Genomic DNA, 57671 nt, shown 5'->3' on the forward strand with positions numbered 1-57671 from the left:
GGTGATAGAGTAATATATTCCGAACGAAAATTGCACAAAATTAAGTAACATAAAATTAGGAGGGCGTTTTATGAAATTAAAGAAGAAAGTTTATTCAATAGCAGCACTAAGTCTTGCTCTGGGTTGCTCTACATTCCTGCCATATGGATCCACGTCCACAGCAGCAGCTTCTTCACAACAAGTGTCGGTCGATAAAAAGGCCCCAACGGCTCCTATTCATCTAAATGCCTATGCATCAACATATAAATCTATAAGCCTTATCTGGGATAAGTCTACTGATAACAATGGAATAGCATCCTATGATATCTTTGCGGATGGTAAGTTAGTCGGAAGCTCAACACCAAATGAATATGGAATGGCTATGACAAACTTTACCATAAAAGACTTGAAACCAAATACAATGTATAGTTTCAAGGTTGTGGCTAAAGATGCTGCAGGAAATCATTCTAACGAGAGCGCGCATGTAAATGTTAGAACGGATGTATTAGGTAAAGTATTTAATGTTAAAGATTTTGGAGCAAAAGGTGATGGTGTTACAAAAGATACCGCCGCCATTCAAGCAGCCATTGATGCGGCAGCTGCTAGTGCAAACAGTCTTGTAGTACTTCCTGCAGGTACATATTATTCCGCTCCTTTAAGTTTAAAAAGCAATATGACATTCGAAATTCAAAAGGATGCAACCCTCCTTGGAAGTCGCGACAAAGCTGACTATCCAGTTATCCAAGACCGTTGGGAAGGAACTACATTCAACTCTTATCAAAGCTTGATTCAATCCCAAGGTGTTAAAAATCTTAAAGTCATTGGTGAAGGAACGGTTGATGGAAATGCGGGCCCAATTAAAGCTGAGAAAGCAAACGGAACCGATGAATTTGGTTTTCCTTATAAAAAGGTAAACCTAGCAGGAACATATGACTATAACAATGGAAAATATGATCCTGATACAAGTGGTACTTCAACTGTATACTTTAACATGGGACTATGGTGGGATAATCCGAAAGCAACCAATCCAGCTTCACAAATTGCTCGGCCTAGATTAGTTCAATTCATGAATTCTGAGAATGTTCTCCTTCAGGGCCTAAAGATTACGAATTCACCATCCTGGACAATTCAGCCTTTATACAGTAATGATGTAGTCATTGATAGTGTAAACGTTAAAAACCCCGCTATCCCCGTTGATGCACCAAACACTGATGGAGTTGATCCTGATTCTGTTGATGGTTTAAAGATTTTTGGTTCTACATTTGATGTTGGTGATGACGCTATCGCGATTAAATCTGGTAAAGATGCTGAAGGCCGCCAAATTGGAAAACCAAGCCAAAACATCGAAATCAGAAACAATATTATGAGACACGGACATGGCGGCGTTACAATCGGCAGTGAAATGTCCGGTGACGTAAGAAACGTTGTAGCAAGAGATGACATCTTTGACGGAACCGATATTGGTATTCGTATGAAAACCCTCCGCGGACGTGGCGGCACCATTGAAAATCTTACATTTGACAATATCATAATGAAAGATATTGCTGGCGATGCATTCAATATTAACTCTAACTATACATCTAATGGAGTTCCGCTTCCTTACACAGGGATAATTGATGAAACAACACCTTCTATCAAAAATATCACAATTGAGAATATCAATTGTGAAGGAGCCCAAGAAGCTTCCTTCTTCCAAGGCCTTGAAGAAAGTCCGGTTGATGGCCTAGTAATGAAAAACGTCACAGTTCATGCTAATAAAGCTCTGTATTTCCAATACGTAAAGAACATTACGATGGAAAATGTAAACATAAACGATGGTGAAATGTTCCAGCCAGGCAGCATATATGAAAATCTTAAAATTATTCAGTAATTAATAGGTTCATATAAAAAAACACGTGTTCAGGACGGTTTCCCGTTTCTGAATACGTTTTTTTTGTTTTAATCACAATTCGAGTTTTACAAGCTGCAAAAAGTAAGGGCTAATCTACACAAGAGGGAAGTGATTCTACAAAAACAAAGGACCAATCTACATTACTAGATTTGATCTACAAAAACCAAACCCTAATCTACAAAAAGAAAGCTTTAATCTACAAAAGAGAGAGCCGGTTCTACAAAAATGAAGTGCCAATCTACAATACTAGGTTTGTTCTACAAAAGCCAGCCTCTATTCAACAAGCAGAAAAATGTTAACGTTAACATTTTTGTTTACAATCAAATTCTGATTTGTTAGACTAAAAACAAGAACATTGTTAACGTTCACAAATTATATAATAGGATGGTGTAAAACATGGTTGCTTTTATGGGTAATAATTTTTTATTGAAAAATGAAACCGCTGTCAGTTTGTATCACGAATATGCAAAGGATATGCCGATCATTGATTACCATTGCCATTTGAGTCCAAAGGAAATCTATGAAAATAAAAAATTTAAAAATATAACCGATACCTGGCTTTATGGTGACCATTATAAATGGAGAGCTATGAGGGCGAATGGAATAACGGAGGATTATGTAACCGGCGGAGCAAGCGATTATGAGAAATTTATGGCTTGGGCAAGGACAGTGCCAATGACTATCGGCAACCCTCTGTACAACTGGACACATTTGGAGCTTCAGCGCTTTTTTGGGATTTATGACATTCTCAATGAGGAAAGTGCTCCGCAAATTTGGGAGAAGGTTAACGCGCAGCTAAATGGCGATGACTTCCGAGTCAGGGAATTAATCGTTAAATCCAATGTAAAGGTGATTTGTACGACTGATGATCCAGTAGACAGCTTGGAATATCATCAATTGTTAAAACAAGAAAAGGATTTCCCTGTTAGTGTCGTTCCTGGATTCCGTCCGGACAAAGGGCTCGAAATAAACCGTGAGGGCTTTCTTGCCTGGGTTGGTAAGCTGGAGAAAGCTTCCGATCTAACCATTAAAAGTTATAACGAATATTTATCGGCTCTTGAGAGCAGGGTCCGCTTTTTCCACGAAAACGATGGCAGGGTGTCTGACCATGCTTTGGACTCCATGGTGTACGAGGAAGCATCCCTGGAGGAAGTCTCTGAGATTTTTGCAGCACGCTTAACCGGTGTAAATGTTTCCCTTGAGGACGAAAAGAAATTTAAGACCTATACCCTCATTCACTTAGGAAAGCTCTATGGTGAACTTGGCTGGGCGATGCAATTCCATATTAATGCTCACAGGAATAATAATACTAAAATGTTTAAGCAATTGGGCCCTGACACAGGATATGACTCTATGAATGATGATCAGATTGCCAAGCCTCTTGTACGGATTCTCGATGCACTTGACCAGGCAGACAGGCTGCCAAAGACCATTCTTTATTCATTAAATCCAGGGGATAATTTTACTATTGCCAGCATCATCAACAGTTTCCAGGACGGAAAAACTCCCGGCAAGATCCAATTTGGTACGGCATGGTGGTTCAATGATACAAAGGAAGGAATGTTAGATCAATTGAAGGCCCTGTCAAATGTTGGTCTATTTAGCCAGTTCATCGGGATGCTGACTGACTCAAGAAGCTTTCTTTCTTATACAAGGCATGAATATTTCCGCCGGATTGTCTGCAACCTGATTGGGGAGTGGGTCGAGAACGGTGAAGTTCCTGAAGATATGGAGTTGCTCGGCAAAATTGTCCAGGGTATATCCTATTACAATGCCAAGGAATATTTCGGCTTTGAAATCCCTGAGACTTCTGGCCAGCTTTCAGCAAAGTAAGCCATTTTCAAGTGGAGAGCTGCAGGATTTACGATATAATGAATCCATATAATATGCAGCGAAAAAGGAAGATCAAATGATGGTTACGATAAAAGATATAGCTAAAATGGCTAATGTATCACATACAACTGTATCAAGGGCTCTTAATAACAGCCCTTTGATTAAAGAGCCAACTAAAAGGAAAATCCTTGAGCTTGCCGAACAGCTGAACTATACACCAAATGTAAATGCAAAAAGCCTTGTTATGCAAAAGTCGCATACAATAGGTTTGTTCTTAACGAGCATAAGTGAGGGGACATCCTCAAGCTTTCTTGCAGATACGATAAAAGGTGTTAACAGCGTGATTAGTCAGGATTATAATCTTTTCATCCGCGGGATTGATGATTATAAGGATTTTTCTAGTATTAATCGCCAAAGATTCGACGGCATCATTTTAATGAGCCAAAGTGTACAGGATAATCAATTCATTTATCATGTTCTGCAAAAGGAAATCCCGCTTGTCGTTCTTAACCGGGAAGTAGAAGAAGAACAGGTTATTAATATTTTGAGCAACGATGAAGACGGTGCCCGGAAGGCAGTGGATTATCTGCTTGACTGCGGACACCGGGATATAGCGATCATTGAAGGGACGCCAAGCTTTAAGTCATCCCAGAAACGTAAAGAGGGCTATATTAAGGCATTAGTTGAGCGGGATATTCCGATAAAAGGTTCTTATTCCGTACAAGGAAACTATGATGTGGAAAGCGGTTATCTTGCCATGGAGAAGCTTCTGGAACTAGATAAACCTCCTACTGCTGTTTTCTGTTCGAATGATGATATGGCCATCGGTGCCATGAAAGCGATATTCGGAAAAGGGTTAAAGGTTCCTGAGGACATATCTGTTGCTGGTTTTGACGATATAGGCTTTACACAGTACACATCTCCAAGATTGACAACTGTCAAGAGGCCTGTTGAAGAAATTAGCATTTATGGGGCAAAAAAAATTCTTTCTCTTGTGCTCGGGAAACATCAGGAAGCAGAAAAGATTTTTGCAAAAACAGAACTTGTTATAAGGGACTCCGTTAAAAAAATCTAGATGTCATGAAATCCTTCGTGGGTTTCTGCAGAAAAATGTTAACGTGTGCACAAATGAATGGCGAAGGGAGAAGTTGATTATGAAATTATTAAATAAAGAGATCTGCCCAGATTTTCGTCATTACCCTGAAAGGATCCTTCAATTCGGAGAAGGCAACTTTTTAAGGGGATTCGTGGACTGGCAGGTTCAGGTACTAAATGAAAAAACCGATTTTAACGGAAGTGTTGTCGTTGTTCAGCCGAGGGGATCTGAGAAGATTGAAAGGGTCAACCGCCAGGATGGACTTTTCACCCTTTACCTTCAGGGGATTAAAGATGGGAAACCAGTGAATGAACATAGGGTCATCAACTCCATCAGCAGGGGGATTAATTTACAGACGGACTATCAGGATTATATCGAATTGGCTGGCAAGGAAGAACTGCGCTTTATTGTCAGCAACACGACAGAAGCAGGAATTGCTTTTAATCCTGAAGATAAATTGGAAGATCGTCCGCAGAAAAGTTTTCCGGGAAAGCTGACAGCATTTCTTTATTATCGTTTTCAGGCTTTTAGCGGTGACGAACAGAGAGGCTGCATTATCATTCCGTGTGAACTCATTGAAAACAACGGTGAAAAACTGAAGGAAATTGTTCTTCAATATGCAAAGGAATGGGACCTCGGACAGGGATTTACGGACTGGGTCGAAAATGCCAATACTTTTTGCTCCAGCCTGGTGGACCGGATTGTTCCCGGATTTCCGGAAGATACAATGGATGAAAAAACGGCTGAACTCGGGTATAAAGACGATTTGTTGGTCGTGGGAGAACAATACCACCTTTGGGCCATTCAAGGCCCCGAATGGCTAAAAAAGGAGCTTCCTGTGTCAGAAACGGGTCTGAACACTCTGATTGTAGATGATTTGGCTCCTTTCCGTACAAGAAAGGTCAGAATTTTAAATGGCGCCCATACTGCAATGACTGCAGTGGGCTACCTATATGGACTCGACACAGTTGAAGAAGCTGTAAATGATCCGGAGGTTGGTCAATTTATCAGAGGCCTCATTTCGGATGAAATTATCCCTACATTGGAAGGTCCAAAGGAAGAACTTACAACTTATGCTAACGAAGTGCTTAGCAGATTTGCGAACCCATATATCAAACACTATTTGATGAGTATTTCTCTAAATTCCATATCGAAGTTCCAGGCAAGAAATCTTCCTGCACTCTTGGATTATGTGAATAAATATAATGCCCTTCCAAAACGGATGGTTTTTGCCCTAAGCTCTTTGATTTATTTTTATCGTGGCAAACGTGGCCAGGAGGATATTGCCCTTCAGGACAGCCCGGAGGTATTGGAATACTTTAAGACATTTTGGGAGCAATTTGACAACAGTGAATCTGATTTCGGTGAATTGTCCAAAAAGGTTCTTAGTGAACAGACACTATGGGGAATGGATCTTGCAGAGGTTCCGAATCTTTCGGAGGGGGTTTCTGAAAACCTCCAAAGTATTCATAAAAATGGAATCGCCCTGGCCCTAAAAGAACTAATGGATACGGCTATTTTTCAGGAGGGGTTTAAATGAAGGATTTTCTCCAAATCAATGAAAAAGATAACATTGTCCTTGCGTTGAAGGATTTAAAAAAAGACACACAATTAAATGTAAACGGAATCATTGTTCAGTTGAAAGAGGATATATATCGAGGACATAAAATTGCCTTAAAAGAGATCAAGGAACATGAGGATATTGTTAAGTATGGATATCCAATCGGTCACGCAATAAACCCAATCGCAGCGGGTGAAATCGTCCATACCCACAACGCCAAAACAAATTTATCCGGGACCGAGGAATACCATTATAATCCTGTTAATACAGAGATTCGTTATGAGAATGAAAATAGAACCTTTAAGGGCTTCAAAAGGAAAAATGGACGTGTCGGAATCCGTAATGAACTTTGGATTGTGCCAACTGTTGGATGTGTAAACGGAATAGCAGAAAAAATCATAAAACGATTTGAGAAGCACGTAGGGGACATTGCCCCGTTTGATAATGTACTAGTTTTGAAGCATAGCTACGGCTGTTCTCAGCTGGGAGATGACCATGAAAACACGAAGCAGATTCTGCTGAATGCCGTAAATCATCCGAATTCCGGAGGAGTGCTCGTTCTCGGACTCGGCTGTGAAAATAACGAATTGCCTGCGTTCCAAAAAGCACTTGGAAAAGTGGATGAACGAAGAGTCAAATTCCTCGTGTCACAGGCGGTTTCGGATGAAATTGAGGAAGGCTTCAAGCTGGTCATGGAAATCTATGAAAATGCTAAAAATGACAAAAGGGAAGACATCCCGCTGTCAGAGCTTAAGATTGGTTTAAAGTGCGGCGGCTCCGACGGATTCTCAGGAATTACAGCCAATCCTCTGCTGGGAAGATTTTCCGATTACCTGATTGCCCAGGGAGGGACAACAGTATTAACAGAGGTTCCTGAAATGTTCGGTGCTGAAACCATTTTAATGGAACGCGCTGCAAACGAAGAGGTTTTTCATAAAGTTGTCGATTTAATCAATGACTTTAAAGACTATTTCCTTCAGCATGAGCAGCCAGTCTATGAAAATCCCTCACCAGGCAACAAGGCAGGGGGAATCACGACCTTGGAGGATAAGTCGCTCGGGTGTACGCAGAAGGCGGGAACTTCCACTGTTGTTGATGTTTTAAAATATGGCGAGGTTTTAAAGGCGAATGGCCTTAACCTTCTAAGCGCTCCTGGGAATGACCTGATTGCATCGACGGCACTTGGTGCTGCAGGCTGCCAGATGGTTCTCTTTACAACAGGTCGTGGAACGCCATTTGGAACCTTTGTTCCAACTATGAAGATCTCAACCAACACCCAAATTTATGAGGCAAAGCCGCATTGGATTGATTTCAATGCAGGAATTCTCCTTGAAGATGGGGTATCAGAAACGCAGGTAACACAAGATTTTATTGATTATATCATTAAGGTAGCAAGCGGCGAATTTGTTAACAATGAAAAAAATGACTTTAGAGAAATCTCAATTTTTAAAAGCGGGGTAACTCTTTAACTCTATTAAATATATGAAATGCCAGCCAAAGGAGGCAAACATGAAAAAATTAAAGGTATTAACCAGACTATCAGATTGTGGAGTAGTAGCTGTTGTCAGAGCTGACTCAAAGGAAGAAGCAGTTAAGATTTCGGATGCCTGTGTAAAAGGCGGCATTATGGGGATTGAAGTAACCTTCACAATTGCGGGGGCAGAAGGGGTTATCCGGGAGCTTGCTTCCTATTATTCCGACCAGGCCGAGGTCGTAATTGGGGCAGGTACTGTCCTTGATGCTGCGACTGCTAGAATCGCGATCCTGGCAGGAGCTCAGTTTATTGTCAGCCCCGCTTTTGACAAAGACACAGCAAAGCTTTGCAATTTATACCAGGTTCCATATATGCCTGGGTGTATGACAATTACTGAAATGAAAACCGCACTCGAATATGGTGTAGATATCTTAAAACTGTTCCCAGGGAACGCGTTTGGGCCAGAGTTTGTAAAAGCGGTAAAAGCCCCGCTTCCTCAGGTAAATATTATGCCTACCGGCGGAGTCAGCCTAGAGAATACCGCGCAGTGGATTAAAAATGGCTGCGTAGCTGTTGGAGTAGGAGGAAATCTTGTCGCTCCAGCCAAAACCGGTCAATTTGAAAAAATAACCGAAATAGCAAGGCAATATGTTGAAAAAGTTCAGGAAGCAAGAGAGGGATTGTAATGAAAAAGGTTGTCACTCTAGGGGAAATCATGCTTCGTTTTTCGACAGCTTCGGGAGAAAGACTGGCCCAAGCAGATGAGTTAACGGTAAATTATGGAGGAGCAGAGGCAAACGTCGCTGTTTCCCTCTCTCACTTCGGTTTCGATTCTTATTTTGTCAGTAAGGTGCCTGAGAACCATTTAGGAACAGCAGTCGAAAGGCATTTAAGGTCAAATGGTGTGCATACAGATTTTCTGTTAAAGGGCGGGGAGCGCCTTGGTACGTATTATCTTGAAACGGGCATAGGAGAAAGAAGCCCGCAGGTTATATATGACAGGAAGTACTCTAGCTTTTCGCAAATGAACGCAGAGGAAATCAGGTTGGAAGAAGTATTAAAGGATGCTTCATTGCTTCACGTATCAGGAATCACTTTGGCCCTATCCTCAGAGCTGAGGGAGCTTGTTCTTTCCGTACTAAAAAAAGCGAAGGAGTATGGTGTCAAAACCAGCTTTGACTTTAACTATCGTGCCAAGCTATGGAGCCAGTATGAGGCTGGCCAGGCAATCCTGCCGCTGCTTCCATACATCGACATTTGCTCATTTGGAAAATTGGATGCCATTCATCTGCTCGGCATGGCTTCACCAAATCAGCCGCTTTCACAGACAGAAGAACTGAAGTACTTTTATAAAAAGTTCTCGCAAGAATATCCGAATATCCAGTATATCAGCTCGACATTTCGCAGTGTGAAATCAGCTTCAAGTAACGACCTGCAGGGCAATCTTTTTGCAAATGGCGAGCTATACCAGTCAAAGGTCCACCAAATTGAACCGATTGTCGACCGTGTCGGCGGCGGGGATGCATTCGCTGCAGGTATTTTGACTGGGATTCTAGAAGGATGGGAGCCAGAGCAAACCATTTCTTTTGCAACCGCCGCTTCTGCTTTAAAGCATACAGTTCATGGCGATTGCAATGTTTTTTCAAAAGATGAGGTGGCCGGCTTTATCAATACCGAATCAGGCAAAATAGTTCGTTAAAAAATTTTTCAGTACAAAGGAGAAATGTGAATGGAAACACGTTATGCAATCCACCCTGAGGATATGAAAAGATATACTACGGATGATTTAAGAAGAGAATTTCTTGTTGATACCCTATTTGAGGCCGGAAGGATCCATTTAACCTATACACATAATGATCGTATGATTTTTGGCGGCGTTACTCCTGCGGAAAAAGAGCTAACAATAAAACTCGACAAGGAATTAGGAGTTGAATACTTCCTTGAGCGCCGGGAGCTTGGAATTATCAATATCGGCGGCGAAGGAATGGTAATCCTCGATGGAACTGAATATGACATGCAAGGCAGGGATGGTTTATACGTAGGAAAAGGCATAAGGGATGTAAGATTCCGTTCGAAGGATAGTAATAATCCTGCCAAATTCTATATCAACTCTACTCCTTCACACCATTCTTATCCAACAGTAAAAATCGATATCAACAAGATTACACCTTTAGAAACTGGCGAGCCAGGGACCTTGAATGAGCGCAAAATTTATCAGTATGTCCATCCTAATGTGTGTGAGAGTTCGCAGCTCCAAATGGGACTTACAATGCTTTCCCCAGGGAGTGTATGGAACACCATGCCATGCCATACTCATGAACGCCGCATGGAGGTTTACCTCTATTTCGATATGGAACCGGATACACGTGTATTCCACTTTATGGGAAGGCCTGACGAAACAAGGCATTTAGTTATGAAAAACGAGCAGGCAGCCATCTCCCCAAGCTGGTCCATTCATACTGGTACAGCAACAAGCAATTACACCTTTATCTGGGGCATGTGCGGAGAAAACATAACTTACAGCGACATGGACCATGTGAAAATGGAAGAATTGCGATAATCAATTAAGGCTGCTGGACCTATTGGAAATATGCTGAATGGAGGTAATGAAATGAGTAATGGACTAACATCATTCTCGCTAGATTTCTTTAATCTGAAAGGAAAAGTGGCCATTGTTACGGGAGGGAACCGGGGCCTGGGTCAGGCTTATGCCGTTGCACTTGCAAAAGCCGGGGCTGACCTGTTTGTTGTTTCACGAAGTGAGGACTGGCAGGAAACGAAGAATTTAATTGAAGAAACAGGAAGGCGCGCTGTGTTTTTTCAGGCCGACCTAAGTGACAGGCATAAAGTGAAACAGGTTGCGGCGGAATGCCAAAAGGTATATGGAAGGATTGATATTCTTGTCAATAATGCGGGGACGATTCGCCGAGCACCTATTACCGAGTACAGGGAGCAGGACTGGGATGATGTCATGGAAGTGAACATCAATTCTGTCTATCTCCTAAGCCAGGAAACAGCAAAAGTAATGGTCGAACAAAAATCCGGAAAAATCATTAACATTGCCTCCATGCTGTCCTTTCAGGGCGGGAAATTCGTGCCTCCATATACAGCAAGCAAGCATGCTGTTGCTGGTCTTACGAAAGCTTTTGCAAACGAGCTGGCTGAATACAATATCCAAATAAACGCTATTGCACCGGGATATATTGCAACAGATAATACCGCACCTATCCGTTCAGATGAAAAACGCAATGCAGAAATCCTTTCCCGGATTCCGGCTGCCCGATGGGGAGAGACTGCTGACCTAATGGGAGCGGTAGTGTTCCTGGCAAGTGATGCATCTAACTACATGATCGGGCATATTCTGGCCATTGACGGCGGCTGGCTGGCGAGATAATGGGGCAAAACGTGTTTGCATGAAAAGGCAAAATCAAGGGTCTGTCCGGAAAGCTTTTAGAAGCCTTTACCGGAAGACTTTTTATATTTAGGTGTAACAACTTTTTAAGAGTTTCAATTTTAGAAATTAGTACGTCTTGCTTATCACATGCCAGCTAATAAATTGAGATTTAGGCGTAAAGCAGATCAATAAGAAGCCTGCCTGCTTTCCTCTGCCGCATTTTGTGGTTTTCCTTCCTAGCTTGGCTGTTTGGGAAAATAACAGTTGGAAAGAATAATAATCCGGATGTTAAGGAAAAAGGAGGATTATTTTTGGCTTTCTTATTATACTTTGCTACACCCTTTATAGCTGCTTTTATTGTTTTTGGCCCCCATTTATTCATGAAAAAATCAGTCATATCTAAAAATAAAACTCAGTACTATGCTGTTTTGGAGCAGCTTGAAAAGGACTCTAAAAATGAGCAATTAAAATCAAAAGCCTGGGAATTGGGCCGTGAATTTTACGCATCTGCAAGAGTTACCGGCAAAGCTACTGATTTCGATGAAGCAATAATAAAATGTGAAATCATTGCATCCTGTGAAATGAATGAAATATAAAATTCAGTTTGATTATAGAGTTAAAAAATTAATTAATCTTACATTCAATGAAGAGAAAGGAGTGTCAGTATCATATGTTTATTCAAGGTAATCTGGTGAAACCAGCAGAGGCAGGAGAAGGAGCCGAACGTAAACTTTTGAGTCGAGGCGGCAGTCTTATGATGACAGAAGTTACATTTGAAAAAAACGCAGTAGGTGCCATACATTCACATCCCCACGAACAAATCAGCTATATTGTTCAGGGCAGTTTTGAATTTAATTTAGATGGTGATATTCAAATCGTCAGAAAGGGAGATAGTATCTATATCCCTTCCAGTATAAATCATGGAGTTAAAGCACTAGAAGACGATTCAATAATCCTCGATGTCTTTACGCCGCAAAGAGAGGATTTTGTTTACTAGATTACTATTGTCATATGAAGAAAAAAGTTTAATAGAGAATAGCAATAACTCTCTTATATTGATAGGGGGACAAAGATATGAAAATGGTATTCAGATGGTATGGAGACGGGAATGACCGCATTCCCCTTCGTCATATCAGGCAAATTCCGGGAGTAGAAGGCGTGGTGTGGTCTCTTCATGATTTAGCAGCAGGTGAAGAATGGCCAATGGAAAGAATTTTGGAAGTGAAAGAACAAGCCGATCAATGCGGTTTGAATATCGAAGTTGTAGAGAGTGTTAATGTTCATGAAGATATTAAATTAGGGCTTCCTACTAGAGATATTTTCATTGAAAATTATAAACGGACGATTGAAAAACTTGCAAAAGTGGGTGTTAAGGTTATTTGTTATAATTTTATGCCTGTATTTGATTGGACTAGGACTGAACTATTTAAGGAAATGGAAGATGGATCTACAGCACTGTTTTTTGAAAAAGCGAAAATAGAGCAAATGGATCCTATGGAACTAGTAGAAAAAATTGCTGGGAATCCTGCATTTTCGATGCCTGGATGGGAACCTGAGCGTCTGAAGTATCTTTCGCAGCTGTTTGAAGCTTATAAGAACGTTTCAACGGAAAATTTGTGGGAAAATCTGCAGTATTTCTTAGAGAAAATCATTCCTGTTGCTGAGGAAAATGATATAAAAATGGGCATTCATCCGGACGATCCGCCATGGCCAATTTTTGGGCTGCCAAGAATTATCACAAATAAAGAGAACATCCGGAGATTATTGAACCTCGTTGATAGTCCTTATAACGGAGTGACGCTTTGCAGCGGTTCTTTAGGAGCTAATCCTAATAACAATATTGTTGAAATGATTGAAGAATTTGCCGACCGTATTCCTTTTGCCCATATCCGTAATGTAAAAACATATGAAAATGGGGATTTTATCGAAACCTCCCATCGAACCTGTGATGGCAGCGTGGATATTTACGGTATCGTTAAGGCTTACCATAGCAAAGGATTTACGGGATATGCCAGACCAGACCACGGAAGACATATCTTTGATGAAGAATGCAGGCCGGGTTACGGACTATATGACAGGGCGTTGGGGATTATGTACCTTTGGGGGATTTGGGATTCCTTACAGAGAATGAAGCAGGAGGAATTGCGATGCTAAGTATACATAAAAATCTGCAAGGAAAGGTAGCTGTTATTACTGGTGGCAGCGGTGTTCTTTGCAGTGCCATGGCAAAAGAGTTAGGAAGACAAGGCGTAAAAGTTGCTATCCTTAATAGGAATGCTGAAAAAGGTGAGATGGTTGCAGCAGAAATTATAGCTGCCGGCGGAGAGGCGATTGCTCTTTCATGTAATGTATTAAATGTTGAAGAGGTCAGGAAATCGGAGGAATTAATTGTTGAAAAGTGGGGGTCCTGTGACATCCTTATCAACGGTGCAGGTGGAAACCATCCTGACGGAATAACAACGAACGAAACATTAAAATTTGAGGATTTGGAAAATAAAGACCTCAAAACCTTTTTTGATTTAACGCCTGAAGGATTTGGTTTTGTGTTTAACTTAAATATACTTGGAACACTCATTCCAACTCAGGTGTTCTCTAAGAAAATGGTGAACCAAAAGGGTGCTGTTATAATTAATATGTCTTCGATGAGTGCACCAAGCCCAATGACCAAGGTTCCGGCATATAGTGCAGCGAAAGCTGGGATTGACAACTTGACCCAGTGGCTCGCGGTTCATATGGCTGAGGTGGGAATAAGGGTAAATGCAATTGCCCCCGGATTTTTCTTAACCGAGCAAAATCGCAAGTTGTTGACAAATGAAGATGGTTCTTTAACTGAAAGATCAAATAAAATTATCTCTCATACCCCTATGAGGAGGTTTGGAGAGCCGGAAGATATCCTTGGCACTCTTCTCTGGCTGGCGGATGATAGCGCCTCCGGATTTGTTACTGGTATCACAGTTCCGGTTGATGGTGGTTTTATGGCTTATTCAGGTGTTTAAATTTGGATTAAAGTAGGGAAGAACGGAAGCTTATTTCGTTCTTTTTTAGTTATTCAAACATGTTAAATGTCAGGACTAAAGTGGCCTCGGGGAACTAGGCCGGAAATTTGACTGGATTCTGGATCCGTCTGAAACGAGCAAATTAGATTAGCGAATATAAAAAATCATCCTTAATAAAGTCTTAGAAAAATAGGTGAAACAAAAAAATAGAGTGAAAGTTGTCGATTTTTAGAATTTTTATATAACTACCTAAAAATAATACAAAAAAAACTAAAACTAGCAAGGTTTTATATAGGAATGAAAACCTTTACAATTAAGTTATGAAAGCACTTTCAATGTTGAAAAGGAAAGGTTTTGATATTAAAGGAAAAGAGGGGAGGACAATTATGAAAGGGCTTAAACGTATCTGTTTAATGATTGATAGTCTTTTTGAGAAAGTAGCAATAGGTTCACTTATACTCATGATTATTATAGTTACACTACAAGTTTTTACACGTAAACTATTTAACTTTGTTTTATTTTGGTCAGAGGAAGTTACTCTTTTATTACTATGCTGGTTTTCATTTATGGGTATCGCCATAGGTGTGCGAGAAAAACTGCATTTATCAATTGAATCCTTTACTGCAAAACTTCCACCGGTTGCTAATATGGTAATTGATAAAATCGTGTTACTTTCTACCATGGCGTTTGGATTTTATTTACTAAAATACGGCTGGGATTTTACAGTTTTAATGGGGGATTCTACACTGCCCGCTACCAAGTTATCCAACGGCTGGGAATATGCTGTTATGCCAATAACAGGTTTTATGATGATAATTTACGCTTTCCTGCAGTTAATTGGCATCGATACGAGACGACACAATATTGAAGGAGGCGGGCACTAAAGATGGATTCATCAACCATTGCTATTATCATTCTAGTGGCAAGCTTTGCTCTCATGCTTATCTTCCGGTTCCCGGTTGCACTAGCATTAGCTGGCTCCACGGTTCTTACTTTAATATATCTACATATCCCGCTTGAAGTCATTGGCCAACGGATGATTCAAGGAATCAATTCATTCGCACTGCTGACAATCCCATTTTTCATTTTGGCAGGTCAATTAATGAATGAAGGTGGTTTGGCTGTCCGCTTAATCAACCTGGCAATGCTGGCGGTTGGACGGGTCCGTGGCGGTTTGGCCATGGTTAATACCCTAGCCTGCCTGATGTTCGGAAATATCTCTGGATCTGCTGCCGCAGACGTATCGTCAATCGGATCTGTTATGATTCCAATGATGAAGAAAAAAGGATACAGCACCGAGTTTGCAACAGGGTTAACCACAGCTGCAGCGATTCAGGGTGTTGTTGTACCACCAAGCCACAACCTAATTTTATATTCACTTGCTTCTGGTGGAGTATCTATTGCAGCGTTATTTATGGCCGGTGTAGTTCCGGGAATACTTATCTGTATTACTCTTATGATTGCGAGCAGAATTTTAGCGATTCGCCAAGGATTCACCCAAACGCAAGTTGTTGACCGTAAAGATGTCCCTAAAGTGATCAAAGAAGGAATAATCTCAGTTATGCCTGTAGCCATTATACTCGGCGGGATTTTTTCAGGATGGTTTACTGCATCAGAATCAGGGGCTATTGCGGTATTGTATGCAATCATTGTCACCTTTTTCTACTTCAAGGAGATTCCATTCAGCAGAATGGGAGGTATCCTAATCCGGACGTTCCGGACGGTTTCCATGGTTTTATTTCTGATAGCTTCTTCCAATGCATTAAGTTATGTGCTTGCATTCTTGAGAATACCATCACTTGTTACAGATTCCTTATTGGGTATATCAGACAACCCAATTATTGTGCTATTAGTTATTAACGTTTTGCTTCTCGTTCTTGGATGTGGAATGGATATGGCACCGCTTATCCTGATCATGACTCCAATCCTGCTTCCGGTTGTTCAATCACTTGGTATGGACCCTGTTCATTTCGGTATCATTCTAATGCTGAACTTGGGAATTGGTCTTTTAACTCCTCCGGTTGGAACAGTTTTATTCATTGGATGTGCGATAGGCGGCATCCCTATATTAAAAGGGGCGAAGGCGATGGCGCCGTTTGGTCTGGTACTAGTTGTTGCCTTGATGGTATTTACTTACGTACCTCAAATTTCATTGTGGCTGCCTCGTTTATTAGGCCACTAAAACACATTTTTAAAAGTTATATATCAAAAATGAAAATCAGGGAAGGGGATTATTATGAAAAAATCACCAAAACGTTTATCGGTTGTAATAGGTGCAGTACTTGGATCAAGTTTAGTTCTTGCCGCTTGCGGTGGAAACGGGGATGCTGCGAAAACATCTGGAGGATCAAAATCTGCTTCAGAGGGAAAAACATTGTCATTCCGATTAGCTGACGCTCACCCGGATAACTATCCAACAGTATTAGGGGATAAGAAATTTGCTGAGCTAGTTAACAAAAAATCGAATGGCCGTATTAAAATCGATGTGTTTGCGAATGGACAACTTGGAGATGAGAAATCTGTTATTGAACAGGTTCAATTGGGTGCAGTTGAATTTACACGTGTAAGTACTGGTCCATTGGCAGAATTCAGCAAGCCTTTAGGTATATTCAGTCTTCCTTATATCTTTGATAGTGCTGAACACGAATGGAAGTTCTTAGAGAGTGATAAAGGGGAAGAATTACTAAAAAGTTTAGAGTCATCTAAAATGGAAGGGCTTGCCTATTATGATTCTGGTGCCCGAAGCTTTTATTCAACTAAACCTATTAAGAATGTTGATGACTTAAAAGGTCAAAAAATCCGTGTACAACAGAACCAAATCAATATTGATCTAATGAATGCACTTGGTGCAAATGCGACTCCAATGGCTTATGGGGAAGTATTCAGTTCACTACAGACAGGTGTAATTGATGCTGCGGAAAACAACGCACCAAGTTATGTATCCGCGAACCACTATCAAGTAGCCAAGAATTTAATTTTAGATGGTCACCAAAGGGTGCCAGAGGTTGTATTGGCGAGTAAAGCTGTTTGGGATAAACTGAGCGATAAGGACAAAAAAATAATTCAGGAAGCTGCAAAAGAATCTGTTGACACTGAACGTAAAGAATGGGATAAAATGGAGAAGGATTCAGAAGCCAAAATTAAAGATTCTGGAGTAACCATTGTTAAGGTAAAGGATATTAAACCTTGGCAGAAAAAAGTTAAACCAGTTATCGATAAGTATCGTGCTGACTATGGCGACATTCTGGATGCAATCGATAAAGCTAGAAAATAATGATAATATAAATAATGGAAGAGGCTATGCCGTAATTAGTTCAATTATGGGTAGTCTTTTCCTTTTTCCATTCTCATCTCGAAACCAAACAGAGGATAAGGTGAACCATGCAACCATTTAAAAGAAATGCAGTCGAACGGCTAATACGGACGCTGCTTATGAAAGATCAGTCGTTAGTCCGCAAGCTGTTCGTTTTTTCTGCACTTCTTGTTGTCATACCTATAAGTTTTATTGGTCTTTTTTCCTATGAGAAATCTTCACAAGTACTTGAAAATGAAGCACGCTCCTATAGCTGGCAAATAATAAGACAGGTAAATACACATATTGAGTACTATGTAGGAGATTTCGAGATTGAGATATTAAAAATTTTAAACAACCAGACCATTGATCAATTCCTGCAAATGAATACCTCGGAGGAATTAGAGTCAAGCGGAATGACGGACAATATAAAGCATGCGTTGCAAAATGCAGCCTATTCCAGGTCAGATATAACCAATATTACAGTCTATTTGAACCAAGTTGGTTTGGTAGACTCCCAGGATGTCCGATTCAACCGTGGACATCCCATTGAGCCATTTCAAACGCAGCTTTTTCAAAGAATCCTGCCAGATACAGCCGAACCTGTTATTTTTACTCGGACACTCGCTGATGGTGAGAAAAAGGAGTATGTCATATCCATTGCAAGAAGATTATTTAGTCCTAAAACCTTAAAACCTATTGGCTTTATTGTTTTGGATGTAAACTTTAAACGATTTAAGGAAATTGCAAGCCAGGTCAATATTGGCCATTCAGGATTTATGTATATTGTGGATTCACAAGGGAATTACGTCTACAATCCCAATTTTCCTAAATTAGGAAAAAAAGCGACTCTTCAACACATGCAAGACATTCTCCACAGGGAAAGCGGCTCTTTTGTCACAACTGGCAAGGACAAAAAATTATTAACCTATAGCCATTCGGGGTTTCTTGGCTGGACAGTCATTACTTCCATTCCATATAAAGAGCTCATACAAAGTTCTATTTATATTAGAAACACCATTTTTATTACGGTTATATTAACCTTGTTATTTGCCGCCATCTTTGGCACTGGGTTGGCCAGCAGTATCATCCAGCCAATAAGGTCGCTCCAAAAAATGACGAAGCGGGTGGAAGAAGGAGACTTTAGTGGTCAAGTAAAGGTCATGACAAAAGACGAAATTGGAAAACTTTCAAGTGGATTCAATAAAATGGTAAACCGTTTAAATGAACTGGTAAATGAAATTTATCTTTCCAAAATTCGTGAAACGGAAATGCTGTTTCGACAAAAGGAAATAGAGCTTAAAGCGCTTCAAGCACAAATCAATCCGCATTTTTTATTTAATTCCCTAGAGACGATACGGGGAATGGCATTAGAGCGTGAGATGGATGACATTTCTGAAATTTCTGCTTCATTGGCTAAATTGTTGCGATATAATATTAATAATAAATCACAAACAGTTACGCTAGCGGAAGAAATTCTAAACACGAAAGAATACTTGCGAATACAAAAGTATCGTTTTGGTGAAAAGTTCGAGTACGAATTTTCAATCCCGGACTGGGCAAGAAATCAAGAAATTGTAAAATTCTCTATTCAGCCAATCGTTGAAAATTCGTTTAAGTATGGGATTGAACCATCCTGTGGACTTTCAAAGATTACTATAAAGGCAGCACAGGAGAAAGATGGTGCTTACATCGTTAGTATTCAGGACAACGGTATGGGCATTTCTCAGGAGAAGCTGGAAGAAATCAGCAAGAATTTAATACAGAAGGATGTTATTGAAGGCGGACCAGGGATTGGCCTCCTAAATGTACACCGAAGAATAGTGAATCTTTTTGGAGAAGAGTACGGAATCAGCATCCGAAGCAGCGAAGGAAAAGGTGCGATTGTAAGTATTCGCTTGCCGCTGAATACTGATTTTAAATAAGGACTCTTCATGCTCCTAATATTCATTTTTTGCTAGCTTTTGCTCAAGCAATTTCGTTTAGACTTCCTGGAGGTGAAAGCGTGTACAAGTTACTCCTTGTTGATGATGAGAAATGGGTGCGTGCCGCACTTAAGCATACGATAGTTAAGACTGGACTTTCCTTTGAGATTGCGGGCGAATGTACCAATGGATTGGAAGCTTTAGATTTTTTAAGGAACCATTCTGTAGATCTTATTATGACTGACGTACGAATGCCAGTAATGGACGGAATATCCTTCGTCACGGCTATTGCAAATGAGGAGCATCAGATTGACTGTATTATGGTCAGTGGCTACGATGATTTTGAATACGTTCAGCATGCCTTGCGTTCAGGCGTATTTGATTACCTGCTTAAGCCAGTAGAACTGGAGGATATGAAAGAATGCTTGGAAAAATGGGAAAATCATTACTCTAAAAAGAAACCGATTGATCTCCAGGAAGGGACATACGCCCTAGAAGTGGATCCTTCGGAATTGTCCCCTGTAGAAAGAGTCATTCAATACGTGAAAAGCAGAGCACCTGGAGAAGTCACTTTAACAGAAGCTGCAGCATGTGTGCATTTAAATCCAAGTTATTTAAGCAAGTTATTTAAAGACAAAACCGAGCAAAACTTCATGGACTTTGTGCTTGATATCCGTATGAAAGAAGCAAAAAAGCTTTTAGAACGCACCTCCCTAAGGATAACTGAAATAACCGATCGGCTTGGTTATTCGGATATTACGTATTTTAGTAACGCGTTTAAGCGTAAAACAGGGGTGACGCCCTCTGAGTATCGAAAGCGCTTACGGCAAATCTAGTACGGTAGAAGAAGAAAAATAATGTATAACTAGTATTTATTTTTTCATTCTCTAAGCCGTGGGTTTAGTTTAAAAAGGTTCATATATAAAGAAAACTCGCCAAAACTATGGCGAGTTTTTGCTATTTTATTAGCCCAACACTAATGTGAGAACTACTATTTTTGGAACAGTTTTTTAGAAAAACGGAACCTTTTTAACCAGGCAGATTCTTTTTATTTCATTAGACTATTCGTTCATACTGAATGAAATTTTTAAAAATAAATCATAAAACGACAAAATAATAAATTGAAATATCAGACTATTAATATTATAATTTAATTGTATCCTGTCGACAGCCGACATCGATAAAGTTATAAATACAGAGATTGTTAAGATAGCAGGAAAGAGAGGTGAACAAAAAATGTTTGATACCAGTCCTATACAGAAGCCGGTTCCTTATTACCAGCAAATTCAGCAGTCAATAAAGGAAAGTATTTTTAACGGAGTTTACAAACCAGGGGACCGATTATATGAAGTTCAAATTGCTAAACAGTACAATATTAGCCGAAGTCCAGTTCGGGAAGCGATTCGTGCTCTTGTGATTGAAGGTTTGTTGGTAATGGATGAGAAATCGCAAATATCCGTCTACAAACCTACCTTAAAGGATGTAAGAGATATTTATGAATGCAGGACTTCTCTTGAGTCAACGGCGGTTGCATTAGCAACGGATCGTGTGACATCCAAGCAGCTTCAGGAGCTTGATGTAACGTTAAAAGCCACAGCGGCCGCGATAAAGAATGAAGATGCAGATTCGATTATTGCTAATAATGCCAGGTTTCACGAATTAATCCTTCAGTATTGCGGCAACGAGCGATTGATCAAGATTGTTGGCGACTTAAAGGGCTTAATTAACTATTACCGGGTGCTTAATATTCAAGGTGCAGACCGGGCAAATACCATACTAAAGGGGCACACTGAAATCTTTAAAGCAATAAAGAAAAAGGATCCGGAAAAGGCAGCAGAAAAATTAAAAGAGCATACGGAAGAGGATCTTAGAAACTTGATTCAAATCATTGAACAATTAGGGGAGAGATGATTTTTGAGGATCGTTCACGTTGATCAAATTATTGAAACCGTTGCCAAACTTTGCTGGGAAGCCTGCTATTACCTGCCTGAGGATGTAGTTGCAGGTTTTAGAAGGGCTGAAAAAACAGAGGCTTCTCCTATCGGAAAAAGTATTCTTCAGCAGCTAGTTGAAAATGCAGAAGAGGCCAAAGTGAATCATATGCCTTATTGTCATGATACCGGAATGGCCGTTGTTTTCGTTGAACTGGGACAGGATGTACATGTAACCGGAGGCAGCTTTATGGATTCAATCCAAGAAGGGGTCCGTACCGGCTATCGTGAGGGATACCTGAGAAAATCGGTTGTCGGGGACCCGCTGATTCGTGTGAACACTGGGGATAATACACCAGCAGTCGTACATACAGAAATCGTTCCTGGTGATCAAATCAAAATCACCGTCCTTCCAAAAGGGGGAGGCAGCGAGAATATGAGTGCCATGAAATTCCTGCTTCCAGGAGAAGGGATGCAAGGGGTTAAGAATTTTGTTTTGCAGACGATCAAGGAGGCAGGTGGAAAAGCGTGTCCGCCAGTCGTTGTCGGTGTAGGAATTGGCGGCAGCTTTGATAAGGTAACCTCACTTGCTAAGCATGCGGTGTTAAGGGAAATCGGTGTCCACCATCATGAACCGCATATTGCACTGCTTGAAAAAGAGCTTCTGGAAGAAATCAATAATACAGGGATTGGACCTCAGGGTTTGGGCGGTACCAACACAGCTTTGTGGGTGCCGATTGAGACATTTGCCTGCCATATCACTGCACTTCCTGTTGCCGTGAACATTCAATGCCACGCTGCCCGTAAAAAAACGGCAGTTGTGTAAGGAGGAGACAAGATGGCTGAATATCAACTGAAAACTCCGCTGTCAGATGAGGATATCCAAAAGCTCCAAATTGGTGACCAGGTTCTTTTAACAGGCACCATTTATATGGCAAGGGATGCGGCACATAAAAGAATGGTAGAGCTTCTTGAAGCGAACCAGCCGCTGCCGGTGAATTTAAGAGGGGAAATCATTTTTTATGCCGGGCCATGTCCTCCAAAGCCTGGCCAAGTGATTGGGCCGGTTGCACCAACTACGGCCTTTCGTATGGATCCGTATGCTCCAGCCATGTATGAATATGGAGTAAAGGGCACGATTGGAAAAGGACCAAGAAGAGATATTGTAAAGCAGGCCTGCAAGGAATTTGGTGCCATTTCTTTTGCAGCAATCGGCGGGCTTTCCACGATTTTAAGCAGAAGAGTGAAGTCCCAGGAAGTAGTTGCTTACGATGACCTTGGACCAGAAGCAATTCGAAAGCTTGAGGTAGAGGATTTTCCGTTACTGGTCGCCTATGACGCACATGGACAGGATTTGTATGAACAGGAAATAGCAAAATATGAAAATTACAATTTGAATAAGGGAGTTGGCATATAATATGAAGAAACTCGAAATAGCAGTAATACCTGGGGATGGAATTGGTAAAGAAGTAGTTCCAGTGGCTACAAAGGTTCTTGATACTGTAGCTGAAATTCATGGCGGATTAAAGTTTGAATACACAGAGTTTCCTTGGAGCTGTGACTATTATCTGGAGCATGGAAAAATGATGCCGGAAAACGGGATCGATACTTTGAAAAATTTCAATGCAATTTTTCTAGGGGCAATTGGCAATCCTGAAATTCTTCCTGATCACGTTTCACTATGGGGACTTTTAATTAAGATCCGCCGCGAATTTGAACAGTCGATCAACATCCGTCCGGCTAAATTTTTTAAAGGTTTGAAATCTCCACTTGTGAATCCTAAAGATTTTGATTTGATCGTTGTGAGGGAAAATAGTGAAGGTGAATATAGTGAAGTAGGCGGAAGGATTCATCGTGGTGAAGATGAGGTTGCGATTCAAAATGCAATTTTCACGCGAAAGGGAACAGAGAGGGCAATGCGTTACGCGTTCGATTTGGCTAAGCAAAGAAGAGGCCATGTCACCTCTGCGACAAAGTCCAATGGTATTGTCCATTCCATGCCATTCTGGGATGAGGTATTTAATGAAGTGAAGGCAGACTATTCGGATGTCCAGACAGCTTCCTATCATATTGATGCGCTCGCCGCCTTCTTCGTAACTAGACCGCAAATCTTTGATGTTATTGTAGCGAGTAACCTCTTCGGTGATATTTTAACAGATATCGGCGGAGCGATCATGGGAAGCATCGGGATTGCCCCTGCAGCTAATATTAACCTGAATGGAAAGTATCCTTCGATGTTCGAACCGGTTCACGGCTCCGCACCAGATATTTACGGTAAAGGAATCGCCAACCCAATCGGGCAGATTTGGACAGCCAAAATGATGCTTGATCACTTTGGCGAGATTGAATTAGGCCAGAAGCTTCTTGACGTAGTAGAAGACGTAACAAACAATGGATTCAAGACAGGCGATATCGGCGGATCTTCATCTACTATTGAAGTAGGGGACGCAATCTGCAGCCGCCTGAAAGAGGTATGTGTATCGTAAAAAAGAAATAAGGAGGCCCAATCCGAAAGGCGGATTGGGCTTTTTACTATGTTTGTGGTTGATTAAAAGGGTTTTTTTTGTAAAAAAAGTTCTATTCTACAAAAAGTAAGCTCTATTCTACAAAAAATAAGTCCTAATCTACACAAATTGGGGCTGGTTCTACACCAATTAGTCTGCTATCAACATAGAGAGTTTTGTTCTACAAAAAGCAAGTCCTAATCTAAAAAAATTGGAGCAGGTTCAACACCAATTAGTCTGCTATCAACATAGAGAGTTTTGTTCTACAAAAAGTAAGCCCTATTCTACAAAAATTGGAGTAGGTTCTACAACAATTAGTCTTCTATCAACATAAAGAGTTTTGTTCTACAAAAAAGAAGCTCTATTCTACAAAAAATAAGTCCTAATCAACACAAATTGGAGCTGGTTCTACAACAATTAGTCTTCTATCAACATAGAGAGTTTTGTTCTACAAATAAAAGGAAACTCTATTCTACAAAAAATAAGTCCTAATCAACACAAATTGAAGCTGGTTCTACAACAATTAGTCTTCTATCAACATAGAGAGTTTTGTTCTACAAAAAAGAAGCTCTATTCTACAAAAAGTAAGTCCTAATCTACACAATTGGAGCAGGCCGCAGGTTCTACAAAAAATTGAGAACTGATTCTACACAAGTAAAACCGCGTTCTACATTACCAACTTTTTTCTGCACACACCGCTGCCTTATCTACACAACACCAGCAATGCATTACACGATCTACTCGACTCTTATTATATCTACATAAAAGCCCCCTGTTCTAAATAGAACAGGGGGCTTACAAATTTAATTATTTGTTTTTGCTTTCAGCATCTTTGATGATGTCTTCGCCGATTTTTGTAGCCCAGTCTTTGTAAACTGGCTCTAAAGTCTTTTTGAATTCAGCAATTTGGTCATCGGATAGCACATTGATTTTTGTTTGGCCACGATCTTTAAGCTTTTTCAAGGATTCTTCGTTTAATTTCATCGCAGAATCACGGGCAACCTTTGTTCCTTCGTCAACACCCTTTTGAACGATCTCTTTCGTTTTATCATTCAGGCCATCCCAGAACTTTGTATTTGTTAATAATGCGTAGTCAACACGTGTATGACCCATTACTGTGGTATACTTTTGAACTTCGTCAAATTTCTTTGATTCGATATTACTGTAAGTGTTTTCCTCACCATCTACAGTACCTTGCTGTAAAGCTGTGTAAAGCTCACCGAAAGGAATGGAAACAGATCCTGCTTCTAATTTCTTGTAAATTGATTCTAGAAGCTGTCCGCCTTGAGTACGGATCTTTAAGCCTTTTAGATCTTCAGGTTTCTTAATTGGTCTTTTGTTATTTGTCATTTGTTTAGCGCCATTTGGCCACATTGCAAGACCGTGAACGCCGTCTTTTTCAAGTCGCTTAAAGATTTCCTGGCCTTTTTCGCCATCCCAGAATGCTGTTGCTGCAGCATCGTCTTTAAATAGGAAAGGCATAGCTGGAATATTGAAGCCTGGGTCGTTACCTACAAGCTTGGACATATCAGGAATAATGAATTGAACGTTATTGGCAACTAGGTTTTGGTATTCGTCTGGGTCACCGAATAATTGGCTGTTTGGATAAACCTGGACTTTAATTTTACCGCCAGATTCCTTCTCAATGTATTCTTTCATTGCCAGTGCACCCTGATGCTTAGGTGTGTTTTCCGCTACGACGTGAGAAATCTTAATTGTCATTTCCTGAATTCCATCGCCAGATTTCTTTGTATCTGATTTTGCCGTTGTATTCGCATCTTTTGAGCCTCCGCAGGCTGCAAGGCTAAATACTAACAGAAGTGTCATTGCAATTACTAATAGCTTTTGAATCTTTTTCATTTGATATCCCCCTTTGTAATAGATAGCTATTTACATATTCATAGATTTCAGTGTGGTCTGCATTTTGAGTAAGAGTATGGCTTGCTTCATTAAATCTTTCAAAAATAAGCTGTGGCAGTTTAGTAGAAGCTTCAGCATCTGAAAATAAGCGGGAGGCCATTTCCAGATCTTTTCTTAAAAGCTCCAGGCTAAAACCAGAATCATAGCTTTCCGTTAAGATAAAGGACGGAAACTTATATTCTGTTGATCCGCTTCTTCCTGTACTTTGATTAAATACATTTATAGCTGTATCGGGATCCACGTCAAAGCTTTGCAGTAATTGAACGGCTTCACAGCTGGCCAAAAGGTGCGTGGCGGAAAGGTAATTATTAATTGCTTTTATTAGGTGCCCGCTTCCAATTGGACCAACATGAAAGATGTTACTTCCTAAGGAATCTAGCAAACGCTTACATTCAGTGAATAAATCAGCGCTGCCTCCAGCCATAATCGTAAGTGTAGCAGAAATGGCTTTCTTCACTCCGCCGCTTACAGGTGCATCCATAAATTGTATATTGGATCCACTGAGTTTCTTAAAGTTCTTCCTTGTTTCAGCAGGATAGGAGCTGCTCATATCAATGATGATTAAAGGTTCGCGTTCTTTTGAGTGGTAGTGCACCATAACTTCTTCGAGTACTTGATTGACGATTTTGGAAGAGGGAAGCATTAATATGATGCTGTCAACTTTATTAAGCCATTCAAGCATATTTCCTGTTTTGCCGCCAATGCTAACGAACTCACTGATAGCGGTTTCATTTACATCTGTACCAAAAACCTCAAAGCCGCTATTTAATAGGTTTTTCGCCATGGGCATTCCCATTTTTCCAAGTCCAATGAAACCTACAGTTTGAATCATGAAGGAAAAACTCCTTCAAGCTCTTTATGTAAAGAGCCGATCCGCGGGTGGGCTCGTCCGCTCGTTGTCAAAACAGCTGCAATGACGATTTCATCATTACGAGGTGCGTCAGGTATTCTTGTTTCAAACGTCATGTGATGGCTTCGAATTTTTGGATCCATTTTATGTTTGATCGCTAAATCAAGACTGCTGCCAGCACCGGCTCTTTTTTCAGCTGAAGGAAGAAGTGTCTCCGCATCTCCGCAAAGAGAGCGAAAAGGATTTCCAAAGGTTAGAGTATGAATGATAGCAGAGCCATGCTCGACTTCTCCATCCAGGCCAACAAGTGCTCCTTTACCATAACCCTCTACTTCTTCTCCTGTTACACCTAATGCTTCCAGCGCTTTTTTAGGTAAAAGTTCTCCAAGCTGTTCGGAACAAGCCTTAATTAATGGAAGAAGATCTTCAACATATTTGCCGGCATAAGGGTTTTTAATAACAGCTAGTGCAGCTGACACCCGGACTGGCTTATCTGCCTTTTTAAAACCCTCAATATAAGTTTCTTCCGTAATGGTGACGATTTTTCTGATTTCTAATTCCATTTTTTGCCTCCTGTATATTGGATTTTGGATACAAAATATAACTTCGATAGTCTAAACTTTAGGTGGTAATACCACTATATCAAAGAATAACAATATTGTGAATACACAAAAAATATAAAAAAGATAAAATTTTCTGTTTACTTTTCCATCCTACATCTTGTATATTTAGAATTAATTCCAAGTGTATATTGGATACAATCTGCAAATCACATAAAAAAAGGAGTTGATTTTTATGAAAAAACTCTTTAAATGGCTTGATCTCATCGAAGAAGGAACAGCAGGAGTGCTATTTATCGGAGGCGTTATCGTCAGTTTGTATGGGGTTTTTACAAGGTATGTTTTAAATGCACCAGAATCCTGGATTACCGAAATATTCGAGTTTTTATTAACTTGGTCTATCTTTATTGGATTTGGACTGGCACTAAAAGACAACAGGCATATTCAAGTGGAAATATTATTTGATATGCTTCCAAAGGGTGCAAAAAGAATTGTTGCTACTCTTGCTAATCTTATCGGTGGATTTTATGCTGTTTATCTTGCTTATTCATCCATTCAATTGATAACGCTTTCAAAGCAACAGGGGATAAAAACGATTGATGTGGGAATCCCAATTTGGATTTCCTATCTTGTTCTTCCGGTTGGAATGGGCTTACTAGGATTCTACTTTTTTGTAAAGGCTTACAGAGCGATGAAAGGAAGCCATCATGAACTCGTCGGTGAAATTGAGCATTTATATGAAACAATGCAAGAAGAGAATTCTAATGAGAAAGGGGTAGGCGCATGAATCCAGTCTTAGTCTTATTTATCCTTTTTGCGGTCCTTTGCTTAATTCGCGTTCCGATAGCTGTCAGCTTAGGATTGTCCAGCATTGTTGCACTATCTATGGCTGACTTTACTCTTTATACCGTTATACAGAAGATGTTTAACTCATTGAACTCGGCTACTTTGATGGCGATTCCCGGCTTTGTTTTTGCGGGTATTATTATGTCAAAAGGCGGCATTTCATTCTATTTAATTGAAGCCTTAAAGTCATGGGTAGGACATATACGTGGAGGACTTGCAGTTATTACTGTTTTAGCCTGTATGATTTTTGCGGCTATCTCCGGTTCAAGTCCGGCTACTGCTGCCGCTATCGGAAGTATTATGATTCCTGGTATGGTGAATGCCGGATACAGCAAAAGATACGCAATGGGGCTTGTTGCTGCATCTGGAACTCTGGGGATCTTAATTCCGCCTTCCATTCCATTAATCATTTATGGAACAGTTGCAGAAGAATCTGTAGGAAAGCTTTTCTCCGCAGGTATCATCCCTGGTTTCTTGCTTGGGGGAATTCTATTAATCTCGGCTGTTATCCATGCAAGGAGACATAATTACGGTAAATTGGAAAAGGAACCAATGAATATAAGATGGAAAAAGACTGCAAAGGCTACCTGGGGATTTTTGCTTCCAGTTCTAATTCTCGGAGGAATTTACAGTGGGATTGTTACTCCAACCGAGGCAGCATTTGTTTCCTGCTTCTACGGAATTATTGTTTCTGTCTTTATTTATAGAGAAATGTCATTCCCTAAATTTAGAGAGGTTTTAAAAGAATCTATTAATATCACATCAATGATCTTCCTGGTTATCGCTTCCGCCATGATTTTCGGAATGTTCCTGACAACTGAGCAGGTACCGCAGGAATTCGCTACATGGATTGAGGCTAGTACGTCAAATAAGTGGATATTTATGATTGGTGTTAACTTAATGTTCTTCGTTCTGGGAATGTTCCTTGATTCCGTGGCGATCATATTGATTACACTGCCAATCCTGCTTCCAGTCCTAGTGCTTTTCAATATTAACATAATTCATTTCGCAATCATCATGACGATCAATATGGAGCTTGCCATGATTTCTCCTCCGGTGGGACTGAATCTATTCGTGGTCAGTGGTATTACCAGAGAAAAAGTAGGAGAAGTGGTGAAAGGGGTTATACCATTCTTTGGACTAATGATTCTAGCTCTTGTGCTTGTAATTCTCTTCCCACAGTTATCTTTGTATTTAGCTAAATAACCAGTCGGTATTTTTATAAAAGCTGATACATACAGGATTTGCTGCCTCTATAAAAATAGGGGCAGATGCTGTGAATTTTTGTATCCAATATCCCAGAGGGAAAGGGGATTAATAGAATTGACTCGTTCTTATCTTTTTGTACCTGCAACATCTGCCAAAATGTTTGATAAGGCGTTAGCCAGTCATGCTGATAGTGTCATATTTGATTTAGAGGATGCGGTTGCGATTTCTGAAAAAACAGCTGCAAGGGAACGTGCCAGGACCTATCTCCAAAACACCGAATTTCATAAGGACGTTTTTATCAGAATAAATGATGTAACCACTAATTGGTGGCGTGAAGATCTACAGGCTGCGATACAAGGCGGTGCCACCGGTGTGGTTGTTCCAAAGGCAGAGAGTGCGGTCAGCATGAAAGTCCTTTGTGAAGCTGCGGTTTCTTTTTTAGAAAGAAATAATAGGGACCCGCATTTGTTTGCTGTTCTTCCCTTAATTGAAACAGCCAGGGGAATACAATTCGCATATGAAATTGCTACAGCCCATTATTTTATTAAAAGGCTTGTCTTTGGATCGATTGATTATTCTCTGGACATAGATTGTGAGCTTAGCAGTGATGGAACCGAGCTGCTTTATGCAAGGTCACAAATTGTGAATGCCTCAAGGGCTGCAGGAATTGGAAGCCCTGTGGACGCTGTTTATCCCGACCTTGCCAATGAAGCAGGATTATCAGATGAGGCGCAAAGGGCAAGGAAGCTGGGATATAAAGCAAAATTAGCAATTCATCCAAAACAGCTGGAGCCTATTCATACTGTTTTTACACCAAGTAAACAAGAAGTTGAAGCTGCTTTGGAAATCGTGAGTGCTTTTGAAACTGCCGAACAGCAGGGAATCGCTTCTATCTCAGTAGGGAACAAACTGGTGGATTACCCTGTTTATAAAAAAGCAAAAGGTTTAGTAGAGTTTGCTGGCTTGCAAGAAATATAAATTTTGGAGGAATAAAGATGGTAACGAAAACTCTAGCACAGCATATAACAAATACTTCATATGAACAGTTTAGTGAGAATGCGATTCATGAAGCAAAACGAAGCCTATTAAACTGGCTTGGCGTGGCAATTGGTGCGGCAAACCATGAATCAATGGAGATGGTTTTAAATGTGGCTAAAATGACCTCCAGCCAGCCGCAGGCTACCGTTTTAGGGAGAGATGAAAAAGTAGACATGCTTTTTGCAGCTTTGTTAAATGGTATGTCTTCGCATATCTATGATTTTGACGATACGCTGTTAGAAACAGTTTTACATCCTTCCGCACCGGTTTTTCCAGCCATTTTAGCTTATGCAGAGAAAGAGAAGAAAACTGGTAAGGAAGTATTGGAGGCTTTTATTATTGGCTGTGAGGTAGAAGCGAGACTGGCTTTAAGTGTGTATCCATCCCACTATTGGAGAGGCTGGCATATTACAGGCAGTGTCGGAGGAATAGGGGCAGCTGCTGCCATCAGTAAATTAATGGGATTAGATGTTGAAAAAACGATTTATGCTCTCGGGATTGCAGCAACGGATCCGACCGGTTTACGCGAAATGTTCGGAACCATGACAAAACCTTATCACCCAGGAAAAGCCGCCATGAATGGTCTTCTTGCAGCTCTTGTTGGCGGACAGGGATTCACCAGTTCAGTGAAGCCGTTGGAGGCCGAGAGGGGATTCCTTAAAGTAACCTCAGAAGAAAATAAATCGGAGCTTATCACCGAAAACTGGGGCGAAAAATGGGAGGTTGAGAAAAACAGCTATAAGCCGTTTGCGAGTGGTATCGTTACCCATCCAGCGATCGATGCGATTATTACGATTCAAAAGGAACATAAGCTTCAGGCGGAAGAAGTGGAATCCATTACAATTTCAGCTCATCCCCTTGTTAAAGAGCTTACGGGTAAAACTGAACTTTCCACTGGTCTTGAAGGGAAATTTAGCGTATACCACTGTGTCGCTGCGGGATTCTTTAATCTGAAGGCCGGAGTATATGAGTTCACAGATGAATACATTAACTGCCAGGAAGCTAAAGAGCTACGTAACAAAATTAATCTAGTAATCGACGAAAATATTAAAGAGGATCAGGTCAATGTCCAGGTAAAACTGGCAGATGGCAGGGAAATCACTCAATTTATTGAGCATGCAATTGGCAGTGCCGATACTCCTATGACCACTGAGCAATTAAAGGATAAATTTTATGATGTTACAGGGGATATTATCAGTACAAACGCGAAAAGTTCGCTGATTGACCTTGTTAACCGCTTTGAAGAGCAGGAGGATTTATCAGAGTTCTTCAGCCTTTGCAAACCGGCTCAGACCGCAAACCAATATTAAAAGGCTGCCGGGGAATCATGTCCCCGGTACGAGCATTTCGTATGAAAAGGAGAAGGTTATGGCTTCCTCAAATACGAGGGTGAATGTAATCCCAAAAACAAAGCCCCTGCCTAAACCAGAAATCAGCAGATTGATGACTTTATTTCTGGGTGTAGTTTTGACGGTAGGAATTTATTTGGTGCTTCCAGCAGACTATACACAATCAGCAAGGATCATGCTGGCTCTTTTGGCGTTAAGTGTTTTCTATTGGACGTTTGAACCAATCCCGATTGGTTTGACTGCTGTCATTTTACTGGTTCTTATGTTTGTATTCGGTGTAGCTGACACAGACATCGTATACAGTGGTTTTGCCTCACCGGCGGTATTTCTGATCATTGCCGGGATGATGCTGGCAAAAGGCGTAAATGATACAACGCTTACGAAAAGAATGGCATATATTTTCTTGTCTAAATGGGGAGGTACAGCCAAGGGGCTGCTTGCCTGTATCATGATCCTCCCGCAAATCCAGTCCCTTTTTATACCGGCTGCTGCAGTTCGGACAACCTTGATGCTGCCGGTGGCAACCATGTCACTTGATATTATAGGCGAGAAGGCTAAAGGGAATTTGGGAAAAATGATTCTCCTTGGAGTGGCTTTCGGTGGTACGATCAGCGGTACAGCTATCATGACAGCTGCGATAGGGAACATATTGACGGTTGAACTATTAAAAGAGTTTTTAGGTATTAAAATTACCTATATTCAGTGGTTCACCTATTCCTTTCCAATCTGGCTGATTATGATTCCCGTGGCTTGGTACTTGTTATTGAAATGCTTCCCACTATCGGAGGAAGAGAGAAATTTTCCTCATGTGAAAGAAGAACTTGAAAAGAAACTGGCTGAACTAGGTACCTTAAATAAAAATGAAAAAAAGTGTTTAATCATTTTAATGATCATTGTGGCATTATGGTTCACTGAACCCATACATGGTTTGAATTCGAGTATACCGGCGCTTATCGGAGTTGTTTTAATGGCTTTGCCGGGCATTGGCTTTACTAAGTGGGATAACTTGGTAAAGATCAATTTTGATACGGTCCTACTCATTGGGGCGACACTGTCACTTGGTTATGCTTTTAATAAATCAGGTGCCGCTAAGTTTGTGGGAGAAAGTTTAAGCACAGATTGGATTCTTGACTTGCTACGGTCACCCGTTGTAGCGGTTATAGCGATTTTAGTCATCACGCATATCCTTCACTTAGCAGTCGCCAACGTTTCTACGGCAGTTGTAACACTTGTTCCTATTTTCATAGGATTATCATCCAAAGCGGGTGCAGACCCCGTACTCATATGTATGACTGCCTCATTAGCCTGTTTACATGGATATATTCTTGTAGTTGAGTCAACTCCCAACATCATTGTCTATAGCTCGGGGCGAATACAGCAAAAGGAGTTTTTTATGCCCGGGCTTTGGTTAACGATCTTGATGAGTCTCGTCGTAGTATTGGTTGCTGTGACATGGTGGAATTGGCTGGGATTGCTATAAAAAGGAATATTAGTAAAAATACCAATAATTGTATCGACAAGTTACAATAGATTTTGTATTCTAAATGGTACAGTAGGCTAAGAAAGGTAGTTAAAATATGATTGAAAAAAATGGACTCCTTATTGAAAACAGAGATACCTTGCACTTAAAAGTATGCAACCGTATTCGCGAGGCAATTTTACGAGGGGATTTTAAACCGGGGGAAAGGCTTAAGCAATCGGAATTGGCTGATGCAATGGGTGTAAGCCGGATGCCAATACGCGAAGCTTTTAGAAAACTGGAATCCGAAGGACTTATCATACTCGAGCCTCATAAGGGAGCGGTTGTTAAACCGATTAATGTAAGCGATATTGAAGAAATTTATACACTCAGAGCCGAATTGGAAAAAATGGCCGTATATCAGAGTGTGGAACATTTGTCTGAAGATGATCATCGCCAGCTAACCACATTGGTTGAACATATGGAAGCGGCACAGGATGTTGATGAATTTATCGAATATAACATAGAATTTCATCGTTTATTAATGAAAAACTGCAAGTGGGAGCGCCTAAATTCTATTATCAGCAATTTATGGAATGGGCTTCCTCAGCAGACACCTCACATTTTAACCGGACAAAAAGAAACATCCAATGTTGAACACAGAAGCATTTTGAATGCAGTAGTGAACAAAGATAAGGAAACAGCCGCATATCTTGTTTCCAAGCATATTTCACGAACTGGAGAAAAATTAGTAAAAAGCTTAAAAGAAGAGGCGCAGAAATAATGCCCTCTTTTTTTAAAAATAATTTTGTATCCAATATCCAAAAAAAGGCGGTGCCAAAATGGGAAGAATGCTAGAGGATGCAAGTAAGGCACTTTTAAAACAAAATGGGGTTCCTGTGCCGAACCATTGGGTCATTTCCTCACCAAAAGAAATTACGGAGAAGCATTTACAGACTCCGTGTGTTTTAAAGGCACTCGTTCCTGTAGGGAAACGGGGAAAAGCTGGGGCAATTAAGTTTGCTGACACGGTAGAGGAAGCAAAGTCCCATGCAGAAGAACTTTTGAAGATGTCAGTACGAAACTACCCTGTTGAAAAACTTCTTTTAGAAGAAAAAATCGACATTGATGAAGAGTGGTATGTTTCGATTACGATTGACCGCCAGAAACAATTGCCGGTAATCATTGCAACGACTGAAGGCGGAGTAGAGGTGGAGGATCTCGTAAAAGATTCCCCCGAAAAGGTTGTCATTCAGCATATCGATCCTTTTCTTTCATTGCAGCCCTATCAGGCGAAAGAGATCTGGAGCAGTCTTGGTGTGACTGGCAAACCGCTGATCAAGGCAACTTCTGTATTATGCAGGCTGTATGAAGTTTTTACAAAATATGATTGCTATATTTTAGAGGTTAACCCGCTTGTCCTGACAAGAAATGAAGATGTGATGGCAGCTGCTTCAGTAATGGGAATTGATGATTCCTCCCTTTATCGCCAGCCGGAGCTTGCGGGCCAAGTGGAATCGGGCAGTGAACGCTCGTGGAGGCCATTAACAGAGTTGGAAAAAGAGATGGTAAAAGTTAATGACGCAGACTACCGCGGTACAGCGAGATATACGGAAATGGATGGAGGAAATATCGGATTTATGTGCGGCGGCGGAGGCGGAAGCCTGTTAAGCTTTGATGCGCTGGTTAATTTAGGGGCAGAGCCGGCTAATTATACGGAAACTGGAGGAAATCCTCCGGAAGAAAAAGTGTATGGGTTGACGAAAGGAATTTTATCGAAAACCGGAATAAAGGGCCTATTTGTATCGCAAAACATTACGAACAATACTCAAATTGATGTCATGGCGAAAGGGATTGTCAGGGCGATAAATGAGCTGAAGCTTGACCTAAATTCTTTTCCAATTGTCGTGAGGCAGGCTGGAGTCAATGACGAGGAAGGAAAGCGCATTTTTACCGAGGCGGGGATTACCTATTTCGGGGAAGACCGTACGATTGAAGAAGCAGCAGCCGAAATGGCCAAAAGAATGGAGGGGGTGAACTGACATGGCAATTCTAATCAATGAAAATACGCGAATCGTTGTGCAGGGAATTACTGGCCGAGAAGCTTCTATGGTCGTAAATCACACATTGGCGTACGGTACCAAGATTTATGCCGGAATTACTCCTGGTAAGGGCCGCCAGTTTGTTCAGGGCATTCCCGTTTACGATACAGTGGAAGAGGCGGTTCAGAAACATAACGTAAACGCAAGCCTTGTCATTGTCCCGCCTGCATTTGCGCTGGATGCGGTGCTTGAGTCAATTCATCAGGGGATCAAACTTATTGTAGTAACGACAGAAAATATCCCTCAGCTCGATGCCGTTAAAATGCTTTATGCAGCCAGGAAGGAAGGCGTTACGATTATCGGGCCGAATACGGTTGGCATGATCAATCCTAAAGATAGAATCAAAATGGGTTCAATAGGTGGCGACCGGCCAGAACGCTGTTTTGTTCCTGGCAAAGTAGGAGTCATTTCCAGAAGCGGAGGCATGACGGGAGAAACTTCCTGGATGGTAAAGCGTGCTGGATTTGGTGTCACCACCAGTATTGGAATTGGCGGAGATAGTTTAATAGGAACTACCATCAAGGATTTATTGGCCCTATTTGAAAAGGATGAGGAAACAGAGGCGGTTGTTACGTTTTCAGAGCCTGGTACATCCTTCGAAGAAGAAGCGGCTCAATTTTTAAAAGAAGGCGGATTTACCAAGCCGTTAATCTCGTTTGTGTCCGGAAAATTCACAGAAAATCTGCCAGAAGGAACTGTGTTTGGTCATGCAGGTGCGATGATTTCCGGAGATATTGGCCGCCCTTCCTTAAAAATGAAAGCGCTTAGAGAAGCAGGGGCACATGTAGTAGATCGATATGATGATATTCTTGAAGTTTTAAAAACAATTTTAGGAGAAAAGGTGGGGAAGGTACGATGACACTGTCAAAGACGTTAGCTGAATACACTTGCAAGATTCGTTTTGAAGACTTGCCAAAGGATGTTGTTGAATTCACGAAAATCTGTATCCTCGATTGGTATGGATCGGCAGTTGCCGGAAAGGACGAACCCCCTATCCAGGCCATAAAGGAACTCATGGAAGAGTGGGGCGGCCATGAGCAGGCAAGCCTGGTGACAGGAGGTAGATCCTCGATTGGCAACGCCGTTTTAGTCAATGCCGCTTCCAGCCATATCGTGGAGCTTGATGATATTCATAAATCTTCTATTATCCATGCGGCCACAGTCGTTATTCCGGCAGCAGTTGCAGTGGCAGAAGCATACGATTTAAGCGGGAAGGACTTAATTACTGCCGTGGTTGTGGGGTATGAGGTCTGCTACCGGATCGGAGAAGCGGTGTCACCGTCCCACTATTATTTCTGGCATAATACAGCCACTTGCGGAACTTTCGGATCTGCTGCGGCCGTCGCGAAACTATTAAATTTAAATGTGGAACAAACAGTGTATGCACTTGGAAATGCGGGCAGCCAGGCTGCTGGTCTTTGGGAATTCATTGAAGACGGAGCCAACACCAAACAGCTTCACACAGCTAAAGCTGCCTTCAACGGTACCCTTGCTGCTGTCCTTGCAAAAAAGAACTTTACTGGGGCTTCCAGAATTTTAGAAGGTAAAAGAGGGTTTTTTGAGTCCATGTCAGAGGCTGCGGACCCTTCAAAAATTACGGCAAACCTTGGCAGCGAATTTAAGATTACCGAGAACAGCTTCAAAATACATGCCTCTTGCCGCCACACTCACCCTGCAATGGATTGTGTCCTCGACATCATGAACAAACACGCCATTTCGTACCAAGATATAAAAAAGATTACGGTTAACACCTATCAAACTGTACTCAATATTACGGATAATGTAAATCCAGGTACAGTATATGCCTCCAAATTCAGCAGCCAGTTCTGCGCAGGTTTAGCAGCAGTTAAGGGATCAGCTTCATTAAGAGACTTTTCTGTTGAAAGTTTACGAGATCCAGAGATCGTTGAGCTAATAGGAAAAGTGGAAGTCTTGGTCGATTCTTATTATGAAGAGGCATACCCGGAAAAGTGGGGAGCCAAAGTAGAAGTCGAACTGGAGGACGGCCGCGTTTTTAGTGAAGCAACGGACTATCCAAAAGGTGATCCTGAAAAAATGGCCAGCAAAGAGGAATTAATTCAAAAGTTTATCGCCATGACAGCAGATAAACTAGAGAATCCTTTGGAAGATGTTGAGGCTATTTTTAAATTAGATCAAATTAGTACAAGAGAATGGTTTTCTCGTAAAGTAATAGGGGTTAGATAGAGAAACCTCTCTGTGAGGTAATCAGGGAAAGAAGAAATTGTGCATTAAGTTTTGAACCCGTGCATTACTAGTGGAAACCGTGCATTACTTGGAGAAACCCTGCACTATATGGAGCAACCGTGCATTCTTCCTGGAAAAACATGCATTATGTTTGGGAAAACGTGCATTAAGTGTGAAAAATCGTGCATTAAGTTTGGAAAACCGTACATTACCTCAAAGAAATCGTGCATTCCTTTCTCGATTTCGTGCATTTCTTTTTAAAAAACATGCATTCTTTTCCTTAAGATGTTTTTTTTGGATAAAAACGCTCTGGGATGCCAGGAAAATCTGCCGAGAGCCAGGTTTTCTCGGACAAAACGGGTCTGGGCAGCCAGAAAAAGGTCCGAAAGCCCGGCTCTCAAGGACAAAAACAGGGTTGGCGCCCTAGGATGATATGCGTTTGATTCTCTCGAACAAAATTAGCCCGGGCAGCCAGTGAAATGCCTGATCGGACGGTTCTCTCGTTGGGTATTTTGCGGAATCGTTTTCGGTTTTTAGAGAGGAATCGTTATCGAGTAAAGTAAATGTCCTCTAACAGAAACTCAACGGCAAAATTCTCGCCCATTTAAATTACGAAAAACACAAATTGGAGGTGATTCCAAAAGTGAATAATTTTTATGATGTTATCGTGATAGGCGGCGGGCAAGCGGCGCTTGCTGCCGCGATTTCAGCGAAGGAAGAAGGAGCACGGGTGGCTCTCGTCACAAAAGGGAAAGCGGGGTTTGGAGGTTCGTCCGTTATTTCGGATGGTGTTCATTCCTCTATCTTTTCGCCGGGAGATTCACCGGAGACCTTTTTCGATGATATTATCCACGGCAGCAGATTTCTCGCTAATCGAACGTTAGCAAGGATTCTGGCCGAGGAATGTACCGCCAGAGTAAGCGAGCTTGAAACGAAATATGGGGTAGAGCTGGAAAGGGAAGAGGTTATCAGCACACCTGGGCATTCACATCCCCGACGGATATATGCTGCGAATGGGCTTGGAAAAAACACTACAAAGATTTTAAGAGAGTTTGCACTTGAAATAGGAACTGAGCTTTTCGAAAAATCATCTTTGGTTGATTTAATTAGGGAGGACCAACGAGTTAAGGGTGTCGTCGTCCAAAACGGCCAGGAATTGCTCGCTTTCTATGCTCCTTCAGTCATTCTGGCGACAGGCGGGTTTGGAGGGCTCTATTCATCTACCGACAATCCAAAGGATGTTTCCGGTGAAGGCATTGGAATGGCGTGGCGACATGGCGCAAAGCTTGTCGATATGGAATTTGTGCAATTCTATCCTTACCGTCTGCAGCACCCTGCCAACCTTGATGTGATGACAAGGGTTTTTGGCAAGGGAGCAATCCTTCTAAACGAAGAATCAGAACGGTTTATGGAGGGTTTTCCAAGAAAAGAGCTGGAAACCAGAGATGTTCTCAGCTATCAAATGTTTAAGCAGGAAAAAGTATTACTCGATTTTTCTAATGTGGAGCCTAAAGACTTGGAACAACATAGTCCGTACCTCTACCGATTTGTTAAAAAGGGTTATCAGGGTGAGTGGAGAATGTATCCTGTTCAGCATTATTGCATGGGCGGGATCAAGGTGGACGAATGGGGCAGAACGAATTTACCAGGATTATATGCCTGCGGCGAAGCGGCTGGCGGTCTTCATGGAGCCAACCGGCTTGGCGGTGGTTCTTTAACGGAATCGCTTGTATTTGGTCACCGCGCCGGAAAAATGGCTGTCGAGGAAGGGGCGGCAGTTCAAAAAAAGGAAATCCAATTAAATATGGATAGTACAATGGCGCCCGGAAAAGAGCTTGAAGTGACTCAGAGAGTTAAAGAAATCATGTGGAAGTATGTAGGAATTGAAAGAACAACAAGCTCACTCGAACAGGCAGAAAAAGAGCTGGATGCCCTTTCGGAAGAATTATGTGAAGAAAAAGGAGTAATCGCTCTGGTGCTGCAGGATAAGGTCAGAGCTGCCTGGTCTGCTGCTTTCGCTGGGGCTGCCAGGAAAGAAAGCAGAGGAGCTCATATTATCCAGGATATAAAAGAGGAAAAGAAGGAATGGGAAGGGAATATTGTCATTCGGGAGAAAGAGATTCAATTCACAAATAATTTTGCCAGTGAAAGGTCTTAATTTTAAAAAACAAAGGGGAAGATGGCTTTGCGAACCATTGCTTATGAAGAGATAGTCAGCCGGGTGGCGAAAATGTGTCAAGAGGCTAATTTCGAGTTAGGCCAGGACGTTGTTCAAGCCTTCCAGTCCGCATTGAAAAAGGAAACGTCTGAGACAGGCAAGGACATTTTGGAACAGCTGATTCTAAATGCTGATATCGCCAGATCGGAACGTGTCCCCATGTGCCAGGATACTGGGGTTTCTGTTTTTATTGTAGAAGTTGGCCAGGATTGCCATATTACAGGCGGAAGGCTTTATGACGCGCTTAATGAAGGCGTGAAGAAAGGGTACGAAGAGGGCTATTTAAGGCACTCCATAGTAGATCATCCTATCACACGGGAAAAGAGTAAAGGCTACAACACGCCCTCCATCATTCATATTGAGCTCGTACCGGGTGAAGAACTGGTCATACATATGTCGGCAAAAGGCGGCGGCAGTGAAAATATGAGTGCTTTAAAAATGCTAAAGCCTGCAGATGGATTAGAAGGAATTAAAGACTATATTTTAAGTGTAGTAGCACAGGCTGGTCCGAATGCCTGTCCGCCATTAGTTGTAGGAGTCGGGATTGGCGGGAATTTTGAGCGCTGTGCCTACCTCGCGAAAAAATCTTTATTCCGTCAAATTGGACATCGAAGTGAGCGGCCGGAAATTGCAGAACTAGAAACAGAGTTAATGGAAAAAATCAATCAGCTGGGGATCGGCCCTCAAGGGATGGGCGGTAATACCACAGCTCTTGATGTGAAAATTGAGATTGAACCATGCCACATAGCCGCGCTGCCGGTTGCAGTGAATTTAAACTGCCACGCCAGCAGGCATAAAGAGGTACGAATATAGGAGGGAGTAATCTTGCCAGCTCATCACATAACCAATCCAATAACAGAAGAGGAATTACTGAAATTAAAAGCCGGGGACAGGGTAATGTTAAGCGGTACGATTTACACCGCCAGGGATGCCGCCCATAAAAGAATGGCAGAAGCCCTTGAAAAAGGGGAGGCTTTGCCCTTTGATATCTCCGGACAAACGATTTACTATGTTGGACCAACACCTGCCAAACCCGGTCAGGTGATTGGCTCTGCAGGCCCAACTACGAGCGGCCGGATGGATAAGTATACGCCTGCCTTATTAGACCTGGGATTAAAGGGGATGGTTGGAAAGGGATACCGAAGCCCCGAGGTCATTGAATCCATGAAAAAAAATAAAGCCGTTTATTTTGCTGCAATCGGCGGATCGGGTGCCCTTATTGCCAGATCTATTAAATCAATGGAAGTGATTGCTTATGAGGATCTCGGTCCTGAAGCAATTTATAAACTATCCATTAAAGATTTTCCTGCTGTTGTCATTATAGACAGTGAGGGAAATGATTGGTACCAAATCGGCAAACAGCAATTCCAAGAGCATACAAATAATGTGGGACTGCAGGACCTATGATACGGGGTCTTGCTGGATCAATTAAAAACTGAATATAATTTAATTTTCGAATTTTCTTAAAAATATTTGAAATTGCATATTGGATACAGTATCCTGTTTATATAGGCAAACCTATTTTTTTGATGGAGGAATCAAATTAGGATGAAATTAGCTGATCAAGTCACGTTATATGAAGTAGGCTTGCGGGATGGACTGCAGTTAGAGCCGAAAATATTAACCGTTGACGAGAAATTGGAGCTTTTTTATTTATTGCAAATGGCCAATGTCTCAGAGATTGAATTTGGATCCTTTGTCCATCCAAGACTGGTTCCGCAAATGGCGAATACAGCCGAGTTTTATCATGAGATTAAAGAATTCCCGGAAACAGAGCTGGTCGCGCTGATCCCCAATTTAAAGGGACTGGAGCTGGCAAAACAAAATGGTGTCAACTCGGTTAATTATGTTTTTTCTGCGAGTAACACACACAATCAGCAAAATGTCCGGCAAACTGCTGAACAATCATTAGAAAGCTTTAGAAACTTATCTCAATATGCATCAGATAACGAAATAGCTCTTAACGTTACAATTGCTACCTCATTCGGCTGTCCTTTTGAAGGATCTGTCCCGCCACAGCGCATCATGAACATTATCGAACAACTTCTATTACATAACATCAAAAGAATTACCCTGGCAGATACAACAGGTATGGCAAATCCGAAACAAGTCTATCAATTAACGAAACAAGCAGTAAACGAATTCAAGAATGTCGAGTTTGGCTGTCATTTTCATAACACCAGGGGAATGGGCCTTGCGAATATTGTTGCAGGATTAGAAGCAGGGATAACGATTTTTGATGCTTCGCTTGGGGGTATCGGCGGCTGCCCATTTGCTCCAGGTGCAACAGGTAATGTTTGTACAGAGGATGTCGTCCACATGTTAGAGGAAATGGGAGTTCATACTTCTATTAATCTCGATCAATTAATTGATGCATCCCATAGGCTGAAGGAGCTGCTCGGACACGAATTGTCTGGCCAGGTAGTAAAAGCAGGGAAAAGCTCCCGCTTGTATCCTGTACCCAATAAAGTGACAAGTTAAGGAGATGAAAATAAATGCTAGTAAAAACCTTTGAAACTATTAAATTAACAAGGGCGGAAGGTAACCAGGGAATTGCTGTTTTAACGTTAAACCGGCCTGAATCGATGAACGCCATGAATACAAAAATGGCTTTAGAACTGATCGATGCACTGGAGGAATTAAAATATGAAGACAATGTCCGTGTTTTAATTCTGACCGGTGCCGGTTCAAAAAGTTTTTGTGTCGGAGCAGATTTAAAAGAGCGCAATGGAATGTCACAGAAGGACTGGAAAAAGCAGCATGATTATTTTGAAAAAGTAACAGAAGGTATCCGTGAGTTTCCGTATCCCGTAATAGGTGCGATAAACGGCTATGCCCTTGGCGGAGGACTTGAAATAGCGCTTAGCTGCGATACCAGAACAGCTGCAGAGCATTCAGGATTAGGACTGCCGGAGGCCAAGCTTGGTTTAATTCCAGGCATTGGAGGCACCCAGCTTCTGCCGCGCATTCTTCCAGTAGGATTAGCAAAAGAAATTCTCTTCACAGGAAAACGGATTACAGCCGAAGAGGGAAAACAATGGGGGCTGATCAATCATGTTTATGACGAGGAGAGCCTGTTAGAAGAAACGTTGAAACTGGCCGAAACAATCGCTAATAATGCGCCACTTTCATTAAAAGCGCTAAAGAAGGCAGTAAATAAGGGAACAGAAACAGATTTAGCCACAGGTCTTGTTTTGGAATTGGAAGCCTATTATAAATGTGCAAATTCTGAAGATCGTCTGGAAGGTATTTATGCCTTTAATGAAAAACGCAGTCCGGAATGGAAGGGCCAATAATTTATTTAGGAGGTTTTTATAATGGTAACTACAAAAACGACGGAAAACACGGAACATGAAATGATAAGGAAAAGCGTTAGAGCTTTATGTGAGCGCTTTCCTGAGGCGTATTGGCGAGAAACAGATGAAAAAAGCGCTTATCCTACTGCCTTCGTTCAGGCTCTGACAGAAGAGGGCTGGCTTTCTGTTCTGATACCGGAAGAGTATGGGGGAGCCGGACTTGGAATGAAGGAAGCATGTATTATCCTGGAGGAAGTAAATCGTTCCGGCGGTAATGCGGGAGCCTGCCACGCTCAAATGTATACAATGGGAGCCCTGCTGAGACACGGAAATGAAGACCAGAAACAACGTTACCTTCCAAAAATCGCAAGCGGTGAGCTTCGTCTGCAGGCTTTTGGTATTACGGAGCCAACGGCAGGAAGTGATACAACCAGTATTCAAACCTATGCCGAAAGAGTCGGCGATAAATATGTTGTCCACGGTCAGAAAATCTGGACTTCAAGGGCAGAGCATTCCGATTTAATGATGCTACTAGCCAGAACCACGCCTAAGGACCAGGTTGCAAAGAAAACAGACGGACTCAGCCTTTTCATTTTAGATATGAAGGAACAGGCTTCAAAAATTGATATTCGTCCAATTGATACCATGATTAACCACGCAACAACAGAAGTATTTTTTGAAGGGGCAGAAATCCCGGTCGAGAATTTGATTGGTGAGGAAGGAAAAGGTTTCCGTTATGTGTTAGGCGGAATGAATGCAGAACGAATTCTGATCGCATCTGAATCCATTGGAGATGGCATGTATTTCGTTGATAAATCCGTTCAATATGCAAATGAGCGAGTGGTATTTGGAAGGTCAATCGGTCAAAACCAGGGGGTGCAATTCCCGATTTCCCGCGCCTATATGGATATTCAGGCAGCAAAGTTAATGAGAGACAAAGCGGCAGAAATGTTTGATGAGGGGCTGGACTGCGGAGCAGAAGCAAACATGTCCAAATATCTTGCCTCTGAAGCCACATGGCGTGCAGCCAATGCGGCAATGGACACTTATGGCGGCTACGGTTTTGCTAAAGAATACAACATCGAAAGAAAGTTTAGAGAAGCCCGTTTGTTTATCGTAGCCCCAATTACAAATAACCTGGTGGTAAGTTACGTAGGGCAGCACATCCTTGGGTTACCACGTTCATTCTAGGATAAGAAGGACCTTTTTCAGACAGGTCCTTTCTTTTAAAAAAGGAGGAGCAGCATGACTGGACCATTGAGCGGAATTAGAGTAGTAGATGTAACAACGAATATCTCCGGACCAAGTCTAACCATGATACTAGGCGATCTGGGTGCGGAGATTATTAAAATTGAAAGGCCGGAGATTGGTGATGATTCAAGGGGGATGGGCCCCTTCTGGGAAGGTGAAGGCGTTTATTTTCTTCATATAAATAGAAACAAGCAATCGATTGTGGTCGATTTGAAAAAAGAGAGCGGCCGTCAAATCGTTTATGATCTGGTCAAAACGGCTGACGTGTTTGTTGAAAACTTCCGGTTTAAAAAAGCCGAGAAAATGGGACTCGGATATGAAAAATTAAAAGCCATCAATCCTTCTTTAGTTTATTGCTCATTGTCAGCTTATGGACAGGAGGGTCCTCTTCGCGACAGGCCTGGGTATGATGCAATTGCCCAGGCGGATTCGGGTATTATTGGGATTAATGGAGCCGAAGGAGCGGAGATTGCACGGGTTCCCGTTTCAGTCCTCGATCAGGGAAGCGCGATGTGGGGAGCCATCGGCGTGATATCCGCTCTGTTCCATAAACAGAAAACCGGGGAAGGACAATTAGTTACAACCTCTCTGTATGAAACTGGCGTTTTCTGGGTGGGCTATCATATGTTATCTTGGCTTGCTACTGGAAAAGAGCCGAAGAAAAACGGTGCCGGACATACTGCCTTCGCGCCATATGGAGCTTTTCAGGCAAGCGACGCACCAGTCATAATAGGAATCTCAAATAATTCATTATTTAAGAGATTATGCAATGTGCTAGGAAAAGAAGAATGGACAGAGAACCCGAGATATCAAAATAACTCTGAGCGTGTGGAAAATCGTGAAAACTTAAGAGTCGAGATTGAGTATATTCTTCAATCAAAAACCGCTGATGAATGGGTTCAGCTTTTAGCTGAGGCGGGAGTCCCAGCCTCGAAGGTAAAGAAGATCTCAGAAGTGGTACAGGATGAGCAGGCGGAAGCCATCAATATGTGGACAGGTATAAATCATTCCAGCATTGAAAACTTCAAGCTTCCAAGACTCCCCTTCGAACTCAGCACCTCGCCAGTTTCCATTCACCACGCACCGCCGAAACTGGGAGAGAATTCGAAAGAAATTTTAGAGAAACTAGGCTACACGGAGGATGAAATAGAACAGTTTTTAAATGATGGAACCATTCAAAAAGAGAAAGAGGCTAAGCCGATTTAATAATTCGGTCTTAGCCCTTTTCTTTATAACATCGTCCCGGCGACAAAAATGCTGAAGAGGGTGCCGAAAATAGTGGTCATTGCAGCAAAGAATACTAAAATGGCTCCGTGAATTTGGCTTCTTTCTAAAAAAGTCATCAATCCCATGAAAAATGCTGCCGTTCCAAACACAAATGGCATAAAGAGGATAGAAACAGCGAGGAACAGCCAGCCGAAAGCCGCGTAAATCAAGCCTTTTTTCGAGCTTGAATTTGGTTCCTCCATTCCAAAAAGAGCTTCTCCACAGTTTTCGCAAACATTTTGCTGTAATTGTAAGTGATTCATTTGTTAACTCCCTTCCGTTACTTTTTTGAGTTTGCCGTCATGCTGAAGATAAAATTGATGGTTATATTACCATATTTATTAAGCTGTTCAACAAATAGACACAACTTTTTAAAAGAAAAGAGTTTTTACTATAAACATGTTGTTAAATCACTATTTAAAAAGAAAAAAACCGGATCTTTGTGTAGGTTCCGGTTTCTTGAATTTCTCATTAAATTATATTGATATTACTCACCGATATTGTTTTCAAACCATTCTTGAAGATCCTTTAATGAATCGAAACTAAAAATTTCTTCACCATTCCATCCATTATCCATACCAGCGTTACCTCTTAAAGTAATCTGCCCTTCATCACCTGAAATTAAAATGGCATATGGGTGATTAATATTTATGTACCTCGCATCTAAATCTTTATCAATCCAATTTTTACTCCGCAAAAAGTCTTCATAATGTTCCATTTCCATTCCTCCTCTGCTTATTGTTCCAAATCCGCCCAAATCAAATCATGAGAACAGTTTTGCTAGGAAAGGGGCAGCCTGGGGAAAATAGGGGGAATAAATACCTAAAAGGCTGTTGATAAAATGAAATTAAAATGGTGGATAACTGTTTTTATATTGTTATTGATAATTATTGCTCCAGCTGCATCTGCCGGTGCGCCTTTAAAAGTGTTTGTCAATGGACAGCCCGTTTTCGGTACTCCATCCATTGTAAAGATAATAGACGGGTCTCCCTTCGTTTCCATTGGTGCGATAAGCAGCGAACTTAAGCTGGAAGTGGATTATAACGAGAAAAATAATACAGTTCATATTTCGAATAAGGGAGAACCTCAATCGGAAGTTGTGGCAACACTAAAAAGAGCAAGGGCGAAACTTTACGCAACTAAACGAGAAGGGGATTTAGAAAAATTCAGGCTGGATATGAATGGTGAAATCAGATGGTTCCCTTACTGGAGAAATTCTGATAATCCTGCGTTTGGTCCGAGGTTATTTTTCGAAGATATTAACCAGGACGGCAAAGAGGAGTTGGTCGTCATATTAACAACTGGACATGGAACAGGAATAACCATTACTGAAGCTCATGTGCTTCAGAAAACAAAGATAAGCGGCGAAGAATTTTATGAGGAAAAGCTAATTGATAATCCATTAGCGATCATGAAGAAGAAGGTAAAAACGAAGAGAATATCTAAAGATCAAGTTGAGATAAAAATTGGTAAAAAGATATCCAGTGACACTTTTTATGAATATTTGAAACATGAGACGGTTGATTTTTCTGTATTTAAAAACCAACTGATGGTTTATGTAAGCGGGCATCTTTCTCCGCCAACTGAAGGCGGCATTCTTATCACCTATCAATTCAAAGATGATATGTACCAAGCAAAAAAGATAGAATATATAAAAAAGAGTCCAGATTTTATCATGGAGGGTTCGTTTCAATAAAATGAAGCAAGGTTTAAAAAAATACAAAAAAGCAGAGCAAATTCAATTGCGAATTGCTCCGCTCGTTTGTAGGTTCAATATTGGTTTAAGCCTGTATAGTGGGTTTATTATTATTTCGTCTAGAGATAATAAAGAAAGCACCTGCGATTAGGATCAGCAGAATTCCTAGTGTGGAAATTGCCCTCACCATAATGGATGATTGTTTGTCTGAGTGACCTTCAATTGACTTTGCACTTTCGCCTACTGCATTATGAGCAGTAACCATATAAGAATAATGGCCTCCATGTTGAAGAGTGGCTTTATGATCTATATAATGCGGGTCGGTTACATCTGTTGCTATTTGGTTATAGCCGCTGCTGAGCCCTAAGCCATTCACTTTTTTGCGATATACGGTGTAGGAATCTGCACCAAATGTAGGGTTCCAGGCAAGTGAAATAGAATCTTTGTTATTCCTGTCTGCTATTACCCAATCCGGGGCAGCAGGAGATTTTGTCATTTTTGTATGGAAGGAATAAATTCCTATTAACTTCTCTTTTCCATTCTTAAAAGAGGAAACCTTCCAAAAGTATTGTCCATCAGTTTCAAGATTTTTTAGCTTTGTCGACGTTGAAGATACAATTTGATCATAGATTACTTTTGAAAAATCAGGATCCTTCGCTGCCAATACATGATAGTCTTCAGCACCTATTGGAGCTTTCCACGTGAGAGAAACTTGGGATGGGTTCACCTCTGTTTCACCGCTTTTAGGGGATACAATCAGAGATGAGTCCGGAACGACATGGATCATACGGGAAGCATGAGTAGCAAGTAGTGCGGTAAATCCTAATTTCATACTTCCTATATCTTTATGGCTCCACATATCACGAACGTCTGCTGAACCCTTGAATCCTAATTCCTCCCATGGAACGGATACTTTTTTAGTAGAGGGACCAGTATTAAATAGACCGACATTGTAAGAACCATCCGGGAGGCTTTGATAAAAAACCTGAGAGTTCGAAGTTTTATACAGGCGTTTTCCTGCTGCTCCGCTCTGGTTTGCAGCTATGATCTCATCGTTTGTAAGCAGACTGATTCCAAAATCGTCTAATTTTGCCATGTCGCTCCCAATAGCAAAATGAGATGCAGCAATGGCCCAAAGAGATACATGGGATCGTTTTTCGTCATCAGTCAGACCATCTTTGCTTCCGTTTGCAACATTAAGAGAGTCAAAGTCATTCCAGCCGCCTGGTCCTGCATGAGGCTGCCACTTTGCCGCATGATTAAATCGTCTGGCTACATGTTCCCAATCGGTATTGGTAGGCTTTCCGTAACTTTCTACATCATGATCAGTCCGCCACCCATTGGCTAAATCCTGCCAGAAAGAAATTGAATCTATATCGAGATTATTGGATAATTCCACATGAATGGGTCTTCCTGTTTTCTTTAATGCTTTTGCCCATGCCTCAATATCTTTAATATCCTGTGTACGAACCCCATCAATTTTTAAATAATCCACTCCATAGGAAGCAAACAGCCTTGCCCAGGAATCAATATACTCCTGTGCACCTGGCTTGGAAAAATCGATCGAATACATATTCTTAAAATTAAAATTTACCTTCTGTCCCTTGCTGAAATCCACGATATCCTTTGCATGATAAGGTGTTCCCTCGATCGGCGTATTTTGGTCCACCGCTGCTTTAGGAATACCAAGGGTTACATAAGAGCCAAAATGTAAGCCTTTATTATGAATATAGTCTCCAAGTGCTTTCATTCCGTGAGGAAATTTCTTAGGGTCTACCACCCATCTGCCATACTTGTCCACGGTAGTGGTCCAATTGAACATGTAATAATCATCAAGGTTCACATATTTATAACCGTGGGACTTAAATTTCTCAGCCAACACATCTGCGGCTGCTTTAATGTTTTTTTCAGTTGGGTTTTTCCGAATGGAACTCCAGCTGCTCCAGCCCATAAAAGGCCGTTGTCCCAATTCATTGTATGTGGAAGCTTGTACTTCTTTCGAAGCGAATATAGAAACGGATAAAATTCCGGTTAGCGCAATTGAGCAGGATAAAATGGCGGAAACTACTTTTTTAAACATAAAAACCTCCTTATTAGGGTGATGATTCTTAGGAATCAGGGGTTATGGATAACTCCGAACTAGGTTATTGTAATCCAGCTCCAGCGCCCAACCCCTCGGGGGCATAAGCCAAATCACTTCAGAAATCGGGATTTCCTACGTGATTCGTCTTATGCCTGTTGCGGCTAACCAGGGCGCTTGCGCCTTTTGTTCTTGCGAGGGTTTATTAAGCTACTTACTTATATATCTATGATAATATAGAACGTTTTATATATTAATGAACAATATGTTCCAGATACAGAATCTAGGACCTAATATAACAATAGTAAAAAGCCAACATTATTTTGTTGGCTTTTTTTCACGGTTGAGCAACCCATAACTAGAGACTCATTTTATACTGTATTGCTAGCCTAATAGTTGCTCTCATAATCAAATGGGATTACGATGTTTGTTGGTTTAATAAGTCCAAGAAGTTGTTAAATATCAATATTCCTGGTAATTTCTTTTTGTAACAAATTTCATTAAATCTCCCCGAATAATTCCGTGAGAATATTCAATTGGCGTATCTTTATCGGAATAAACAATAGCTTCTAATAGAAAAGCAGGCGAACCCACGGGCACTCCTAGATGGAAGGTTTCTGAATTGCCGATTAAGACAGTTTCTAAGATTTCCAAAGCACCTTTTATTTTCACCTGGTATTTTGTCTTTAACAGTTGAAGCAGGGAATGTGAGCAATCATCATTAATAAGGTCAGGAGCGATTTTCCAGGGGATATAGGAAGTAACAAATACGAGTGGTTCATTGTTGGCATAACGAACCCTAACCAGCTTGATAACCGGTTCTTTTTCTAAAACTTCCAGTTTAGTAGCAAGTAAGCTATCAGCAGGAATAGCCCGTAGTTCTAATACTTTGGAATAGTAACCGAGCCCAAGTTCTCTCATTTGATCTGAAAAAGCCTTAAAGGCAGCAGATAGATTTTCTTCATGTTTGGGTTTTTTTACAAAAGTCCCTTTCCCTTGCATTCTGTTGATAATGCCATCCATTTCTAACTTCTGAAGTGCCATCCGTATTGTTGTACGGCTGACATCAAATTGTTTGCTTAATTCAGGTTCTGTTGGAAGCTTGTCTCCCACGGCATAGATTCCAGTCTTAATTTCGTTTAGTATGGTTTCACTAATGACAGTGTAGAGCGAAACCCCTTTTTGAATTTTCAACATAGTCACTCCTTTTTTTGGCCAAAATTCGAATATATTGTTTGCAAGGTCATATATTTATTTGTAGTAACGTTACAACCAATATACGTAAAGGGGGAATCGTAAAATGCCTAAAACTTTAAAAAGGCTGGGAATACTTTTGTTTATAGTGTTAATTGTAAGCGGTTGCAGCGCTGTGCCCAGTTCAAAGGAACAGGGGCAAAGTAGTCAGGAAACGAAGCTCGATTGGAATAAACAGGCGCCCGATACAAAAGGAAAGACTATCACGGTACTTTGGCAGCCTGGGGAATGGAAAGCAGGTGTGTTAAAAGATTTCACGAAAAAAACAGGCATAAAGGTAAAACAGATTCAGGTGAATTATGGTGCCCTTTACAACAAAATAACGACTGCTGCTATGTCAAACTCCTCCGACATTGATTTAGTCGAAATGGATACGATCTGGACGGGACAGTTTTACAAAGGTGGTATCGTTCAAGAACTAACAAGCGCAATGCCAGAGAACGTTCGTAACCAATTCACGAGCTCCTCCATCAATTCCCTCACTAATGATGGGCATGTGATGGCAGTACCGTTCTTTTCCAGTACGAAGCATTTTTATTGGAACAACGAATTGCTGAAAAAAGCAGGAATTGATGCTCCTCCAACTACCTGGACTGAATTCAAGGAAGATTCCTTAAAGTTAAAAGCAAAAGGAATTGTTGCTTCGGGATGGTCGTGGCAACAAGCGGAAAGCTTAATTTGTGATTATGTAGCATTTGTAAAATCCTTTGGCGGGGAGTTTTTTGATCAAAACGGAAAACCTACCTTTAACAAAGGGGGCGGATTACAAGCCTTACAGTTCATGGTGGATCTATACAACACAGATAAAACAGTTATGCCGGCAAGTCTTCAATGGAACGAAAACAATGTAACGGATGCATTTTCAGCAGGGAAAATTGCCATGATGACTAACTGGGAAGGCCAGTATCCTGCGTTGAATGACCCAAGCAATTCGAAAGTGGCCGGCAAAACAGACATGGGTTTAATTCCAGGTGAAGGTTCTGTTAAGTCTGCTTCGGTGACCGGGACAGCAGGATTGGCCATGATGAAGAATAGTAAAAATAAAGGGGCTGCATTTGAATTAGTTAAATTCATTGCGAGCAAAGGCTATCAAATTCCGCAATTTACACAAGATGGCTGGTATCCTTCCGTAGAAGGATTGTTTAATGATCCAGAGATCGTAAAGGCTGATAAAACGGGAACCATCGGAAAAATAAGCGAACAGTACAAATACGGAGTGGATCGCCCGAGTGCCCCGGGATATGTCAATTGGTCGGACATCTTAGCTGGTGAGCTTCATAGTGCTTTAAGGAAGGAAAAAACACCTGAGGAGGCATTGAATTCGGCTGTGGAAAAAATTGAAAAAGTGATGGAAGAAAACAAATAAGGGACCAGAAGAAACACCCAACTCATCAAATAGATTATTAGATAGATAATGTTATCTCCTAAGAATAACCTAAACTTTCAAAAATTAACCTAAACAAAATTTCCATTTATGGAGGTGACAAATGATTACTATTCCTGCTAAACGGGAGAAACATGGTAAATCTCAGCCATTTTGGAACATAAGGCGCAAGGATATGCTTCTAGCGATCGTATTCTTGCTACCATCGTTTTACATCCTGTTTAAAACATTTATTTTTCCAATCTTTCAATCATTTATTTGGAGTTTTTACAAATACAATCTAATGGATGGAACAGGGGTATCCTTTAATGGGTTCGCGAACTATATCGAGGTGCTGCAATCGAAGGACTTCTGGATCTCCATGGAAAGAACCACTCTTTTTACCAGTGGCTCCGTTGTGCTGGAGCTCTTTTGCGGATTTTTCTGCGCACTGCTGCTTAATGAAATCTTTAAAGGAAGAATAGTCTTCCGTTTGATGATCATTATCCCATGGGCTTTGCTTACATTAGTGAATGGACTCCTATGGAAATATATTTATGAACCCGGATTTGGATTGCTGACACATATTTTGCAGTTTTTCCATTTCATTGGTCCGGACAGTGCCCCCTTGTGGCTGGCCAATTCCGACAAAATTATTTACAGCGTGATTTTTGCGGACGCATGGAAGTGCACACCATTTATCGCCATTATTTTATTGGCAGGGCTTCAATCAATTCCGCATGAAATGTATGAAGCGGCAATGATTGATGGTGCGGGATTCTGGAATAAGCTTTTTTATGTGACCATTCCTTCTCTAATTCCATCCATTTTAATTGCTGTCGTGCTGCGTGTTATGGGGGCATTCCGAGTATACGATATTTTGACGGTATATACTGGGGATCCTACTGCCTCTATTAGCTATTTAACATTCAATAACGGCTTCCGTTACTTTCATCTTGGTACTGCATCTGCGATGGCATGGCTATCGACCATATTTATGCTTATTTTGATTTCGATTTATGTATTAATCCTAAGGAAGAATTCAAATGAAATATAAAAGGAGGAGGGAGGGATGTTAAACACACAAGCAGAAAAACTGCAATCAAATGCCCTAAGGGAAAGTCAAAAGGGTTCGATTAAAAAGCTGCTTTTTCAAACAAAGGGAACGAATCTGATACCTCCAATTTATCTATGGATATGTTTACTTATCTTTTCAGTGGTGTCATTAGCTCCCTTTCTGTACTTATTACTTTCGTCCATTACAAAAAAAAGGGAATTACTGGACGGTGTTTTATTTACCAAGCATCCAACACTGGTAAATTACATCCATATATTCAGCGGAAGCGGGGGCCATGACTTTTTAAATGCCATCCGCAACAGTGTGGAAGTTTCCCTTTACACGACAATTCTCAGTATGGGAATCGGCGTTTTTGCTGCCTATGCAATTGCAAGAATTAAATTCCGATTTCGATTAACTGCCTTGTTTGTCATTTTGGCGATGCAGTTGCTGCCATCCATCAGTATAGTGGTTCCTATCTATATGATGATGAGGCAGGGGATCCAGCTAAATATACCATTTACAGATATTGTATTGTTCCAAACTCCTTCTCTATTAGATACAACTTGGGCATTGGTTTTTGCGTACACTTCCTTTTCCCTGCCGTTTATCATATGGCTGTTATCAGGATATTTTCAGTCGATACCAAAGGAATTGGAAGAATCAGCCTTTATCGATGGTTGTTCACGGTTAAAGGCGATTTTCAAAGTTGTTTTTCCCGTAGCTGCTCCGGGGATTGCAGCAACAGCGCTTTATACGTTTCTTGGGTCATGGGATGAATTTATGTTTGCAAGTGCGTTAACCCAGACCTATAACTCGAAGACTCTGCCAGTGGCGATATCTGAATTTGTGGGGAGGTATACGCTGGACTGGGGTCTAATGACAGCAGGCGGGGTAATTGCCTCTTTGCCACCATTGATAATTTCGCTAGTATTCTATCGTTATATCATCAGCGGAATCACCGCTGGAAGCATAAAAGGTTAAACTGCGCAATTCCGTTACTCTGTATCGGTCAAAATCTTTTAATTTTGAATGGGGGAAAAAAGCATGGCAAAAATTAAATTGGCTTATATTGGCGGGGGAAGTACTAGAGCACCAGGAACAATGGCAAGTTTTATCTATCAGGGTGAAAATTTTAATGGTTCCGAAGTGGTCTTGATTGACTTAAACGAAGATAGGCTGAAGGTTGTAAAGGAATTATCCGAAAATATGGCGCGGAGCGAGGGAATGGATTTAACAGTTTCCTATACAACTAACCGAAGGGAAGGTCTAAAGGACTGTGATGCTGTATTAACCAGCTTTAGGCCTGGTGGATTTGAAGCAAGGTATATCGACGAAAGCATTCCGTTAAAACATGGAATTGTCGGTCAGGAAACGCAAGGGCCAGGGGGATTTTTTATGGCCTTAAGATCGATACACGTAATGAAAGATATTGTAAAGGATATGGAAGAGGTTTGTCCAAATGCAATTTTATTTAACTATACCAATCCGGTTAATATTGTTTCGGAAGCTGTTTCCCACCATACGAAAATACCCGTCATCTCACTTTGCGAAGGACCGTTTCTATTCCCGCAATGGATAGCAGACAAAGCAGGGCTTAATCGTGATTTACTGGATGTAGAAATGGCAGGCTTAAACCATAATTGCTGGAGTACTCGCGCTTTATATGATGGAAAAGATATCATCCCACTGTTGGAAGAAGCCTATGAAAAGAAACGGACGGATCCATCTGTTAATCAAGCAGATTTAAGGCTATTACGTTTAGCTGTAAAAATGAAGTCAATCCCTTCTGACTACTTTAAATACTATTACTATATGGATGAAATTGTCAGCGAATATAGGGCAAAGCCGACGACAAGAGCACAGGATATCCTGGCTGCCGTTCCAGATTATTGGGAGCATTACAGAGATGTCGCAAAAAGGGAGAATCCTGTACTGGATCCAGCGAGGTCCCGAGGAGGAATCCATGAATTAGAGCTGGCATTTGACGTGATGGATGCTATATTTAATGATAAAAAAGAGATTTGGCCTTGCAATGTCCCAAATAGAGGGTCATTGCCGGGATTTGATAATGACCTGGTGGTAGAAGTGCCTTGTTTTGTAGATAGGCACGGTGTTACTCCTCTTGCCCAGGAACCATTGCCTCAGCATGTTGTTGGTTTAATTCAGGCGTTGGGGAATTATCAGTCGTTAACAGCAAAAGCTGCCTGGGATGGAACAAGAGAAGAAGCCATCCAGGCATTAGCATCGAATCCACTGGTTGCATCCTATGACAAAGCGGAAGTGCTATATGATGAAATGTCTGAAGCGTTGCAAGAATACCTACCGAATCGCTTAGTGAAAAATAAACTTTCTGTAACGAATTAATAGGTCTGCACTATGCCGTTTCTCGTTTTCGAGAGAAACGGCGAATTTTTTTCGAAAAAGGGAACGAGGAGGATTTCTATGAAAGTAGTAGAAGTGGAAAATTATGAAGAGATGAGCATATATGGGGCAGAAGTCATTAGGGGATTAGTGGAAAGAAAACCAGATTTGAAAGTCGTGTTGGCTGTGGGAAACTCACCATCCGGTACTTATAAAGAATTAGCGAGACTTAAAGAAATCAAGCAATTTAATACAAGGAGCCTGCATGTCTTTCAACTGGATGGATACCTTGGTCTTGATGCAGATGATCCCCGTTCCCTCGAGCGTTGGGTGCGGGAAGAGGTTATAGGACCATGGGAGATTTCGGAGGACCGGTTTACACCTCTTAAAGAGAAGATAGACGAACCAGAAGAGGCATGTAGAGAATATGTGGAGAAAGTTAAGGAAGCAGGAGGGTTTGATTTAGCTGTATTGGGCCTTGGCCCGAATGGACATTTGGGATTTAACGAACCTCCGTCTGCTTTAACAGATGTCACAAGGATTGTACCCTTGACCGAAGAAAGCTTAGTCAGCAATGCTGTCTATTGGGGGGGGATCGAAAATGTACCGCCGATGAGCATTACGGCTGGGATGGATCTTCTATTAGCGGCAAGGACGGTCATCCTTCTGGTAAATGGAGAGCATAAAAAAGGGATTTTAAGAAAAACATTGTACGGACCGATTGATGATTCCGTCCCATCCTCCCATCTTCAATCCCATAATAATGTGATTGTTATTGCTGATAAATTGGCTTTATCCGAGTAGGAGGGTGAAATGGGTCTATTATTAGGTGTTGATGCAGGGAATTCCAAAACAATTGCATTAGTTGCTGAAGAAAATGGAAATATCCTCGGGTTCGGGAGAAGTGGTTGTGGTGATATTTACAATGGAAGTTCAGACATTTCCATTCAACATGTAAAATGTGCCATTCAATCTGCTCTAGAGATGGCTGGGGCTTCAATTCCTCAGCTCAAGGCCAGTAGTTTCAGTATGGCAGGTGCCGACTGGATTGAAGACTATCAGTTTTTAAGAGAAACCTTTGAAAACTGTGGGTTCTCAAATATTACACTCGTCAATGATGCGATTGGGGGTTTAAGAGCTGGCTCCCGAACAGGAATGGGGGTATCGATTGTTTGTGGTACCGGAGCGGCAATTGGAGCGGTTGGCAATCAAGGACAAATGTGGCACGGGAGCTTTTGGATCCGCGGCTTATGGAGCGAAGATATCGTAAAAGAAATATACGATTCTGTCATAAAAGCAGAGCTTGGCATTGGAGAGCCGACTAATCTTACTAAACGAGTCCTCGAGATTTATCAAAAAGATAATATCGAAGCTTGGCTTTTTGATATAACTTCCAGAACCGGTTCGAGGAGAAAGGAAAGCAAAAATATCATTAAGGCAATGATGCAGGAAGCGGATAACAACGACCCTTGTGCAAACAAGATCCTCGAAAAATATGCATTCGGCTGTGCAGATTATGCCCTGGCCGCAGCAAAAAAAGTAAGTTTCCAGGAAAATGACCTCTTTGATTTCGTCTATACAGGGGGGTGGTTCCGCCATCCTTCTATCCTATTGAATTCCATGATAAAACAAAAGCTAGAACCAAAATACAAGTATGCAAGCCATATCATTAGCCCTGTGGAACCTGTTATCGGAGCATTGTATTTGTCATTTGATCGGCTTAATATTACTGTATCGGATACAATAGTGGATCGAATAAAAGAAACAGGGCCTGGTGCAGTATTGTTTGAGACGATGTAAATATTCATTTAGTTAATCCATTCATATTTTAACAAAGAAGCAGGATAGGACTCGTTTTTATGCGTCCTATAAACCTGCTTTTTTGCCGTTTTTTCCAGTAAGGATATGAATGAATCCGTAATTTTGTATTAGAAAGCAAATATCCATAAAGATTAACAAAGCCTCCTTTCAAGGAAAATTAAAATTATAATCAACTATTTTGGACATATTATGAAAGTTAAAAAATAAAAAGGTGGCAGGCTTGTTTATGGATAATTTGCAAACCGTAAATTTTAAAATGGAGAATGACAGGGGAGAGCTAGTTGCAGAAGGACAAATACACGGAGAATCTGTGGTTCCATTTCATGATGATTTGAAATTTAAAGCAATAATTGCTTTATTGAATTCTATTGATAAAAAGAATTTTAGGGAAGAAGACCATCTTAATGTATTTAACCATTACATAAGTGAAATAGAAGAAACCCTTCATGAGATAAAAAAACATGAACATTTTCAAGGAAATATCAAACAGAGTTAGAATGGGTGCCTTACCTCCAAAATCAACAGGGGGAGGGCATCCTATTATTTTTTATGGCGCTTTGCTTTCCGCGGGCAATCCGGGAACCTGTCAAA

The 57671-nt window shown here is 41.2% G+C and carries 53 protein-coding genes; 46 read left to right on the forward strand and 7 right to left on the reverse strand.

Annotation, left to right across the window (positions count from 1 at the left end):
- Window positions 1-70: 70 nt before the first annotated feature.
- The 22 genes from AC3WR0_RS07710 (at window position 71) to AC3WR0_RS07815 (ending at window position 23858) form a co-directional block, all read left to right on the forward strand.
- The gene (locus tag AC3WR0_RS07710; RefSeq protein ID WP_492551757.1) at window positions 71-1849 is read left to right on the forward strand and encodes a glycoside hydrolase family 28 protein; all 1779 of its coding nucleotides are present in this window, start codon (window positions 71-73) and stop codon (window positions 1847-1849) included.
- Between the two features lie 417 nt (window positions 1850-2266).
- Window positions 2267-3703 carry a glucuronate isomerase gene (gene uxaC, locus AC3WR0_RS07715; RefSeq protein WP_492551758.1) on the forward strand — a complete coding sequence of 479 codons (1437 nt, stop codon included), beginning with the start codon at window positions 2267-2269 and terminating at the stop codon, window positions 3701-3703.
- Between the two features lie 79 nt (window positions 3704-3782).
- Complete coding sequence (locus tag AC3WR0_RS07720) at window positions 3783-4778, forward strand: LacI family DNA-binding transcriptional regulator (protein WP_492551838.1); 996 nt, start codon at window positions 3783-3785, stop codon at window positions 4776-4778.
- A 79-nt stretch (window positions 4779-4857) separates the two neighbouring features.
- Entirely contained in the window at window positions 4858-6339 is a 1482-nt protein-coding gene (locus AC3WR0_RS07725; RefSeq protein ID WP_492551759.1) for a tagaturonate reductase, read from the forward strand.
- Window positions 6336-7829, forward strand: coding sequence for a UxaA family hydrolase (locus tag AC3WR0_RS07730; RefSeq protein ID WP_492551760.1), 1494 nt, complete (start codon window positions 6336-6338; stop codon window positions 7827-7829). The genes AC3WR0_RS07725 and AC3WR0_RS07730 overlap by 4 nt, the downstream gene beginning before the upstream one ends.
- Before the next feature lie 40 nt (window positions 7830-7869).
- Window positions 7870-8520: a bifunctional 4-hydroxy-2-oxoglutarate aldolase/2-dehydro-3-deoxy-phosphogluconate aldolase gene (locus tag AC3WR0_RS07735; protein ID WP_492551761.1), complete on the forward strand. Its 651-nt coding sequence runs from the start codon at window positions 7870-7872 to the stop codon at window positions 8518-8520.
- Complete coding sequence (locus tag AC3WR0_RS07740; protein ID WP_492551762.1) at window positions 8520-9533, forward strand: PfkB family carbohydrate kinase; 1014 nt, start codon at window positions 8520-8522, stop codon at window positions 9531-9533. The genes AC3WR0_RS07735 and AC3WR0_RS07740 overlap by 1 nt, the downstream gene beginning before the upstream one ends.
- A 30-nt stretch (window positions 9534-9563) precedes the next feature.
- The gene (gene kduI, locus AC3WR0_RS07745) at window positions 9564-10394 is read left to right on the forward strand and encodes a 5-dehydro-4-deoxy-D-glucuronate isomerase (protein WP_492551763.1); all 831 of its coding nucleotides are present in this window, start codon (window positions 9564-9566) and stop codon (window positions 10392-10394) included.
- A gap of 51 nt (window positions 10395-10445) precedes the next feature.
- Entirely contained in the window at window positions 10446-11228 is a 783-nt protein-coding gene (gene kduD / locus AC3WR0_RS07750) for a 2-dehydro-3-deoxy-D-gluconate 5-dehydrogenase KduD (protein WP_492551764.1), read from the forward strand.
- 311 nt (window positions 11229-11539) lie between these two features.
- A complete protein-coding gene (locus AC3WR0_RS07755) occupies window positions 11540-11824 on the forward strand; it encodes a hypothetical protein (protein WP_492551765.1) in 285 nt (94 codons plus the stop codon).
- Window positions 11825-11898: 74 nt separating this feature from the next.
- Window positions 11899-12225, forward strand: a complete 327-nt coding sequence (locus AC3WR0_RS07760; protein WP_492551766.1) for a cupin domain-containing protein — start codon at window positions 11899-11901, stop codon at window positions 12223-12225.
- A gap of 77 nt (window positions 12226-12302) precedes the next feature.
- A complete protein-coding gene (gene uxuA, locus AC3WR0_RS07765; protein WP_492551767.1) occupies window positions 12303-13382 on the forward strand; it encodes a mannonate dehydratase in 1080 nt (359 codons plus the stop codon).
- A complete protein-coding gene (locus tag AC3WR0_RS07770; RefSeq protein ID WP_492551768.1) occupies window positions 13376-14224 on the forward strand; it encodes an SDR family oxidoreductase in 849 nt (282 codons plus the stop codon). The genes uxuA and AC3WR0_RS07770 overlap by 7 nt, the downstream gene beginning before the upstream one ends.
- A gap of 386 nt (window positions 14225-14610) precedes the next feature.
- Window positions 14611-15108 carry a TRAP transporter small permease gene (locus AC3WR0_RS07775; protein WP_492551769.1) on the forward strand — a complete coding sequence of 166 codons (498 nt, stop codon included), beginning with the start codon at window positions 14611-14613 and terminating at the stop codon, window positions 15106-15108.
- A 2-nt stretch (window positions 15109-15110) separates the two neighbouring features.
- Window positions 15111-16406, forward strand: a complete 1296-nt coding sequence (locus AC3WR0_RS07780; RefSeq protein WP_492551770.1) for a TRAP transporter large permease — start codon at window positions 15111-15113, stop codon at window positions 16404-16406.
- Between the two features lie 54 nt (window positions 16407-16460).
- Complete coding sequence (locus tag AC3WR0_RS07785) at window positions 16461-17498, forward strand: TRAP transporter substrate-binding protein (protein WP_027320916.1); 1038 nt, start codon at window positions 16461-16463, stop codon at window positions 17496-17498.
- 107 nt (window positions 17499-17605) lie between these two features.
- Window positions 17606-19441: a sensor histidine kinase gene (locus AC3WR0_RS07790; RefSeq protein WP_492551771.1), complete on the forward strand. Its 1836-nt coding sequence runs from the start codon at window positions 17606-17608 to the stop codon at window positions 19439-19441.
- A gap of 80 nt (window positions 19442-19521) precedes the next feature.
- A complete protein-coding gene (locus tag AC3WR0_RS07795) occupies window positions 19522-20277 on the forward strand; it encodes a response regulator transcription factor (protein WP_492551772.1) in 756 nt (251 codons plus the stop codon).
- A 400-nt stretch (window positions 20278-20677) separates the two neighbouring features.
- Window positions 20678-21352 carry a GntR family transcriptional regulator gene (locus AC3WR0_RS07800; protein ID WP_492551773.1) on the forward strand — a complete coding sequence of 225 codons (675 nt, stop codon included), beginning with the start codon at window positions 20678-20680 and terminating at the stop codon, window positions 21350-21352.
- 3 nt (window positions 21353-21355) lie between these two features.
- Window positions 21356-22198, forward strand: a complete 843-nt coding sequence (locus AC3WR0_RS07805) for a fumarate hydratase (protein WP_492551774.1) — start codon at window positions 21356-21358, stop codon at window positions 22196-22198.
- 12 nt (window positions 22199-22210) lie between these two features.
- Window positions 22211-22789: a FumA C-terminus/TtdB family hydratase beta subunit gene (locus AC3WR0_RS07810; protein WP_492551775.1), complete on the forward strand. Its 579-nt coding sequence runs from the start codon at window positions 22211-22213 to the stop codon at window positions 22787-22789.
- 1 nt (window position 22790) lies between these two features.
- Entirely contained in the window at window positions 22791-23858 is a 1068-nt protein-coding gene (locus tag AC3WR0_RS07815) for a tartrate dehydrogenase (RefSeq protein WP_492551776.1), read from the forward strand.
- An 825-nt stretch (window positions 23859-24683) separates the two neighbouring features.
- On the opposite strand, the gene AC3WR0_RS07820 is transcribed toward AC3WR0_RS07815, so the two are convergent.
- The 3 genes from AC3WR0_RS07820 to AC3WR0_RS07830 are packed head-to-tail and all read right to left on the reverse strand — an operon-like array spanning window position 24684 to window position 27209.
- The gene (locus AC3WR0_RS07820; protein ID WP_492551777.1) at window positions 24684-25736 is read right to left on the reverse strand and encodes a DctP family TRAP transporter solute-binding subunit; all 1053 of its coding nucleotides are present in this window, start codon (window positions 25734-25736) and stop codon (window positions 24684-24686) included.
- Entirely contained in the window at window positions 25681-26628 is a 948-nt protein-coding gene (locus AC3WR0_RS07825) for an NAD(P)-dependent oxidoreductase (protein WP_492551778.1), read from the reverse strand. Before AC3WR0_RS07825 ends, AC3WR0_RS07820 begins: the two co-directional genes overlap by 56 nt.
- A complete protein-coding gene (locus AC3WR0_RS07830; protein WP_492551779.1) occupies window positions 26625-27209 on the reverse strand; it encodes an amino acid synthesis family protein in 585 nt (194 codons plus the stop codon). Before AC3WR0_RS07830 ends, AC3WR0_RS07825 begins: the two co-directional genes overlap by 4 nt.
- Before the next feature lie 232 nt (window positions 27210-27441).
- Here AC3WR0_RS07830 and AC3WR0_RS07835 point away from each other — a divergent pair, with 232 nt between their 5' ends.
- From AC3WR0_RS07835 to AC3WR0_RS07910, 16 genes are all read left to right on the forward strand, one after another.
- Window positions 27442-27993 carry a TRAP transporter small permease gene (locus AC3WR0_RS07835; RefSeq protein ID WP_492551780.1) on the forward strand — a complete coding sequence of 184 codons (552 nt, stop codon included), beginning with the start codon at window positions 27442-27444 and terminating at the stop codon, window positions 27991-27993.
- Window positions 27990-29258 (forward strand): TRAP transporter large permease, encoded by a 1269-nt coding sequence (locus AC3WR0_RS07840; protein WP_492551781.1) that lies wholly within the window; start codon window positions 27990-27992, stop codon window positions 29256-29258. Before AC3WR0_RS07835 ends, AC3WR0_RS07840 begins: the two co-directional genes overlap by 4 nt.
- Before the next feature lie 117 nt (window positions 29259-29375).
- Window positions 29376-30239, forward strand: a complete 864-nt coding sequence (locus tag AC3WR0_RS07845) for an HpcH/HpaI aldolase/citrate lyase family protein (protein ID WP_492551782.1) — start codon at window positions 29376-29378, stop codon at window positions 30237-30239.
- 17 nt (window positions 30240-30256) lie between these two features.
- Window positions 30257-31609 (forward strand): MmgE/PrpD family protein, encoded by a 1353-nt coding sequence (locus AC3WR0_RS07850; protein WP_492551783.1) that lies wholly within the window; start codon window positions 30257-30259, stop codon window positions 31607-31609.
- A 58-nt stretch (window positions 31610-31667) separates the two neighbouring features.
- Window positions 31668-33128, forward strand: coding sequence for an SLC13 family permease (locus tag AC3WR0_RS07855; RefSeq protein ID WP_492551784.1), 1461 nt, complete (start codon window positions 31668-31670; stop codon window positions 33126-33128).
- A 97-nt stretch (window positions 33129-33225) separates the two neighbouring features.
- A complete protein-coding gene (locus AC3WR0_RS07860) occupies window positions 33226-33891 on the forward strand; it encodes a GntR family transcriptional regulator (protein WP_492551785.1) in 666 nt (221 codons plus the stop codon).
- 58 nt (window positions 33892-33949) lie between these two features.
- Window positions 33950-35149, forward strand: coding sequence for an ATP-grasp domain-containing protein (locus tag AC3WR0_RS07865; RefSeq protein WP_492551786.1), 1200 nt, complete (start codon window positions 33950-33952; stop codon window positions 35147-35149).
- Between the two features lies 1 nt (window position 35150).
- Window positions 35151-36068, forward strand: a complete 918-nt coding sequence (locus AC3WR0_RS07870) for a succinate--CoA ligase subunit alpha (protein ID WP_492551787.1) — start codon at window positions 35151-35153, stop codon at window positions 36066-36068.
- Window positions 36065-37414 (forward strand): MmgE/PrpD family protein, encoded by a 1350-nt coding sequence (locus tag AC3WR0_RS07875; protein WP_492551788.1) that lies wholly within the window; start codon window positions 36065-36067, stop codon window positions 37412-37414. The genes AC3WR0_RS07870 and AC3WR0_RS07875 overlap by 4 nt, the downstream gene beginning before the upstream one ends.
- Before the next feature lie 643 nt (window positions 37415-38057).
- Entirely contained in the window at window positions 38058-39572 is a 1515-nt protein-coding gene (locus AC3WR0_RS07880) for an FAD-dependent oxidoreductase (protein ID WP_492551789.1), read from the forward strand.
- A 21-nt stretch (window positions 39573-39593) separates the two neighbouring features.
- On the forward strand, window positions 39594-40445 hold the full coding sequence (locus AC3WR0_RS07885; RefSeq protein ID WP_492551790.1) for a fumarate hydratase: 852 nt from the start codon (window positions 39594-39596) through the stop codon (window positions 40443-40445).
- 12 nt (window positions 40446-40457) lie between these two features.
- A complete protein-coding gene (locus AC3WR0_RS07890) occupies window positions 40458-41039 on the forward strand; it encodes a Fe-S-containing hydro-lyase (RefSeq protein ID WP_492551791.1) in 582 nt (193 codons plus the stop codon).
- A gap of 141 nt (window positions 41040-41180) precedes the next feature.
- Window positions 41181-42113, forward strand: coding sequence for a hydroxymethylglutaryl-CoA lyase (locus tag AC3WR0_RS07895; RefSeq protein ID WP_492551792.1), 933 nt, complete (start codon window positions 41181-41183; stop codon window positions 42111-42113).
- A gap of 14 nt (window positions 42114-42127) precedes the next feature.
- The gene (locus AC3WR0_RS07900) at window positions 42128-42928 is read left to right on the forward strand and encodes an enoyl-CoA hydratase-related protein (protein WP_492551793.1); all 801 of its coding nucleotides are present in this window, start codon (window positions 42128-42130) and stop codon (window positions 42926-42928) included.
- Between the two features lie 21 nt (window positions 42929-42949).
- Window positions 42950-44119, forward strand: coding sequence for an acyl-CoA dehydrogenase family protein (locus tag AC3WR0_RS07905; RefSeq protein ID WP_492551794.1), 1170 nt, complete (start codon window positions 42950-42952; stop codon window positions 44117-44119).
- Between the two features lie 54 nt (window positions 44120-44173).
- The gene (locus AC3WR0_RS07910; RefSeq protein ID WP_492551795.1) at window positions 44174-45385 is read left to right on the forward strand and encodes a CaiB/BaiF CoA transferase family protein; all 1212 of its coding nucleotides are present in this window, start codon (window positions 44174-44176) and stop codon (window positions 45383-45385) included.
- 23 nt (window positions 45386-45408) lie between these two features.
- Here the strand turns inward: AC3WR0_RS07910 and AC3WR0_RS07915 are convergent, their stop codons facing one another.
- On the reverse strand, window positions 45409-45708 hold the full coding sequence (locus tag AC3WR0_RS07915) for a hypothetical protein (protein ID WP_492551796.1): 300 nt from the start codon (window positions 45706-45708) through the stop codon (window positions 45409-45411).
- Between the two features lie 224 nt (window positions 45709-45932).
- Entirely contained in the window at window positions 45933-46163 is a 231-nt protein-coding gene (locus AC3WR0_RS07920) for a hypothetical protein (protein WP_492551797.1), read from the reverse strand.
- Window positions 46164-46286: 123 nt separating this feature from the next.
- On the opposite strand from AC3WR0_RS07920, the gene AC3WR0_RS07925 reads away from it, so the two are divergent.
- Window positions 46287-47141, forward strand: a complete 855-nt coding sequence (locus AC3WR0_RS07925) for a stalk domain-containing protein (protein ID WP_492551798.1) — start codon at window positions 46287-46289, stop codon at window positions 47139-47141.
- Between the two features lie 85 nt (window positions 47142-47226).
- Here the strand turns inward: AC3WR0_RS07925 and AC3WR0_RS07930 are convergent, their stop codons facing one another.
- Together AC3WR0_RS07930 and AC3WR0_RS07935 are read right to left on the reverse strand one after the other, a co-directional pair.
- Entirely contained in the window at window positions 47227-49221 is a 1995-nt protein-coding gene (locus AC3WR0_RS07930; RefSeq protein ID WP_492551799.1) for a glycoside hydrolase family 27 protein, read from the reverse strand.
- 462 nt (window positions 49222-49683) lie between these two features.
- Window positions 49684-50418: a GntR family transcriptional regulator gene (locus AC3WR0_RS07935; RefSeq protein WP_492551800.1), complete on the reverse strand. Its 735-nt coding sequence runs from the start codon at window positions 50416-50418 to the stop codon at window positions 49684-49686.
- 103 nt (window positions 50419-50521) lie between these two features.
- Between AC3WR0_RS07935 and AC3WR0_RS07940 the strand changes: the two genes are divergently transcribed.
- The 7 genes from AC3WR0_RS07940 (at window position 50522) to AC3WR0_RS07970 (ending at window position 57576) form a co-directional block, all read left to right on the forward strand.
- The gene (locus AC3WR0_RS07940) at window positions 50522-51841 is read left to right on the forward strand and encodes an extracellular solute-binding protein (RefSeq protein WP_492551801.1); all 1320 of its coding nucleotides are present in this window, start codon (window positions 50522-50524) and stop codon (window positions 51839-51841) included.
- Window positions 51842-51962: 121 nt separating this feature from the next.
- Entirely contained in the window at window positions 51963-52895 is a 933-nt protein-coding gene (locus AC3WR0_RS07945; protein WP_492551802.1) for a carbohydrate ABC transporter permease, read from the forward strand.
- Window positions 52896-52910: 15 nt separating this feature from the next.
- Window positions 52911-53879, forward strand: coding sequence for a carbohydrate ABC transporter permease (locus AC3WR0_RS07950; RefSeq protein ID WP_051270851.1), 969 nt, complete (start codon window positions 52911-52913; stop codon window positions 53877-53879).
- 63 nt (window positions 53880-53942) lie between these two features.
- Window positions 53943-55262: a family 4 glycosyl hydrolase gene (locus AC3WR0_RS07955; RefSeq protein ID WP_492551803.1), complete on the forward strand. Its 1320-nt coding sequence runs from the start codon at window positions 53943-53945 to the stop codon at window positions 55260-55262.
- Between the two features lie 78 nt (window positions 55263-55340).
- Window positions 55341-56063, forward strand: coding sequence for a glucosamine-6-phosphate deaminase (locus tag AC3WR0_RS07960; protein WP_027322605.1), 723 nt, complete (start codon window positions 55341-55343; stop codon window positions 56061-56063).
- Window positions 56064-56072: 9 nt separating this feature from the next.
- Window positions 56073-57059 (forward strand): hypothetical protein, encoded by a 987-nt coding sequence (locus tag AC3WR0_RS07965; RefSeq protein WP_027322606.1) that lies wholly within the window; start codon window positions 56073-56075, stop codon window positions 57057-57059.
- Window positions 57060-57306: 247 nt separating this feature from the next.
- Window positions 57307-57576 carry a hypothetical protein gene (locus AC3WR0_RS07970; protein ID WP_027322607.1) on the forward strand — a complete coding sequence of 90 codons (270 nt, stop codon included), beginning with the start codon at window positions 57307-57309 and terminating at the stop codon, window positions 57574-57576.
- The last annotated feature ends 95 nt before the right edge of the window (window positions 57577-57671 follow it).

Source organism: Neobacillus sp. FW104-15D2 (assembly GCF_058790155.1).

Excerpts from the sequence above, each read along its gene's own strand:
- AC3WR0_RS07935 (WP_492551800.1), bottom strand. The coding sequence starts at position 50,418 with ATGTTGAAAATTCAAAAAGGGGTTTCGCTCTACACTGTCATTAGTGAA.
- AC3WR0_RS07835 (WP_492551780.1), top strand. The coding sequence starts at position 27,442 with ATGAAAAAACTCTTTAAATGGCTTGATCTCATCGAAGAAGGAACAGCA.
- kduI (WP_492551763.1), top strand. The coding sequence starts at position 9,564 with ATGGAAACACGTTATGCAATCCACCCTGAGGATATGAAAAGATATACT.
- AC3WR0_RS07875 (WP_492551788.1), top strand. The coding sequence starts at position 36,065 with ATGACACTGTCAAAGACGTTAGCTGAATACACTTGCAAGATTCGTTTT.
- AC3WR0_RS07940 (WP_492551801.1), top strand. The coding sequence starts at position 50,522 with ATGCCTAAAACTTTAAAAAGGCTGGGAATACTTTTGTTTATAGTGTTA.
- AC3WR0_RS07820 (WP_492551777.1), bottom strand. The coding sequence starts at position 25,736 with ATGAAAAAGATTCAAAAGCTATTAGTAATTGCAATGACACTTCTGTTA.
- AC3WR0_RS07775 (WP_492551769.1), top strand. The coding sequence starts at position 14,611 with ATGAAAGGGCTTAAACGTATCTGTTTAATGATTGATAGTCTTTTTGAG.
- AC3WR0_RS07780 (WP_492551770.1), top strand. The coding sequence starts at position 15,111 with ATGGATTCATCAACCATTGCTATTATCATTCTAGTGGCAAGCTTTGCT.
- AC3WR0_RS07840 (WP_492551781.1), top strand. The coding sequence starts at position 27,990 with ATGAATCCAGTCTTAGTCTTATTTATCCTTTTTGCGGTCCTTTGCTTA.
- AC3WR0_RS07740 (WP_492551762.1), top strand. The coding sequence starts at position 8,520 with ATGAAAAAGGTTGTCACTCTAGGGGAAATCATGCTTCGTTTTTCGACA.
- AC3WR0_RS07735 (WP_492551761.1), top strand. The coding sequence starts at position 7,870 with ATGAAAAAATTAAAGGTATTAACCAGACTATCAGATTGTGGAGTAGTA.
- AC3WR0_RS07710 (WP_492551757.1), top strand. The coding sequence starts at position 71 with ATGAAATTAAAGAAGAAAGTTTATTCAATAGCAGCACTAAGTCTTGCT.
- AC3WR0_RS07865 (WP_492551786.1), top strand. The coding sequence starts at position 33,950 with ATGGGAAGAATGCTAGAGGATGCAAGTAAGGCACTTTTAAAACAAAAT.
- AC3WR0_RS07860 (WP_492551785.1), top strand. The coding sequence starts at position 33,226 with ATGATTGAAAAAAATGGACTCCTTATTGAAAACAGAGATACCTTGCAC.
- AC3WR0_RS07970 (WP_027322607.1), top strand. The coding sequence starts at position 57,307 with ATGGATAATTTGCAAACCGTAAATTTTAAAATGGAGAATGACAGGGGA.
- AC3WR0_RS07955 (WP_492551803.1), top strand. The coding sequence starts at position 53,943 with ATGGCAAAAATTAAATTGGCTTATATTGGCGGGGGAAGTACTAGAGCA.
- AC3WR0_RS07800 (WP_492551773.1), top strand. The coding sequence starts at position 20,678 with ATGTTTGATACCAGTCCTATACAGAAGCCGGTTCCTTATTACCAGCAA.
- AC3WR0_RS07905 (WP_492551794.1), top strand. The coding sequence starts at position 42,950 with ATGGTAACTACAAAAACGACGGAAAACACGGAACATGAAATGATAAGG.
- AC3WR0_RS07815 (WP_492551776.1), top strand. The coding sequence starts at position 22,791 with ATGAAGAAACTCGAAATAGCAGTAATACCTGGGGATGGAATTGGTAAA.
- AC3WR0_RS07760 (WP_492551766.1), top strand. The coding sequence starts at position 11,899 with ATGTTTATTCAAGGTAATCTGGTGAAACCAGCAGAGGCAGGAGAAGGA.
- AC3WR0_RS07925 (WP_492551798.1), top strand. The coding sequence starts at position 46,287 with ATGAAATTAAAATGGTGGATAACTGTTTTTATATTGTTATTGATAATT.
- AC3WR0_RS07930 (WP_492551799.1), bottom strand. The coding sequence starts at position 49,221 with ATGTTTAAAAAAGTAGTTTCCGCCATTTTATCCTGCTCAATTGCGCTA.
- AC3WR0_RS07850 (WP_492551783.1), top strand. The coding sequence starts at position 30,257 with ATGGTAACGAAAACTCTAGCACAGCATATAACAAATACTTCATATGAA.
- AC3WR0_RS07965 (WP_027322606.1), top strand. The coding sequence starts at position 56,073 with ATGGGTCTATTATTAGGTGTTGATGCAGGGAATTCCAAAACAATTGCA.
- kduD (WP_492551764.1), top strand. The coding sequence starts at position 10,446 with ATGAGTAATGGACTAACATCATTCTCGCTAGATTTCTTTAATCTGAAA.
- AC3WR0_RS07950 (WP_051270851.1), top strand. The coding sequence starts at position 52,911 with ATGTTAAACACACAAGCAGAAAAACTGCAATCAAATGCCCTAAGGGAA.
- AC3WR0_RS07790 (WP_492551771.1), top strand. The coding sequence starts at position 17,606 with ATGCAACCATTTAAAAGAAATGCAGTCGAACGGCTAATACGGACGCTG.
- AC3WR0_RS07855 (WP_492551784.1), top strand. The coding sequence starts at position 31,668 with ATGGCTTCCTCAAATACGAGGGTGAATGTAATCCCAAAAACAAAGCCC.
- AC3WR0_RS07770 (WP_492551768.1), top strand. The coding sequence starts at position 13,376 with ATGCTAAGTATACATAAAAATCTGCAAGGAAAGGTAGCTGTTATTACT.
- AC3WR0_RS07720 (WP_492551838.1), top strand. The coding sequence starts at position 3,783 with ATGGTTACGATAAAAGATATAGCTAAAATGGCTAATGTATCACATACA.
- AC3WR0_RS07825 (WP_492551778.1), bottom strand. The coding sequence starts at position 26,628 with ATGATTCAAACTGTAGGTTTCATTGGACTTGGAAAAATGGGAATGCCC.
- AC3WR0_RS07870 (WP_492551787.1), top strand. The coding sequence starts at position 35,151 with ATGGCAATTCTAATCAATGAAAATACGCGAATCGTTGTGCAGGGAATT.
- AC3WR0_RS07960 (WP_027322605.1), top strand. The coding sequence starts at position 55,341 with ATGAAAGTAGTAGAAGTGGAAAATTATGAAGAGATGAGCATATATGGG.
- AC3WR0_RS07900 (WP_492551793.1), top strand. The coding sequence starts at position 42,128 with ATGCTAGTAAAAACCTTTGAAACTATTAAATTAACAAGGGCGGAAGGT.
- AC3WR0_RS07915 (WP_492551796.1), bottom strand. The coding sequence starts at position 45,708 with ATGAATCACTTACAATTACAGCAAAATGTTTGCGAAAACTGTGGAGAA.
- AC3WR0_RS07945 (WP_492551802.1), top strand. The coding sequence starts at position 51,963 with ATGATTACTATTCCTGCTAAACGGGAGAAACATGGTAAATCTCAGCCA.
- uxuA (WP_492551767.1), top strand. The coding sequence starts at position 12,303 with ATGAAAATGGTATTCAGATGGTATGGAGACGGGAATGACCGCATTCCC.
- AC3WR0_RS07885 (WP_492551790.1), top strand. The coding sequence starts at position 39,594 with ATGGCTTTGCGAACCATTGCTTATGAAGAGATAGTCAGCCGGGTGGCG.
- AC3WR0_RS07730 (WP_492551760.1), top strand. The coding sequence starts at position 6,336 with ATGAAGGATTTTCTCCAAATCAATGAAAAAGATAACATTGTCCTTGCG.
- AC3WR0_RS07895 (WP_492551792.1), top strand. The coding sequence starts at position 41,181 with ATGAAATTAGCTGATCAAGTCACGTTATATGAAGTAGGCTTGCGGGAT.
- AC3WR0_RS07725 (WP_492551759.1), top strand. The coding sequence starts at position 4,858 with ATGAAATTATTAAATAAAGAGATCTGCCCAGATTTTCGTCATTACCCT.
- AC3WR0_RS07920 (WP_492551797.1), bottom strand. The coding sequence starts at position 46,163 with ATGGAACATTATGAAGACTTTTTGCGGAGTAAAAATTGGATTGATAAA.
- uxaC (WP_492551758.1), top strand. The coding sequence starts at position 2,267 with ATGGTTGCTTTTATGGGTAATAATTTTTTATTGAAAAATGAAACCGCT.
- AC3WR0_RS07830 (WP_492551779.1), bottom strand. The coding sequence starts at position 27,209 with ATGGAATTAGAAATCAGAAAAATCGTCACCATTACGGAAGAAACTTAT.
- AC3WR0_RS07910 (WP_492551795.1), top strand. The coding sequence starts at position 44,174 with ATGACTGGACCATTGAGCGGAATTAGAGTAGTAGATGTAACAACGAAT.
- AC3WR0_RS07785 (WP_027320916.1), top strand. The coding sequence starts at position 16,461 with ATGAAAAAATCACCAAAACGTTTATCGGTTGTAATAGGTGCAGTACTT.
- AC3WR0_RS07810 (WP_492551775.1), top strand. The coding sequence starts at position 22,211 with ATGGCTGAATATCAACTGAAAACTCCGCTGTCAGATGAGGATATCCAA.